Here is a 57,671-nt window from a genome sequence, read left to right as displayed (position 1 = left end):
GCCCTGTCGACTGTGGACAAGTCCTGACGTGAGCATGGCCCTGGTTATCCACAGGGCAGAGCGCGATTCCCGGATTCGCGGGATGGTCACGGCATGACGAACCACATCGAACCGGCCGGGAACCTCGGCGACGGTGACACCGGCGGATGCGACGAAATGGCCGCGCGGGACAGGGAAAGGGAGGGGAAGCGGCCCGCGACGGACGGACCGGGCCATGCCGGACCGAGCGCGGATCATGCCGGATTCGGCGCGGGACGAGGCGGACCGGGTGCGGGCCGCGGCAGGCGGAAGAGGGACTATGACGACGCTGTCCCCGTCGGCCGGGTACATGGCGCGGTCGACGCCCCGGGCCCCGAGCGTCAGGTCACCCTCCGCACCCCGGCCGAACTGGCCGACGCCCTGCCGTATCTGCTCGGGTACCGGCCCGAGGACAGCATCGTGCTCGTCGCCCTCCACGACAGGGACGGGCGCGGCCGGTTCGGCGGACGGGCCCGGCTCGGCATTCCAGGCAACGGGGACGACTGGCCCTCCGCGGCGCATCAGCTGACGCACGGCCTCGTGAAGGGCAGCGAACGAAGGGGCGCCCTGCCCGAGAGCATGGTCGCCTTCCTCTGCCAGGACCCGGGGGAGGGGGAATCGGGCCGCGCGGTCATGGAGCGTCTGCGCCCGCTCGCGCAACTGCTCCGCACCGCCTGCGGGGCGCTCGACGTCCCGGTGATCGAGGCCCTGTGCATTTCGGACGGCCGTTTCTGGTCGTACTGCTGCCCGAGCGAGCACTGCTGCCCGTCGGACGGTACAGCCATGGGGCTCCCCGGTACCTCGGTGCTGGCCGCGGCCGCCACCTACGCCGGTCTGCAGATCCGGGGAACCCTGCGAGAACTGCGGGCGAGGCTCACCCCGTGGCAGACAAAGGCCGCGCCGGAACAGGAGTCCGCCCTGGACGCGATGAGCGCGGCGCTGATTCCCCGCATCCTGGACGACGAGAGCCGCGCCGGTGTGGCGGCCCAGACCCTGGAGCTGGCCGGCCAGGTCATGCGCCGGTTCGCGGACGCCACCCCTGTGGCCCGTGGCTCCGGCATCCCTCCGGCGGATCTCCGGGACGACGAACTGCTGCGGCACGACGAGGCGGCCATGCTGATCCTCGGCTTGCAGGACCGCACGACACGGGACCGGGCGGCGCAGTGGATGGAGGGCGACGAGGCCGGACCGGCCCTGCGTCTCTGGCGAGCTCTGGCCCGCCGCTGCGTCGGATCGTACGGCGAGCACGCCGCGGCTCCGCTCACGCTCGCCGGGTGGGTCGCCTGGTCCTGCGGTGACGAACTGGAAGCCCGCGAAGCCCTGGCCATGGCGCTCGGAGCGGATTCCGCGTACCTCTTCGCCCGCCTCCTCCACCAGGCGTGCAACGAGGGCCTGGACCCGGAGTCGATTCGCCGCTGCCTCCGCGGTGGACGAACGGACCACGTCACGAACCACATCGACGAGGCCACGGACCCAGGCACGGACCCAGGCGCGGACATGGACACGGACACGAATGCTTCGTCGCCGTCGCCGTCGCCGTCGCCGTCACCCGTCGGCGCCGACGGGACCTCCGGCCCCGCTCCGGTGAAGTCGTCCCGGCCCCCTTCCCGCCGCCGGCGCAGGACGCGGGCCACGGAGAGCGCTGCCGACCGCCCCGGCTCCCGGTCGGACGGCGCCGGGGACACGCGCCGACCCCGCTCCGCGCCTGCCGCTTCCGGCGCCCTCGCAACGGAAGGACCGAACCGGGGTGGTGACCGTGCAGGCGGTGCGGCCCGGTCCCGTCGGAGCGCCGGACAATCCGGGACGCCGAAGGGGGACACCTGAGAGAGCGGAAGAGGAGACGTGAGGGAGACGATCCGGCGGGTCCGATCGGTGGGCAGGAGCGGACCCGTGCGTGACTCGGGCGACGCCCGCCCCGTTCATCCGAGTGGTGCCGCTCCCGGCTGCGCCGTTTCGTCGCACCGGCCCCGTCCCGTCGGAGTCGCACACATTGCCGAGCCCTCTACGTGACCCGGCCCTGACCCGCAGGTATCGCCGAACCCCACACATCGCCGAGCACGCACCCGGCGAGCGGAGCACGGAAGAAGCCGCCCCATGCCTCTGCCCAACCCGTCCTCCACGCCCTCCACGCCCTCCGGTCCGATCGTTCCGGGCAACGGCCCGCCCGCTCCCGGCAGGTCCGCACCGCCCTCCCTGGGCCGTGGTGCCGTCCTGGCTCCGCAGACGGCGCCGACCGCGCAGCGTGGCGCGATGGATCTGCCGGCCGCGCACACCACGCTGATCTGTGTCGCCCTGCCGGGACTGGCGATCTCGACGGAACAAGGACAGCTGACCGGTCACGGGCTCGAGGGCTTCTACCGATCCGGCCGACGTGTGCTCTCCCGGTGCCGGCTGCGGGTGGCCGGCCGGGAGCCGCTCGCCGTGCAGGCGCGGATGATCGCGGCCGACCAGGCCCGGTTCGTCGCGACCCTCAGCCTGTTCACCGACGGCGGACCCGACCCGGACGTCCTGGTCGAACGGGTGCGGTACGCGGACGGCACGGAGCGGATCACCCTGCGCAACGCGGCCCGCCGACCACTGCGCCTGCCCGTCGAGGTGGCGCTCGGCACGGATCTGGCCGAACTGGGAGCGGTCGCCGCGGGAAGAGCCGGACCCGACCTGCCGGCCAGTGTCCATGACTCCGGCATGCGATGGTCGTCGGGCCCGGTGCACTCCGTCGTCACGGCCGACCCGCCGCCCTCGGACGCGCTGGCCTCCGCGGGACTGCTCCGCTGGGAGTTCGAACTGCCGCCCGGCGGCAGCCGGAGTGTGGAACTGCGGGTGGGACCGGCAGGGTCGGGGCCCGTCCGGGCCGTCGCGCGCGGCGCCACGAGCCCGTTCGCTCCGGCACGGGCCACCGGTGACGACCCGCGGATCGGGGCGCTCCTGCGCACCGGCATCGGGGACCTTCAGGCCCTCCTCCTGCGTGACCCCGTGCGGCCGTCCGACACGCACCTGGCGGCCGGGGCTCCCTGGCGTTGTGGCATGGCACCGGCCGAGGCCCTCGCGGCGGCGCGTATGACCCTGCCGCTGGGCACGCGCCTTGCCGCGGGCACCCTGCGGACCCTCGCCCGCACCCAGCTCGTGGGCGAGGGGCCACGGTCCGGCCTGATCCCAGGCCCGCGACGGCAGACCGGTGCCCACCTCCCACCGAGCTGCACGGGGCAGGAGGCGACCCTGCTCTTTCCCGTGGTCCTGGCGGAGGCCCGCCGCTGGGGCCTCTCCGAGGCGGAGACGGAGGAGCTGCTGCCCGCGGCGGAACGGTGCCTCCGGTGGCTGCGCACCGCTGTCGGCGGCGGCGTGTATCTGCCGGACCCGCATCCGGGCGGGCCCTGGCGCTGTGAGACCCAGGCGCACGCTCACCGGGCCGCCCTGCTGGGCGCGGACCTCCTCGACGCGTACGGCAGAGGAGGCGCCGCCGAGTTGCGGGAATGGGCGGGGGAGATGAGGACCGCGTTCCGGGAGGACTTCTGGATCGAGGACAGAGGAGGTGGCAGACCGGCCGCGGCCCGTCTGCCGGGGGAGCGGGTCGTGCCGTATCTCGGCGCCGGCAGCGTCCACCTGCTCGACACCGGGCTGCTCGGCGCGGGCGCCCCGGCCCCGGGCCTGCTCGACGGAGTGCGTACGGAGCAGCTCGCGCGCCTGCTCGGTGGACCCGCCATGGACTCGGGATGGGGGCTGCGCAGCCTCGGGGTCAAGGAGGTGGGCTACAACCCGTTCGGGCATCGCAGCGGTGCCGTGCGCGTCCACGAGACGGCTCTCGCCGTGGCGGGGCTGGCCGCCGCGGGCTATGAGAAGGAGGCCGGTTCGCTGCTGCGGGGCGTGCTGTCGGCCGCCGAGGCCTTCGGCCACCGGTTGCCCGAGATGTACGCGGGGGAACAGCGCGCCGAGGGCGGCGCCCCGGTGCCGCACCCGATGGCCTGCAGACCGGCGGCGACGGCCGCGGCCGCCGGTGTCCTCCTGCTCACCACCCTCGCCGGAATCCGCCCCGACGCCCCCGCCCGCACGGTGACACTGCGCCCGGTCAGGGGGGCGCCGCTGGGAGAGATCGAGCTGACCGGGCTGCGCGTCGCGGGAGCCGCCTTCTCCGTACGCGTCAGCAGGCTCGGCCTCGCCATGGTGGAGGAGGCGGCCGACGGACTGCAGCTGGGAGCCTGAGAACCAGCCAGGGCTGCGGCCGGTGCCGCCGAAGACCGCGGCGGCCTGTCCGAGGGCGGCGGATCAGCCACGTGAGCGACCGGCGAAGGGAGTGTTTATCGTCAGGCAGACGACTATGATCGCGGCATGCCCTACGACCCGTCAGCTTTCGCCCCGTTCGCCGTCACCGTCGACCTGGTCGTACTGACCGTGCGTCGTCACGCCCTCTGCGCGCTGGCGGTACGGAGGGGCGAGCCGCCCTTCCAGGGACGGTGGGCGCTGCCCGGCGGCTTCGTCAGGCCGGACGAGGACCTGTCGCAGGGAGCCGCACGGGAGCTGCTGGAGGAGACCGGGCTCTGCGCCCACGACCCCGACGCCCCCGCCCAGGCCAACGGCGCGCACCTGGAACAGCTCGCGACCTACGGCGACCCCAAGCGCGATCCGCGGATGAGGGTCGTCAGCGTCGCCCATCTCGCCCTCGCGCCCGACCTGCCGGCGCCGAGAGCGGGCGGAGACGCCAACAGCGCACGCTGGGCTTCGGTCGAGGACCTGCTCCATCAGAGTGGCTACGGGCGTGACGGGGAGCAGGCCGCGCCGCTCGCCTTCGACCACGCCCAGATCCTCGCGGACGGTGTGGAGCGCGCTCGTTCCAAGATCGAGTACTCGTCGCTGGCCACCGCCTTCTGCCCGCCCGAGTTCACGGTCGGCGAACTGCGCCGGGTGTACGAGGCGGTATGGGGTGTGGCACTCGACCCTCGCAACTTCCACCGCAAGGTGACCGGAACGCCGGGCTTCCTCGTTCCCACCGGCGGCACGACGACCAGGCAGGGCGGCCGCCCCGCCCAGCTCTTCCGCGCCGGCGGGGCCACCCTGCTCAACCCGCCGATGCTCCGCCCGGAGGTCTGACGCCGGCCCGGGACCGACCGGCCGGCCCGTGCCGATGTGACGGGCGCATCCGGGGCCGGCGGTCCGGCCAAGTGGCCGGACCTGCACGGAGTCTGCCCTCGCGTCGGTCCAGGATGCCCACAAAAAGGTACATACAGCGCTATCTTGCTTCGGGTGATCCAGGCCATCGGACTGACCAGCAATGCCCGCAAGGAGCTTCCCCCCGCCGTCGACGACGTCTCCTTCGAGGCGCCCGCCGGCCGTGTCACGGCGCTCCTGGGAGCTCCGGGCGCGGGGAAGACGACCGCGTTGAGACTCATGCTCGAACTCGAACCGGGCCGTGGAATCACCTACTTCAGGGGCCGCCCGCTCCATCGCGTCCCCCATCCCTCGCGCGAGGTGGGTGTCCTCCTGGGAGAGGTCCCCGGGCACCCGGCACGCACGGTCCGGGGCCAACTCCGCATGCTGTGCGCGGCGGCGGGCGTACCCGCGTCCCGTGCCGACGACGTCCTGGAGGTGGTGGGTCTCGCCGGGCTGCGCGACGAGCGTCTGGGCACGCTCTCGCGCGGCATGGACCGCCGCCTGGGCCTGGCCTGCGCCCTGCTGCCGGATCCGCACGCCCTGGTCCTCGACGGTGCGGCCGACGGACTCTCCGCCCGTGAAGGCCGCTGGCTGCACGGGGTTCTGCGTGCCCATGCCGGTGCGGGCGGCGCCGTGCTGTTCGCCACGGACGACCCCAAGGAGGCCGCGAGCGCAGCCGACCGGGTCGTCACGCTGGAGCGGGGCAGGGTGGTCGCCGACCAGGAGGCCGCCGAGTTCTCACGCACCCGCCTGCGACCGCGCGTCGCCGTCCGGAGCCCGCACGCCGCCCGGCTCGGTGCCCTGCTGACCCAGGAGGCCCGCTCCGCCCGGCACTCCGTGGAGGTCGTCCGGGAGGACGGCAACCGCCTTTGCGTGTACGGCAGCACCTGTGCCGACATCGGCGAGACCGCCTACCGGCACGGCATCCTCGTACACCAACTCGCGGACGAGGTGGGCGACATGGGGCCGGTACCCGTACCGGAGCCCGAGAAGGGTCCTGGCGAGGCCGCGACGCCCTCCGCGCAGGCCGCGCAGGAGCAGGGCACGCGCGCCTCGTCCCCCCTTCCGCCGCCCCTCGCGGTCCGCCCGGGTGTCGGCCCCCTGCGGCCCCTGCGCTACGAACTGCGGCGCGCGGCGGGGATCGGTACGGGCTGGACGACCGCGGCCGTCGTGCTCGTCGCCTCCGCCGTCGTCTCCGTGCTGCTGGCCAGGGCGGGCCACACGCCGCAGTCGCGGCTGCTCGCCGCGTGGCCGCGGGACTTTCCGCTGCCGCCCGCGGCGCTCGGCGCGGGACTGCTCGGTGCCTTCGCCTTCGGCGACGAGTTCCGTCACCCTGCCCTGGCGGTGGACCGCGGTACCGTCCCGCGCCGCCTGGGGCTGCTGGCCGCCAAGCTCGTCGTCGCCGCGCTCACCGCGCTGACGCTGGCGGTCGTCGTGGTGGGCGTGGACGCCGAACTGCTCCACCTTCTCTACGGACGGGAGCTGACCGGAGTTCCCCCGGACTGGATCGAACTGGGCGCGAGCTGGATCGGTCTGGTGGTCGGCTGCGCCTGGGCGGGCGTTCTGGCGGCGGGCGTCTTCCGGTCCACGACCGCCGGACTCGCGGCCGTCCTCGCCGTGCCGATCGCCGTCGTGCCGGTCGTGCAAAAGGTCCTGGAGGGCCCGTCGGTCCGGACGGCCGCCGGGTTCTCGACCCGGTTGCGTGAGCTCGTGCTGGTGCGGTGGCCGTTCGGGGGCGAGCACTACCTGGCCGCCGCGGCAGGCGTGATCGCCCAACCCGTCGCCGGCGCGCTGATGTTGTCACTGACGGCTCTGCTCTGCGCGTATCTGCTCACGAGTCTACGGAGCCGGGTCCGATGACGACCGTCCATGCACGCGCGTTCCCCTCATGCACACAACTCCGCGCAGAACGCCCACTTCCTTCCGATAAGGCGTCAATTGCGACGGTGTGAGCGATCACCCTTTCGTGTGCTTTTCACCAAAGACCTCAAGGGAGTTGGAGCCAACGCCGACAAAGGATCCGTGACTACCCTTGCGCACGCCATGATGACCGCAGCCCGTTCCGCAGACTCCGGCCTCGCCGGACCGGGCGAACTCGATCGCTACCCCTACGCGGAGACCCCCGGCGCGGACCGCCTCGGCGCCTCCGTGTGGGATGCCACGGACCCGGAGATGGGGCGCGTGGGCCGACGTACCGGCGGCAGTCGCGGCCGCGGCCTGCATGGACAACTGGTCCAGCAGCTGGGTCAGATGATCGTCTCCGGTGACCTCGGTGCGGACCGCCCGCTCGTGCCCGAGGAGATCGGGCAGAGGTTCGAGGTCTCCCGCACCGTCGTCCGTGAGTCACTCCGTGTGCTCGAGGCGAAGGGTCTGGTGAGTGCCCGCCCCAACGTCGGCACGCGGGTGCGGCCGGTCAGCGACTGGAACCTCCTGGACCCGGACATCATCGAGTGGCGCGCCTTCGGACCGCAGCGCGACGACCAGCGGCGCGAGCTGAGCGAGCTGCGCTGGACGATCGAACCGCTGGCCGCCCGTCTCGCCGCCGGGCACGGCCGACCCGAGGTCCAGCAGCGTCTGACCGACATGGTCGAGATCATGGGGCACGCGCTGGGGCAGGGCGACGCGCTCACCTTCTCGCGGGCGGACGCCGAGTTCCACTCCCTGCTCATCCAGGTCGCCGGCAACCGCATGCTGGAGCACCTCTCCGGGATCGTCTCGTCCGCGCTCCAGGTGTCCGGCGGCCCGGTCGCCGGCTGCGAGCGGCCGAACGAGAGCTCTCTCGCGCACCATGCCCGTATCGCGGACGCCCTCGCGGCGGGCGACGCCTCGGCGGCCGAGGCCGCCATGCGGCAACTGCTCACCGTCCACCCCGAGGTGGAGCGCGTCGTGCCCGCGCCGCGCGAGCACTGATCGCCTGCCGCGGGCGGCGCGGCCGGGAACGGCTGCTCCGCACGGCCGGACCGGGGAACGGTCTGCCGCCGGGCCTCATCGGATTCCATGAGAAGCCGACGGGGCCCGGCGGTGTGATGAGACGCTGTAATCATCCGGCTGACCACCTATGACCGCATATGGCTACTTTTATGCGCTTACGAGGTGTGACTCGGGCCACGCAGATTGGGCGTAACGCTCTTCGGAACAGCGCGATGACCTAAGAGGTGACAGCCGAGCAGGGAATACGGGCGCCGCTTCAGGCGCTGTGACTCTTTCCGGCTCTCGCCCGCGCCGCCGGCCCACTCCAAAGCCGTCGGTCGTCGGCTCCGGTCCGCAGTGGACGGGGCCGGAAGCCGTTTTCCAACGTTCCGAGAGGTTGTTCGTGTCGGCCAGCACATCCCGTACGCTCCCGCCGGAGATCGCCGAGTCCGTCTCTGTCATGGCGCTCATTGAGCGGGGAAAGGCTGAGGGGCAGATCGCCGGCGATGACGTGCGTCGGGCCTTCGAAGCTGACCAGATTCCGGCCACTCAGTGGAAGAACGTACTGCGCAGCCTCAACCAGATCCTCGAGGAAGAGGGTGTGACGCTGATGGTCAGTGCCGCGGAGCCCAAGCGCACCCGGAAGAGCGTCGCAGCGAAGAGTCCGGCCAAGCGCACCGCCACCAAGACCGTGGCGGCGAAGACGGCGACGGCCAAGAAGGCCACCGCCACCGCCACGCCGATGATGCCCGCCACCGACGTTCCCGACGAGGACGCGTCCGCCGGGAAGCCCGTCGCCAAGAAGGCGGCAGCCAAGAAGGCCGTCGCGAAGAAGGCTGTCGCCAAGAAGGCGGTGGCCAAGAAGACCGCGGGCAAGAAGGACGACGCCGAGCTGGTCGACGACGATGCCGCCGAGGAGACCCCGGGCGCGGCCAAGGCGGCCGGCGACGAGCCCACCGAGGACGGCGCGCAGGGCTTCGTCCTGTCCGACGAGGACGAGGACGACGCGCCCGCGCAGCAGGTCGCCGCGGCCGGTGCCACCGCCGACCCCGTCAAGGACTACCTCAAGCAGATCGGCAAGGTCCCGCTGCTCAACGCCGAGCAGGAGGTCGAGCTCGCCAAGCGCATCGAGGCCGGTCTGTTCGCCGAGGACAAGCTGGCCAACGCCGACAAGCTGGCGCCGAAGCTCAAGCGCGAGCTGGAGATCATCGCCGAGGACGGCCGCCGCGCCAAGAACCACCTCCTGGAGGCCAACCTCCGTCTGGTAGTCTCCCTGGCCAAGCGGTACACCGGCCGCGGCATGCTCTTCCTGGACCTCATCCAGGAGGGCAACCTCGGTCTGATCCGCGCGGTGGAAAAGTTCGACTACACCAAGGGCTACAAGTTCTCGACGTACGCCACGTGGTGGATCCGTCAGGCGATCACCCGCGCCATGGCCGACCAGGCCCGCACCATCCGTATCCCGGTGCACATGGTCGAGGTCATCAACAAGCTCGCGCGCGTGCAGCGCCAGATGCTCCAGGACCTGGGCCGCGAGCCCACCCCGGAGGAGCTGGCGAAGGAACTCGACATGACCCCCGAGAAGGTCATCGAGGTCCAGAAGTACGGTCGTGAGCCGATCTCCCTCCACACCCCCCTGGGTGAGGACGGCGACAGCGAGTTCGGTGACCTCATCGAGGACTCCGAGGCGGTCGTCCCGGCCGACGCGGTCAGCTTCACGCTCCTCCAGGAGCAGCTGCACTCGGTCCTGGACACCCTCTCCGAGCGCGAGGCGGGCGTCGTCTCGATGCGTTTCGGTCTCACCGACGGCCAGCCGAAGACTCTCGACGAGATCGGCAAGGTGTACGGCGTGACGCGTGAGCGGATCCGTCAGATCGAGTCCAAGACGATGTCGAAGCTGCGTCACCCCTCGCGTTCGCAGGTCCTGCGCGACTACCTCGACTAGGAGGACGTCCCGACCGGGTCACCCACCAGGTCCCGGCCGCGGTACGTCACCGAGGGCCCGGCACCCCGCCAGGGGAGCCGGGCCCTCGGTCTGTGCGGCCAGGGGGTGGGCCCCGTCCGCACGGAGTCACGCAGCCGCGCAGCCGCGCCTGATCCGTGCGAACTGCGGGGCGCGGAGTGCGGAGCGCGGCTGCCTGGATCACGCTGGGTGTTTCATGACAATCCCAGAGTGAGGAGCGCGCATGCGTCGTCCCTTCGCCCGAGCACTGGCCCTGGCGGCCGCGGTGGCCGTGACACCGCTGGCCCTTCCCGTCCCCGCGACGGCCGATGTCGTCATCGGCGGCTACCCGGTCGAGATCTCCGGGGCCCCCTGGACGGTGGCCCTGTCCAGTCGTGACCGGTTCGGGGGTACCCGCGCGGGGCAGTTCTGCGGGGGCGCGGTGATCGGGCGGTCCACCGTGCTGACGGCCGCCCACTGCCTGGGCGAGGACGTGCTGGGCGCTCCCCCGCGCAAGGTCCGGGACCTGCGGGTCATCGCGGGACGCGGCGACCTGGAGGCGGGCGGGGGCCGGGAGATCGCCGTACGCGACATCTGGATCAACCCCCGGCACGACGGCTATACGAACGACGGCGACTTCGCCGTGCTCACCCTGGCGGAGCCGCTCGGCGCCGGTTCGGTCATCCGCATGGCCGGCGCCGGGAACGCCGCGTACACGCCTGGTACGGACGCCGCGGTCTACGGCTGGGGCGACATGACGGGGAGCGGCGACTACGCGGGCGCTCTGCGGGCGGCGCGCGTCAAGGTGCTGTCGGACACGGTCTGCGGAAGGGCCTATCCCGGCAGCGCGGACGGAACGTACCTCGCCGGCTCCATGCTGTGCGCGGGGCAGGCCCAGGGAGGCCGGGACGCCTGTCAGGGCGACAGCGGCGGGCCACTGGTCGCTCAGGGGCTGCTGATCGGCCTCGTGTCGTGGGGAGGCGGTTGCGGGCGGGCGGGGAGCCCAGGGGTCTACACGAGGGTCTCAGGGGCCGTCACGGCGCTGGAGGGGGCCACTGAGGACCGGCTTAAGGGTTCTGGGGTCTGAGCCCCGGGAGCCGGGTGAAGGACTCCGGGTCTGAGCCCTGAGTCCCGAAGCCCGGGGTCTGGGTTTGAGTCCCGAGTCCCGGGTCCCGGGTCCGGGTTTGGGCCGAGGGCCCTGAGAGGTGGCTTCGAGGTCTCCCGGACGGCTTCCGGGGACACGAGCGCGAACGGCCGCCCCTGGGGATTCAGGGGCGGCCGCCCGGTCACCGGCCTGTGCCGGAGATGGCTCGTCGTCTGCGCGAAGGGTCAGTGCTCTTCGTCGTTGGCGCTTGCCGGAGCAGCGGTCAGCCGCTCCGTCTCGTCCTGTATCTCAGCGGCGATCTTCTTGAGTTCCGGCTCGAACTTGCGCCCGTGGTGGGCGCAGAAGAGCAGTTCACCACCGTTGAGGAGGACGACGCGCAGATATGCCTGGGCGCCGCAACGGTCGCAGCGGTCAGCGGCCGTCAGCGGGCTCGCGGGGGTCAGAACAGTAGTCACGTCGCCTCTTCTCTAGCTCGACGAGCTGTCGTACCAGGGTCAACATCCAACCAGGCCGAAAACGTTCCCGCTTGTGGCTCTTCCTCGAAAAAAATCTTTCCGAGTCGGCTGTCTGCTGCCGGTTGGCGGCGAATGAGCCGTATTGCGTGTCTTCGTGTCTTACGGGTTTCGCACTCTGTCAGGTTCAGTCCTCCGGCTGGCTTGCCGGTTGTTCTTGAGGACGTGCCCGGAGCCTAAATGGTTCATGCCCCGAAGGGAACGTGATATGTACTTCACTCCAACGAGGGATCGAACACCCATACGACTCTGGACTAGTCTGCGTTTGGGACGAGGGTGGCGTTACAACGGCTCTACCAGGCCTCGGTACCCTCGGACCGGTGACCGAAGCCGGGCCCTTGCCCAAAAGGGTCCCAACTGAAATTCAGCGAGGAGCGAACCGCGTGACCGCCGAGACGTCCGTGCCGTCCACAGCCCTGCTGACCGGAGCAGACCGGGACGGTTCCAACTACACCGCGCGGCACCTGCTCGTCCTCGAAGGCCTCGAGGCCGTGCGGAAGCGCCCGGGCATGTACATCGGATCGACCGACAGCCGCGGTCTGATGCACTGCCTCTGGGAGATCATCGACAACTCCGTGGACGAAGCCCTCGGAGGCTACTGCGACCACATCGACGTGACCCTGCACGACGACGGCTCGGTCGAGGTGCGGGACAACGGCCGGGGCATCCCGGTCGATGTCGAGCCCAAAACCGGCCTCTCGGGCGTCGAGGTCGTGATGACCAAGCTGCATGCCGGAGGCAAGTTCGGCGGCGGCTCGTACGCGGCGTCCGGCGGTCTGCACGGCGTGGGCGCCTCCGTGGTGAACGCACTCTCGGCCCGTCTGGACGTGGAGGTGGACCGTGGAGGCAACACCCACGCGGTGAGCTTCCGCCGCGGTACGCCCGGCGCCTTCAAGGGCAACGGTGCCGACGCCGCGTTCGACGCCGCGTCCGGGCTGCGCAAGCTCAAGAGGGTTCCCAAGAACCGCACCGGCACGCGGGTGCGCTACTGGGCCGACCGCCAGATCTTCCTCAAGGACGCCAAGCTCTCCCTGGACAACCTGCACCAGCGCGCCCGGCAGACCGCCTTCCTGGTGCCCGGCCTGACCATCGTCGTCCGCGACGAGTACGGGCTCGGCGAGGGCGGCAGCAAGGGCGAGGAGTCCTTCCGCTTCGACGGCGGCATCAGTGAGTTCTGCGAGTACCTGGCCTCGGACAAGCCCGTCTGCGACGTGCTCCGCTTCTCCGGCCAGGGCAGCTTCAAGGAGACGGTTCCGGTCCTCGACGACCACGGCCAGATGACCCCGACCGAGGTCACCCGGGAACTGGGCGTCGACGTCGCGATGCGCTGGGGCACCGGCTACGACACGAACCTCAAGTCGTTCGTGAACATCATCGCCACGCCCAAGGGCGGAACCCACGTCGCGGGCTACGAGCAGGCGGTCGCCAAGACGATCAACGAAGTGCTGCGCACCAAGAAGATGCTGCGTGTCGCCGAGGACGACGTCGTCAAGGACGACGCCCTGGAGGGCCTCACGGCCGTCGTCACCGTACGGCTCGCGGAGCCGCAGTTCGAAGGGCAGACGAAGGAGGTTCTCGGTACCTCCGCGGCCCGTCGCATCGTGACGAACGTGGTCTCCAAGGAACTCAAGGCGTTCCTGACCTCCGCCAAGCGGGACCAGGCCGCACAGGCCCGCGTCGTCCTGGAGAAGGCGGTCGCCGCCGCCCGTACGCGGATCGCGGCCCGCCAGCACAAGGACGCGCAGCGCCGTAAGACCGCCCTGGAGTCCTCCTCGCTGCCGGCCAAGCTCGCCGACTGCCGCAGTGACGACGTGGAGCGCAGCGAGCTGTTCATCGTCGAGGGCGACTCGGCGCTCGGCACCGCCAAGCTCGCCCGGAACTCCGAGTTCCAGGCCCTGCTGCCGATCCGCGGAAAGATCCTCAACGTTCAGAAGTCATCCGTGTCGGACATGCTGAAGAACGCCGAGTGCGGTGCGATCATCCAGGTCATAGGAGCGGGGTCGGGGCGTACGTTCGACCTCGACGCCGCCCGCTACGGCAAGATCATCCTGCTCGTCGACGCCGATGTCGACGGCGCGCACATCCGCTGCCTGCTCCTGACGCTCTTCCAGCGCTACATGCGGCCCATGGTCGAGGCCGGCCGGGTGTTCGCGGCGGTGCCGCCGCTGCACCGGATCGAACTCAGCCAGCCGAAGAAGGGCCAGGACAAGTACATCTACACGTACTCGGACCGTGAGCTCCGGGAGACCATGCTCGAGCTCCAGCGCAAGAACGTGCGGTACAAGGACTCGATCCAGCGCTACAAGGGTCTCGGCGAGATGGACGCGGACCAGCTGGCGGAGACGACGATGGACCCGCGCCACCGCACCCTGCGCCGGATCAACATCTCCGACCTCGAAGCCTCGGAGCAGGTGTTCGACCTGCTGATGGGCAACGACGTCGCTCCGCGCAAGGAGTTCATCTCCAGCTCCGCGGCGACGCTGGACCGCTCGCGCATCGACGCGTAGGCGATCCCGCGGGCCGGTGATCCGACGGGGCCGCCCGCGGTGCTGCCCGAGGCTGCCGTCCGGCCTTGCGGTCGGCGCCCGGGGCAGCGGCACCCTGGGATAGCGGCTCCCGCGCGGGGAGCGGCTCCGCGGGGGCGGTGGGGACGCGACAGGGCCGCTCTCCACCCTCGGGTGGAGAGCGGCCCTCGTCGGAATCCACCCTTGATCCGCTCTTGATCCACCCTGGCGCCGATCTGCGGACCGGCCCGTCTTCGTAGCGTCGAAGGCGTCGGCAGCACCCGCTGCCGGCACCTTCCTCTCGCGCTCACGGAGGCCGCGATGTCCGGACTCGTCGATGCCCTGGCGATCCTCGCCGTTGTCATCCTGGTGATCGCCCGCCAGTTCCGCATCCGCCGGACGGAGGCGGACAGGCGCCGGTGGGTCCTGCCTGCGGTGCTGGTCTGCCTCGCCGTGCGGGAGCCGGGCCTGCTCGATCCCGGCCATCGGACGGCGTCCGCCCTCCTGCTCGGTGCCGAACTGCTCATCGCCCTGGTCACCGGCCTCGGCTGGGGATGGACCACCCGCGTCTGGGCCACGCCGGACGGAGCGGTGTGGAGCAGGGGCAGCAGGGCCGGTGTCCTCGTCTGGATCGCCGGCACGGCCCTGCGGGCCGCGCTGGTCGGTCTCGGGGCCCTGTCCGGTCTCCACCAGGGCACCTCCGGCCTGCTCCTCGGGCTCGCCCTGACGCTGCTCGTCCGCTCCGCCACCCTGGCCCACCGGGCGCGGGGACCGCGTCCGGTGCACGGGCACAACGTGGCATACGGCACGGACGTACCCCCGCCCTCGTGGCGGGAGCGGGTGTGACGCAGGCGTGTGTCCTGCGCGCTCCGCCGTTACGCCCATGCGGAGAGACTTGTGCGCCCACCAGGGGGGTGGGTCACCTGATGGGGTGAAGTGCACGGAGAGAAGAGTCAGGGATCTTCCCGATCTGTCCATCCTTGGGCACGCGGCCGGAACGGGCGGCGGACAAGGAGAGTTCGGTGGAGAAGCACGACGGTCCCGACTCCGGAAGGGCCCGGATCGACGACCCCTGGTACGACGCGCTCGCCTCCGGGTGGGGCGAGCTGGACGGCACGGGCGCACCGGCCCCCGCCGTGCCGCCCGCGCGCGGGCGGCCGGAGGACCACGACGCCCGTGCCGCCGATGTCTACCTGGAGGTGCAGCGCAGTGCGGCCTTCCAGGAGGTGCGCGGCCGGTACCGGAGGTTCGTGATCCCGAGCGTCGCCGTCTTCTTCACCTGGTACGTGGGATATGTCGTCACGGCGACCACGGCACCGGGCTTCATGGCGCGGCCCGTCGCCGGCGCGGTGAACGTGGCGATGGTCGCGGGGCTCGGGCAGTTCCTCACGACCTTCCTCTTCACCTGGGCGTACGCGCGGCACGCACGGCTGCGCAGGGACCGCGCCGCGCTCGACCTGCGCTGGGACACACAGGAACTGACGCGCGGTGTCGCGGGTGGTGGACGGTGACCGGGAACCACCAGACGCTGGCGCTGCTGCTCTTCAGCGTGTTCGTCGCGATCACCCTGGGAATCACGACCTGGGTGAGCCGCCACCGGCACGGCTCGGCGGAGGAGTTCTACGCGGGTGGCCGGCTCTTCTCGCCGATGGAGAATGGTTTTGCCATCGCGGGCGACTACATGTCCGCCGCCTCCTTCCTCGGTATCTCGGGGCTGATCGCGCTCTTCGGCTACGACGGGCTGCTGTACTCGGTGGGCTTCCTCGTCGCCTGGCTCGTCGTGCTCTTCCTGGTCGCCGAGCTGGTCCGCAACTGCGGCCGGTACACGCTCGCCGACGTCGTCGCCGCGCGCATGCGCGAGCGGCCGGTACGGATCGCGGCGGGAACGTCCTCGGTGACCGTGTCCGTCCTGTACCTGGTGGCGCAGATGGTGGGGGCGGGCAGCCTGGTCGCGCTCCTCCTCGGCGGCACGAGCGAGGCGGCGCAGACCTGGACGGTCATCGGCGTCGGCGCGCTCATGGTCGTCTACGTGTCGTTCGGAGGCATGCGGGCCACCACGTGGATCCAGATCGTCAAGGCGGTCCTGCTCATGGGCGGGGCGATGGCGCTGACGGTGCTCGTCCTGATGCGGTTCCACGGCGACTTCGACCAGTTGCTGCGTACGGCGGCGGAGCGCAGCGGGCACGGGAGGTCGTTCCTCGCGCCGGGGCTCAAGTACGGCGGGGACTGGACGGCGCGCCTGGACTTCATCAGCCTGGGCCTCGCGCTGGTGCTCGGCACGGCGGGGCTGCCGCACATCCTGTCGCGCTTCTACACCGTGCCGACCGCCCGCGCCGCACGCCGCTCGGTGGTCTGGTCGATCGGCCTGATCGGCGGCTTTTACCTGATGACGATCGTGCTGGGGTTCGGAGCGGCGGCGATCGTCGGCCCCGACGCCGTACGCGGATCGAACGCGGCCGGGAACACGGCGGTCCCGTTGCTGGCGCTCGACCTGGGGGGCGGTACCGCGTCCACCGGAGGAACGGTTCTGTTCGCGATCGTCGCCGCGATCGCCTTCGCCACGATCCTCGCGGTGGTCGCCGGCATCACCCTCGCCTCCTCGGCGTCCGTGGCCCACGACCTGTACGCGTCACTGCGGAGGCGGCGGGCGAAGCCGCGCAGCGAGGTGGCCGTGGCCCGCGCCGCCGCGGTGGGGATCGGCATCGTGGCCATCGCGCTCGGCCTGCTCGCGCGGGACCTGAACGTGGCATTCCTGGTGGGACTCGCCTTCGCGGTCGCCGCGTCGGCGAATCTGCCCGTCCTGCTGTACTCGCTCTTCTGGCGGAACTTCACGACGCGCGGCGCGGTCTGGTCCGTGTACGGGGGCCTGGTGCCGGCCCTGGTGCTGGTGGTGCTGTCGCCCGTGGTGTCGGGCAGCCCCGCCTCGCTCTTCCCGGGCGTGGACCTGCAGTACTTCCCGTTGGACAATCCCGGCCTGGTGTCCATTCCGCTGGGCTTCCTCGCGGGCTGGCTCGGCACGCTCACCTCGGCGGAGCCGCCGGACGAGGCCAAGTACGCGGAGACCGAGGTACGGGCACTGACGGGCGCGGGGGCGGTCTGAGAGCGCCTCCACGCCGGACCGAGCCTCCACGCCGGACCGAGCCACCACGGCGGACCGAGCCGCAGACCGACCCGGACCCGGGTGCACCTCAGGCGCGGGTCGCCCAGACGTAACGGTGTTCGGGGCGGCCCGCGTCGCCGTACTTCAGGCTCAGCGTGGCCCGCCCGGTGCGCTCCAGGAGCTTCAGGTAGCGCTGGGCGGTCTGCCGGCTGAGGCCGGTCCGGTCGGCGAGCTCCTGGGCGGACAGGGGGCCCTGCGCGTTCATCAGCGCCTGGCGCACGGCCTCCGCGGTGGTGGGGGAGTGCCCCTTGGGCAGGTTCGGCTCGGTGCCCGCCGAAAGCGCGCCGAAGATCCGGTCGACCTCCGCCTGCTCGGCCTCGCCGCCGCCGTCGAGGGTGCGGCGCAGCTCGGCGTACGCCTCGAGCTTCGCGCGGAGCCCGGCGAAGGCGAACGGTTTCACCAGGTACTGCAGGGCGCCGTGCCGCATCGCCGCCTGGACCGTGGTGATGTCCCGCGCCGCGGTCACCATGATCACGTCGGTCTGGTGACCGCGCCGCCGCATCTCCCGTACGACCGCGAGGCCCGTCCCGTCGGGCAGATAGTGGTCGAGCAGCACCAGATCCAGCCGAGGCAGCGCCTCCACCTGCCGCAGAGCCTCCGCCGCCGAGTGCGCCTCGCCCGCCACGTGGAAGCCGGCGACCTTCTCCACGTAGGCGGCGTTGACCTGGGCGACCCGGACGTCGTCGTCCACGACCAGTACCTCGATCATCGCGATCCCTCCTCGGTGGCCGTGGCGGCTTCCGCGGATGCGGACCCGTGCTCCGGTGCGGGTGCCCCGGATGCGCGCCCCGGTGGGGACACGGATCCCGGTGCGGACGCGGGTCCCGGCTCGGCCAGTGCCTCCGGCAGCACGACCGTGAACGCCGCGCCGCCGCCCTCCGCCTCGGTGACCCGCGCGCTGCCACCCTGCCGCTCGGCGAGCCTGCGCACCAGCGACAGTCCGATCCCGCGCCCGCGGTGGGCCGGCGGTTCCTTGGTGGACCAGCCGTCCGTGAACACCAGCTCGCGTTGCCCGGCCGGGATCCCCGGCCCGGTGTCACGTACCTCGAGCACGGCCGTACGCCCTTCCGCCCGCAGTTCGACCTCCACGCGCGCGTGGCGGGTGCCCGCGACGGCGTCGAGCGCGTTGTCGACGAGGTTCCCGACGATCGTGACCAGCCCGCGCGGGTCGACCAGCCGGTCGGGGAACAGCGTTCCCCCGGAGATCCGCAGGGCCACCGCACGTTCCGCCGCGACGGTGGCCTTGCCCACCAGGAGGGCGGCGAGCAACGGGTCGTGGATCTTCTCGGTGACCTGTTCCGCGGTGGCCCTGTGATCGCCGACCACCTCGCCGACGAACTCCACGGCGTCGTCGAACATCTCCAGTTCCAGCAGACCGAGCAGGGTGTGCATCCGGTTGGCGTGCTCATGGTCCTGCGCGCGCAGGGCGTCGATCAGGCCGCGGGTGGAGTCGAGCTCGCGGCCCAGCTGCTCCAGCTCCGTGCGGTCCCGCAGGGTGGCGACGGCCCCGCCGTCATCGGTCGGCATACGGTTCGCGACCAGGACCCGCTGCCCGCGGACGGTCAGCAGATCGGTTCCGCCGACGGTCCCGGCCAGCACATCGGTCGTGCGTCCTTCACCGAGCACCGCGCCGAGCGGCTGCCCCACGGCCTCGTCGCCGAGGCCGAGCAGCCGCCGTGCCTCGTCGTTGAGCAACCGGATCCTGCCGTCGCGGTCCAGCGCGACCACGCCCTCCCTGATGCCGTGCAGCATGGCCTCACGTTCCGCCAGGAGCCCGGCGATATCGGAGAAGGCCAGGTCACGGGTCTGCCGCTGCACCCGTCGCGAGATCAGATAGGCCGCCAGCGCGCCGACGGCCAGGGCACCGCCCGCGTAGGCGAAGAGCCCCGGGATCGCATGGATCAGACGGGCACGCACGCTGTCGTACTCGATACCGACCGAGACCGCACCGACGATCAGGCCGTCGGCGTCGCGCAACGGCACCTTGCCGCGCGCCGAGCGGCCCAGCGTGCCGTCGTCGATCTGCATGACCTCCCGGCCGGCCAGCGCCTCCCGCGGGTCGGTGGAGACGCGCCTGCCGATCTCGGCGGGATGGGTGTGCGACCAGCGCACCCCGCGCATGTTCATGACCACGACGTACTCGGCCCCGCTGGCCCTTCGGACCCGCTCCGCCTCGGCCTGTACGGGACCGTCCGCGGAGGGACCCGTCGACACGAGTTCCTCGGCGAGCTGCGGCTGCGCCGCCGTGGTCTGCGCGATCGCGAGCGCGCGACGCATCGCCTGGTCGTCCAGCTGATCGCTGAGCGGCGCGAGGAACAGGCCCGTCGCGAGCACGGCGACTCCGGCGGCGATCGCCACCTGCATCAGCAGCACCTGCGAGAACATCCGCTTCGGCATCCCGAGGCGCAGTCGTCGGGCAGGAGGAGGGGAACTCATACCCATGACGGTACGGGGAGCGGTGCGAGGGCCTGTCGGAGGTGTGGCGTGGATCTCGTCGAAACGCCTGGTCAGCGGGGCGCGGGATCCATGCCGGTAGTACGCGGCAGCTCGCGCACCGCCAGCACGTCCATCCGCGCCGGCGAACCCAGGACCGAGCCGCAGCTCGCCGGCCGAGGCGGCGACGAGGCGCCTTGGGCGACCGTGACGAGCCAGCGGCGGCCGTCGGCATGGGCGACCGTCACCTCCCAGCGGGGCTCCCCGCCCTCGGTACGGATCACGTCGAGCGCGTCGGCCGCGTCCTCGGACACCGCCGCCCGCACGGCCAGCTCGGCGGCCTGACCGGGCCGCTCCCACGCGGAACCGCCACGACATCCCTCGGTGACGACACGGCCTTCCCGTACGCCCTGGAGGACTTCCTTGACGGCGTGCGCCTCGGCGCGCCCATAGGCGTAGCCGAACGGCAGTACGAGGAGGGTGGGCGAGAAGCGATGGCCTCCCAGGTGCGTGACCTCCCACGCGCCGTCCACTCCGGAGGCGGCGAGTTCGGCGGCGAGGGGACGGCCGAGGAGGGCGCAGCACCGGTCGCGCTTGCCGTTGGTGCACACGAGGGCGAGCGGGCCGCCGGGGTGGGGGCGACCACCGAGAGCCTTGTCGAAGGTGCCGGGCCGGCCCCCGCCGAGTGCGGCGAAATCAAGGCCGAGCAGCTGTTCGGGGTCTGATGTGACGGCGTTGCGCAGCCATACGTTCCCCGGAGCGGTGTGGGCCGCGTACACCTGGCGCTCGGCGATCGTGCGGCGGTCGGCGTGACGCCCCGGGCGCCGGATCAGTGCGATGCGCACGCCGGTGCCCTCGGCCGCCTTCTCCAGGGCGCGGCCCAGTGCGGGATCCAGGTGGCTCGAGGTCAGCGCGTCGGCGCCCCAGGGACCTGGCTGTTCGACCAGCAACCACGTCCTCGCCGTGGCGGCAGTTCCCGCGAGGGGCTCTTCCAGGTCTCGTGAGACCTTCGCGCACGTACTCACAGAGGTGAGCCTAACCTGACCGGACTTACGAACGCCTCTGGGACGCGTGGTGTCACTGCTCCGGAAGCGGCCGGGGTGGCCTCTCCCCTACGTAGTGTCCGCTCGGGCGCATCCGCAGGGGTTCCTCGCCGTACTCCTCCAGGGTGTGGGCGATCCATCCGGCCGTCCGTGCCACGGCGAAGATCGTCTCGCCCGCCGAGGCCTGCATACCGGACGAGACCGTGAGGACGGCGAGCGCCAGATCGATATTGGCGTGCAGGGGGACGTGACGGGCCGCGGTGGCCACGACGTCCTGAGCCGCCGCCAGGGCGGGACGGGCACCGGGCATCTCCTCGAGGAGGGCGAACAGCGCCCGCGCGCGCGGGTCCTCGCCCTGGTAGAGGCGGTGGCCGAGTCCCGGGACGCGGCGTCCGGCACGGAGCTCGTCGGCGATCACCGGAGCTGCCGTGCCGTGGTCGAGGACCTCGAGGAGCATCCGGTGCGCCAGACCGCTGGCCGCTCCGTGGAGAGGGCCCTCCAGGACGCCGAGACCCGCCGAGACGGCGGCGTACGCGTGCGCGCGGGCCGAGGCGGCCACCCTGACCGCCAGGGTCGAGGCGGCCAGGTCGTGGTCGACGAGCAGGACGAGGGCCGTGTCCAGGGCCCGCAGGGATGCCTCCGGTGCCTCACGTCCGCTGAGCCGGGTCCACAGCCGGTGGGCGAGCGGACCGTCGTCCGTGTGGCCGTAACACTTGGGCGGCAGGGCGGCGACGAGCGTGGGGATCAGGGTGCGGGCCGTTCCCAGCACGGCCTCTTCGGAGAGGTCGAACCGCAAGGGATCGGCGGTCGCCGCGGCGATGGCGGCCACGCGGAGCCGGTCGGTGGGACTTGTGTGCTCGGGCAGCGCGTCGACGGCGCGGCGTGCCACCTCGACGGAGGCCGCGGGGGCGGTGAAGGTGGCGCCGGGGCGCAGCACGCCCGTCCAGAGCCACTCCGCGACCTCTTCGTAGGAGTGGTGTGCGGCGAGTTCCGTCGCGTCGACGCCCCGGAAGTAGTAGCGGTCCTCGTCGATCAAGGTGATCCGGGTGCGGACGGGGAGGCCGCCCACCGCGGGCGCACTCCCCGCGGGCTCGCGCCTGCTGCGGCGCGCGAGGGCTTCGACCTCCCCGGGGTCGAACGTGCTGCCCCGGCCGCCCGGACTGCTCCGGCTGCCGAGCCGGCCGCGGCTCACGTACGCGTATACCGTCTCCGGCTTCACACCGAGCAGCTCGGCGGCTTCCCTGGTGCTGATCCGCCGCCTTTCGTGCGTAGGGGCGGCTTCCTGATCCTTCATGGCGTCACCGTATCCGCGGATTACATATTGACTAAATCAACATTGACAATATTTGAGTCAAGCATGGACAGTCGAATCAAGTACAAGAAACGAGCGTAGGTCAGCGAGTCCGGACAACGAGTTGAAGGTGGCAGACATGTCGATCGATCGGGTCGCGGCCGGTAGGACCGCGGGTGCGTCCGCCGGTACCCCCGTCGACGTACCGCGAGGACTCGCGGGCGTCGTCGTCACCGACACCGAGCTGGGTGACGTCAGGGGTCTGGAAGGCTTCTACCACTACCGCCAGTACTCGGCCGTCGAACTCGCGCGCAGCCGTGGCTTCGAGGACGTGTGGCACCTGCTGGTGCACGGTGAACTGCCGGACGCGGCACAGCGTTCCGCGTTCGCCGCCCGGATCGGGGAGCTGCGGTGGCTGCCGCGGGAGGTGCGGGACGCGTTGCCCGCGATCGCCGCGGCCGGCGGCCGGTCGGGGGCGCTCGCCGGGATGCGGACCGCGTTGTCGCTGCTCGGCGCGGCGCGCGGCTTCCGGCCCGTGTACGACCTCGACGGCGAACAGCGCCGGGCGGACGCGCTCGCGGCATCGGCGGCGGTGCCGACGCTGCTGACGGCACTGCACCGGCTCGGGAGGGGTCTCGATCCGGTGGAGCCGCGGGACGACCTGTCATATGCCGCCAACTACCTTTACATGATGACGGGTTCGGAATCCGAGCCCGCCCGGGTGCGGGCTGTGGAGCAGTACCTGATCTCAACCATTGACCACGGATTCAATGCGTCAACATTCACTGCTCGGGTGATCGCGTCGACGGGTGCGGATGTGGCGGCCTGCCTGGTCGGGGCGGTGGGGGCGCTTTCGGGTCCGTTGCACGGTGGTGCGCCGAGCCGGGCGCTGGACACCCTCGATGCGATCGGGACGCCCGACCGCATCGACTCCTGGATCCGTGAACGGGTTCTGGCGGGCGACCGGATCATGGGCTTCGGTCATCCCGTCTACCGCACGGAGGACCCGCGCTCGCGCATGCTCCGCGAGATCGCGCAGGGGTTCGGTGGTCCGCTGGTCGACTTCGCCGTCGAGGTCGAGCGCCGGGTGGAGGCGATCCTGGCGGAGCTCAAGCCGGGGCGTGAGCTGCATACCAACGTGGAGTTCTACGCGGGCGTCGTCATGGAACTGTGCGGACTCCCGAGGGAGATGTTCACCCCGACGTTCGCGGCGGCCCGCGTGATCGGCTGGAGCGCCAACATCCTGGAACAGGCGGACGACCCGAAGATCATCAGGCCGGCGGCGCGGTACGTGGGACCGGGGGCGCCGGTTGTGGTGCCGACGGCGTGAAGAAATGTCACGCTGCAACCGGTAAGCTCAAAAAGGTCAACTTCAGTATCATTTCGGTCCGACTCGCGTGAGTGAACGTCGAGGCGGTAACGAACTGATAAACCCCCAGCCTTTCCCTGCGCCGGAGGTTTACGTTGCTCCAACGCCCTCGACGAGCTGCCTGTTGGGCACCTCGCCGCAAGGTGCAATGGTCCGGTGTCCCGGCAACTCGCAGGGGCGGATTTGAGTCGGTGTGTCACCGTGCACCGGCCGGACCGTGAGACAGGAAAAAACAACAGTGAGTCAGATTATCCGCCGACTCGGTGCATCTCCACGCGATCGAGGCAGCGCAGGCGGAGCAAATTGCCCGGACATCTTCGAATTGTCCGACGGACGCTTCGCAATCATCGGTACGGATCTCACCGACTCACTGGATGAGGATCTCCCTCGGGACGCCTCCCGTGCCGACTACGAACGCATCGTCGTGATCACACGCGAGACCCTTCTCAGAGCCAAGGCGGACATCCCCGACGCGTGACCGTCACGCGCACCGGCCGGCCCGTACCGTCATGGGCCGGCCTCTAGTCGGGGGGTGTTTCTCCGACCACCCACCACTCGTCCGCGTCTGTGTCCTCCAGTTGGCGCAGGAGTTCGTCGACCATACGTCCTAGCTTTGCCTCATCGGATTCGTCGGCGATGGTCGCCCTCTGCTCCTGGCCCGCGTACCAGTAGTCGCGGACGATGGGGTTCTGGAGCAGGCCGCGTACCAGACCGAAGAACTCCTCGCGGCTGATGTTGCCCACCCGATAGGCGAACAATTGGTTCGTGTAGAGGGCGTTGGCGAAGAGGAACTGGCGTCGCCGCTGTGGGGACAGTGGTCCCTTGAAGACGTCGAGCACCTCGGCGAGTTCCGGGTTGTCGATCGCCTTGCTCAACAATTCCCAGTGCAGGCGCTGTTGGTTCGCGAGATTGGCATGCTGTTGCGTGCGAGCCGCTTCCTCCAGGCAACTGAGCCGGATGCGCAGCGAATCGATCGTGTGGCGCTGTGCGGTCAGGGCGGCCAAGGCTCCTGCCAGCAGGCCGAAACCCGCTACGGCGGCCGGAGCCAGCCCCCTCATGCCACTTTTCTGTGTGACCATGTCAACCCCCGGATCAGGCGGCCGTCCGCCGGTCGTCGGGTGCGGGTCGACTGATGGGGACCGGCGAGCGTTGGGCGGCGCTTGCCGTCTCCCAGGGTGCCCGAGCGGATCCGTTCGACTGGGAGGCGGAGAGGCGGCGCACGGAGGGAAGCGCGGGTCGCGCAACTCGGCGCCTTGCCTGACGTGTGCCCCGCGAGCGCCGCTAACAATCGTTCACTCCTCGTGGTATCCGGCGGCTCGTATCCTTGACGGGCATTCGTTTCCTGTCGTGAGAGCCGGTCCGTGAGCCGGTGTACGCATTGGTGAAAGAGGTCGCACGTTGAGTCAGGCGAGCCCCCGCCAGATCCCCGTCCTCGTCCTCGCCGGCTTCCTCGGGTCGGGTAAGACCACCCTGCTCAACCATCTCCTGCACCGCAGTGGAGGCAGTCGTATCGGGGCTGTCGTCAACGACTTCGGGGCCATCGAGATCGATGCCATGGCCGTGGCCGGGGCGCTCGGCGACTCCACCGTCTCCCTCGGGAACGGGTGCCTGTGCTGTGCCGTCGACTCCAGCGAGCTCGACCTCTACCTGGACCGGCTCGCCCACCCCTCCGCCCGGATGGACGTGATCGTCATCGAGGCGAGCGGCCTCGCCGAGCCGCAGGAGCTGGTGAAGATGCTCCTCGCCAGCGAGAACCCGCACATCGTCTACGGCGGCCTCATCGAGGTCGTCGACGCCGCAGAGTTCGGCGCCACCCGCGAGAAGCACCCCGAGATCGACCGGCACCTCGCCGTCGCCGACCTCGTCGTCGTCAACAAGACGGACCGGGCGGCGGATCCCGACCGGGTGCTGGGGCTCGTGCGGACGCTCGCCGGCGGTGCCGCCGTCGTGTCCGCCTCGTACGGACGGATCGACCCCGAGTTCCTCTTCGACTGCCGGCCGGCCGGGGACCGTATCGGCCAGCTCTCCTTCGACGACCTCCACCGGCCCGAGGGAAGGGATGAGCCCGGCGGGTCCGGCGGGGCCGACGAGCACCGCCGGCATCTGCACTCCGCCTACGAATCCCTCTCCTTCACCTCCGACGTGCCCCTCGCGCCCCGGCGGTTGATGGGCTTCCTCGACAGCAGGTCCGACGGTCTGTACCGCATCAAGGGGTACGTCGACTTCGGTCCGTCCGACCCCCGCAACCGGTACGCCGTCCACGCCGTGGGCCGTTTCCTGCGCTTCTATCCGGAGCCCTGGGCCCCGGGTGAGCGGGAGGAGCGCCTCACCCAGCTCGTGCTCATCGGCTCGGGCATCGACACCCTCGCGCTCGGCAAGGAACTGGAGGCGTGCAAGGACGACGCCCCGCACGCCGATGAGCGCGGCATGTGGGGCGTCCTCAGATACGTACAGGAACCGGACGTACAGGAATCGGACGTACAAGAACAGGATGTAGAGGAACCGGGCGTACAGGAACCGGGCCTACCGGAGCGGGAGGCGCAGACGGAAGGCGTGCTCTAGACCGGGCCTGCCACCACCGAGACCGTCTTCGCCAGGGAGACTCCCGAGCCGTCGCGGCGCGGGTCCATCTCCGGAAGCTCCGCGGGCGTGCCGTCCTTCTGGGCGGCGCGTGCCGGAGCGGGGCCCGTCCACGCCAGGCTCAGGCAGTCCTCGCCCTTCAGGAACCGCTGGCAGCGCACACCGCCCGTGGCGCGTCCCTTGCGCGGGTACTGGTCGAAGGGGGTCAGCTTGGCGGTCGTCTGGACCGAGTCGTCCAGCGTGCCGCGCGAGCCCGCCACGGTGAAGACCACCGCGTCCACGGCCGGGTCGACCGCCGTGAACGAGATCACCTTGGCGCCGTCCGTGAGCTTCACACCCGTCATGCCGCCCGCGGGCCGGCCCTGGGGGCGGACCTGGGACGCCTGGTAGCGCAGCAGCTGCGCGTCGTCGGTGATGAAGACCAGGTCCTCCTCGCCCGTGCGCAACTCGGCCCCGCCGACGATCCGGTCACCGTCCTTGAGGGTGATGACCTCCAGCTCCTCCTTGTTGGACGGGTAGTCCGGCACCACGCGCTTGACCACACCCTGCTGCGTACCGAGCGCGAGGCCCGGCGAGGACTCGTCGAGCGTCGTCAGGCAGACCACCTGCTCGTCGCCCTCCAGGCTCAGGAACTCCGAGATCGGCGCACCCCCGGAGAGGTTGGGGGCCGCGGCGGTCTCGGGCAGCTGCGGGAGGTCGATGACGTTGATGCGCAGGAGCCGTCCGGTGGACGTGACCGCGCCGATCTCCCCCAGCGCCGTCGCCGGAACGGCGGAGACGATCAGGTCGTGCTTGACGCGCCTGGCCCCGTCCTCCCCGAAGGGCTCGCCGTTGGCCGTGCGCGCCAGCAGCGCCGTCGACGACAACAGCACCCGGCACGGGTCGTCCGCCACCTGCAGCGGGACGGCCGAGGTGGTGGAACCGGCGGACTCCAGCAGCACCGTACGCCGGTCGGTGCCGAACTTCTTCGCCACCGCGGCCAGCTCGCCCGACACCATCTTGCGCAGCTCGGAGTCCGACTCCAGGATGCCGGTCAGCTCGTCGATCTCACCGTTCAGCCGGTCGCGCTCGGTCTCCAGCTCGATGCGGTCGAACTTGGTCAGCCGGCGCAGCGGCGTGTCCAGGATGTACTGCGTCTGGATCTCGCTCAGCGAGAAGTGCTCGATCAGGCGCTGCTTGGCCTGGGTGGAGTTGTCGCTGGAGCGGATGAGGCGGATGACCTCGTCGATGTCCAGCAGCGCGACGAGCAGGCCCTCGACCAGGTGCAGCCGGTCGCGCTTCTTCGTACGGCGGAACTCGCTGCGGCGGCGCACGACCTCGAAGCGGTGGTCGAGGTACACCTCCAGCAGTTCCTTGAGGCCCAGTGTGAGCGGCTGGCCGTCCACCAGCGCCACGTTGTTGATGCCGAAGGACTCCTCCATCGGCGTCAGCTTGTAGAGCTGCTCCAGGACGGCCTCCGGTACGAAGCCGTTCTTGATCTCGATGACCAGGCGCAGGCCGTGCGCCCGGTCGGTGAGGTCCTTGACGTCGGCGATGCCCTGCAGCTTCTTCGCGTTGACCAGGTCCTTGATCTTGGCGATCACCTTCTCCGGGCCGACGGTGAAGGGCAGTTCGGTGACGACGAGGCCCTTGCGGCGCGCCGTCACGTTCTCCACGGCGACCGTCGCACGGATCTTGAAGGTGCCGCGGCCCTTCTCGTACGCGTCCCTGATCCCGGACAGGCCGACGATCCGGCCGCCGGTGGGCAGGTCGGGGCCGGGGACGTGCTTCATGAGCGTGTCGAGGTCGGCGCCGGGGTGGCGGATCAGGTGGCGGGCGGCGGCGATCACCTCGCCGAGGTTGTGCGGCGCCATGTTGGTCGCCATACCGACCGCGATGCCCGACGCACCGTTGACCAGGAGGTTCGGATACGCGGCCGGGAGGACCGCGGGCTCCTGCTCCTGGCCGTCGTAGTTCGGGTTGAAGTCGACCGTGTTCTCTTCGATCGACTCCGTCATCAGGGAGGTGGCGTCGGCCATCCTCGCCTCGGTGTACCGCATGGCGGCCGGCGGGTCGTCGTTGCCCAGCGAACCGAAGTTGCCGTGGCCGTCGACCAGGGGCAGCCGCATGGAGAAGGGCTGGGCCAGGCGGACCAGGGCGTCGTAGATCGAGGCGTCGCCGTGGGGGTGGAGCTTACCCATGACCTCGCCGACGACGCGGGCGCACTTCACGTAGCCGCGGTCGGGCCGGAGCCCCATCTCGTTCATCTGGTAGACGATGCGGCGGTGCACGGGCTTGAGGCCGTCGCGGGCGTCCGGCAGGGCTCGGGAGTAGATGACCGAGTACGCGTACTCGAGGAAGGAGCCCTGCATCTCGTCGACGACGTCGATGTCGAGGATGCGCTCCTCGAAGTCGTCCGGAGGCGGGGTCTTCGTGCTGCGGCGGGCCATCGCTGCTGCGACTCCTTCACAGTCTCTGCCGGGGCATGAACGGGTTCTGACGCGGTCCATTGTGGACCTGGGTACTGACAACGCGGACCACGACCCGTCCGTACGGGCTTCACGGACCGGGCGCGCCACCGCCCCGGCAGGCCTCGCCGACCGCGATCGAGGGGGCCCCGAAAGGCCTGACGGGCGCGGCCTCCAGCTGCCTGCGGAGGTCCCAGGACGCTACCGCGTCGCCGGCCGCGCAGTTGCCCGCGCCCCTCGGGAGCGATCTCGGGAGCGCCCTTCGAGAAGCGCCCCGCGGGGTGACTCCCGACCGGGTCCGTCGCCGGCCCGGGAGCGTGCGCGCTCGTACGACCGTACGACGGTACGAGATCCGGTGGTCCGTCCTACGGGATCGGAGCGCGTCGGCGTGCTCGCTCCCGGCGTACGCGACACGGGAACTTCGCCAGCTGTCCGCGCGCTTGCATACAGTGGCACGACTAGCAGGAATTCAGCATTTCCCCGCGATCGAAGGGACGTACATGCCCATGGGTCACACGGCCACAGCTGAGGCCGGTTCCGGCGGCCTGACAGCGACCGAGCACCGCCTGGCCAACGGCCTGCGTGTGGTGCTCTCCGAGGACCACCTGACCCCGGTCGCGGCGGTGTGCCTCTGGTACGACGTCGGGTCGCGCCACGAGGTCAAGGGCCGCACCGGGCTCGCCCACCTCTTCGAGCACCTGATGTTCCAGGGCTCCGGCCAGGTCAAGGGCAACGGCCACTTCGAACTGGTGCAGGGAGCGGGCGGTTCGCTCAACGGGACGACGAGTTTCGAGCGCACCAACTACTTCGAGACCATGCCGACGCACCAGCTGGAGCTCGCCCTCTGGCTGGAGGCCGACCGCATGGGCTCGCTGCTCGCCGCGCTCGACGAGGAGTCGATGGAGAACCAGCGGGACGTCGTCAAGAACGAGCGCCGCCAGCGCTACGACAACGTCCCCTACGGCACCGCCTTCGAGAAGCTGACCGCCCTCGCCTACCCGGAGGGCCACCCGTACCACCACACCCCGATCGGGTCGATGGCGGACCTGGACGCGGCCACCCTCGAGGACGCCCGCGCCTTCTTCCGCACCTACTACGCGCCCAACAACGCCGTGCTGTCGATCGTCGGCGACATCGACCCGGAGCAGACGCTCGCCTGGGTCGAGAAGTACTTCGGCTCCATCGCGGGCCACGACGGCAAGCCCGCCCCGCGCGACGGCTCGCTCCCGGAGACCATGGGCGGGCAGCTGCGCGAGGTCGTCGAGGAGGAGGTCCCGGCCCGCGCGCTGATGGCCGCCTACCGGCTCCCGGAGGACGGTACGCGCGCGTCCGACGCCGCCGACCTCGCCCTGACCGTCCTCGGCGGCGGTGAGTCGTCCCGGCTCTACAACCGGCTCGTACGCCGCGACCGCACCGCCGTCGCGGCCGGGTTCGGCCTGCTGCGCCTCGCCGGAGCGCCCTCCCTGGGGTGGCTCGACGTGAAGACGTCCGGCGACGTCGAGGTCCCGGTGATCGAGGCCGCCGTCGACGAGGAGCTCGCCCGGTTCGCCGCGGAGGGCCCCACGGCCGAGGAGATGGAGCGCGCGCAGGCCCAGCTGGAGCGCGAGTGGCTGGACCGCCTCGGCACGGTCGCGGGCCGCGCCGACGAACTGTGCCGGTACGCCGTCCTGTTCGGCGACCCGCAGCTCGCCCTGACCGCCGTGCAGCGCGTCCTCGACATCACCGCGGAGGAGGTGCGGGAGGTCGCCGAGGCCCGCCTGCGCCCCGACAACCGCGCGGTGCTGGTCTACGAGCCGACCGCCCCCGAGGGGACCGGCGCCTCCGAGGGCACCGACACCGCCGCTGACGACACCGACGAGGAGGCGGCCAAGTGACCGAGCTCGCCACGATGGAGTTCCACCCGCAGCCCCAGGCCGGCGAGGCCCGGCCCTGGGCCTTCCCGGCGCCCGAGCGCGGCGCGCTCGGCAACGGCCTGACGCTGCTGCGCTGCCACCGCCCCGGCCAGCAGGTCGTCGCCGTGGAGGTGCTCCTGGCCGCCCCGCTGGAGGCCGAGCCGAAGGGCCTGGACGGCATCGCCACGATCATGGCGAGGGCCTTCTCGGAGGGCACCGACAAGCACTCCGCCGAGGAGTTCGCCGCCGAGCTGGAGCGCTGCGGCGCCACGCTCGACGCCCACGCCGACCACCCCGGCGTCCGGCTCAGCCTCGAAGTGCCCGTCTCCCGGCTGCCCAAGGGGCTCGGCCTGCTCGCCGACGCCCTCAGGGCGCCCGCGTTCGACGACGGCGAGATCGAGCGGCTGGTGCGCAACCGGCTCGACGAGATCCCGCACGAGAGCGCCAACCCGGCCCGCCGGGCCGCCAAGGAGCTGTCCCGTCAGCTCTTCCCGGCGGACTCCCGCATGTCGCGTCCGCGCCAGGGCACCGAGAAGACGGTCACCGCGATCGACTCCGCGGCCGTACGCGCCTTCTACGAGAAGCACGTGCGCCCGGCCACGGCCACCGCGGTCGTCGTCGGCGACCTCACCGGCGTCGACCTCGACGCGCTGCTCGCGGACACGCTCGGCGCCTGGACCGGATCGCAGGCCGAGGCGCGTCCCGTGCCCTCGGTGACCGCCGACGACACCGGCCGGGTGATCATCGTCGACCGGCCCGGCGCCGTACAGACGCAACTGCTCATCGGCCGGGTCGGCGCAGACCGGCACGACCGCGTGTGGCCCGCCCAGGTGCTCGGTACGTACTGCCTCGGCGGCACCCTCACCTCCCGCCTGGACCGCGTCCTGCGCGAGGAGAAGGGATACACCTACGGCGTACGGGCGTTCGGCCAGGTGCTGCGCTCCGCCCCGGACGGCACGGGCATCTCGATGCTCGCCATCAGCGGTTCCGTGGACACCCCGAACACCGGCCCGGCGCTCGACGACCTCTGGAAGGTGCTGCGCACGCTCGCCGCCGAGGGGCTGACGGACGCCGAGCGGGACGTCGCCGTGCAGAACCTGGTGGGCGTGGCGCCCCTGAAGTACGAGACCGCGGCAGCCGTCGCGGGCACGCTCGCCGACCAGGTCGAGCAGCACCTGCCGGACGACTTCCAGGCGACGCTGTACCGGCAGCTCGCCGCCACCGGCACCGTGGAGGCCACCGCGGCCGCCGTGAACGCCTTCCCGGTGGACCGGCTGGTGACCGTCCTCGTCGGTGACGCCGCGCAGATCGAGGAGCCGGTCAGGGCCCTCGGTATCGGTGAAGTGAGCGTGGTGACGGCCGAGTAGCGGCCGGCGGAGGCTGGGCCCGGGTGACTGGATGAGTCCCCCGGGCCCTTTTCCGTTTCTTCCGCCTCTTCCGTCTGTCTTCTTGTCTGTCTTCCGTCCGTTGTCCGCCTCGGTGCGTGGCGTGTCCGATGCGCCCGTATTGGTACAGAGGTTGCCCGTCTGCCCTGTGGCGTGCGCTACAAAAGTGGTGATCCGTTTGTCTGCCGAAAGAGGCGCCGTTTAGCGTCGGTCCGGCTGTTCGTCAGGCAGTGCGCCGCGTCCGCGGCACCGGACAGTCATCGCCGAGTCCCCGTACGGCGCGAGCCCGGGGAGCCGGGGACCCACACGTCCCTGGGGTGAATCGGACGCCCTTCCCGAAGGGCGCCCGTAGGAGACCTTCCTGCTCCGAACCCGTCAGCTAACCCGGTAGGCGAGAAGGAAGGAAAGGACCAGCCACTTCATGGCGTTCACCCGCGCCACGGGGAAGCACCGTCTTCCCAGCCGCATGACGCGTACCACCCGCAGGACCGTCGGCGTCGCCGCCCTCGCCACCACCGGCGTCGTGGGCACCCTGGCCGCCTCGCCGGCGCTCGCCGCCGAGGGCGGGATCGAGCAGACGGGGCCCCTCAAGGCCGTCACCATGGGCGACTCGGTCGCCCACGAGATCGACGCGCAGGCCACCGCCCAGCGGCAGGCCGCCGAGCAGGCCGCCGCCCGCGAGAAGGCCGAGGCCGACGCGAAGAAGCGCGCCGAGGAGGCCGCGGCGAAGGCCGAGAAGGAGCGCGAGGCCAAGGTGCGTGCCGCCCGCGAGGCCGAGCGCAAGCGTCTCAACGCGTACACCGCGCCGATCGCCGGCTCGTACGTCTCCACCTCCTACCAGGCCGGCGGCGGCATCTGGTCCTCGGGCAGCCACACCGGCATCGACTTCCACGCCGCCGGCGGCACCCCCGTGCACGCGGTGGGCTCGGGCACGGTCGTGGAGGCGGGCTGGGGCGGCGCCTACGGCAACCAGGTCGTCATCAGGATGACCGACGGCACGTACACCCAGTACGGGCACCTGTCGTCCATCGGCGTCACGGTCGGCCAGACGGTCACGCCGGGACAGCGGATAGCCCTCTCCGGGGCGACCGGCAACGTCACCGGGGCGCACCTGCACTTCGAGGCGCGCACCACCGCCGAGTACGGATCCGACATGGACCCGGTCGCGTACCTGCGCGGGCACGGCGTGAACGTCTGACCGCACGGCACAGCCTCGCGTCGCAGGACACCGCGTCGCACGACACCGCACTTCGGCGGAAGGCCCCGGCTCACCGAGCCGGGGCCTTCCGCCGAAGTGCGGTGTGTCCAAAAAATATCCATGGATTCCGGACTGCCTTCGGAATTTCCCGTCCTCTGCAATAGAGTCACCGGAGAAGCGTCAATCGACCGCGTTTCGCGGGGGTTAAGGCGGAGGTCCGGTCATGCGTATTCCCGCGCGCTCGGTATGCACGGCGATCCGTGACGACATCGTCGCGGGTGTCTACGAACGCGGCGGCCGGCTCACCGAGGAACTGCTCGCGCGCCGGTACGGCGTCTCGCGGGTCCCCGTGCGCGAGGCGCTGCGCACCCTGGAGGCGGAGGGGTTCGTGGTCACGCGCCGGCACGCGGGCGCGTGCGTCGCGGAACCGACGGAGCAGGAGGCCGCCGACCTCCTGGAGATGCGCGTGCTGCTGGAGCCGCTGGGCGCCGCCCGGGCCGCCCAGCGCCGTACCGAGGCCCATCTCAAGGTGCTGCGCGGCCTGGTCAGGCTGGGACAGGAGCGGGCCAGGCGGGGCAACAGCGAGGATCTGCGCTCGCTCGGCGGCTGGTTCCACGAGACGCTCGCGCAGGCCTCGGGCAGTCCGGCACTGACCTCGACACTCGCCCAGCTGCGGCACAAGATCGCCTGGATGTACTCGGTGGAGGCGCCCGCGCACCCCGCCGAGTCCTGGACCGAGCACGGGGCCATCGTGGACGCCGTCGCCCGCGGGGACAGCGACCGGGCCCGGTCCGTCACGGCGCTGCACGCCGAACGGGCGACGGCCGCGCACCGGCTGCGCTTCCCCGGCGGGAACCGCGCCGAGCGTGTGAGGACTTCGCAACATCCCGTAAACACGGCGGGCCTGCGGCATTAACAGAAGCGCCGTATACAAAGAGTGTTATTCGGTGGGGGCCTATTTCTGTTGCCCCTTTTTCCGCGTTTCCGGGAATTAGCGGGCACGGTATTTCCGTGTGTACGGGAATCGGCTGGCCGGCGTGTACGGGAATCGGCCGGCCGGCGTCGGCCGAAAAGCGTGAACGGCAAAGCCGCGTCGCCCCGGGTGGGAGTGACGCGGCTCCGCCGTACGTGGAGATACGCGGGTCGCGCGGATCAGACCGTCTCGGGGAGCTCCTCGAGACCCTCGGAGACCAGCTTGGCCAGGCGGTCGAGCGCGGTGTCCGCGCCGTCGGCGTCGGAGGCCAGGACGATCTCCTCGCCACCCTGGGCGCCCAGGCCGAGGACCCCGAGCATGGAAGCGGCGTTGACGGGGTCGCCGCCGGCCTTGGCGATCGTCACGGGGACGCCGGAGGCCGTGACCGCCCGGACGAAGATGGAGGCGGGGCGGGCGTGAAGACCCTCGGCCCAGCCGACGTTGACGCGGCGCTCAGCCATGTGATGCTGCCCTTCAGGTGTCTCAAGGTTGTCTAGACCAGTGTTCCACACGTGGAGCGCGCCCCGGGCGGGACGCGACCCCAAGACTGCCCCGCGCCCCGGCCGTGCGCGAGCCCGGCGGCACGGAGCGCGCGCGGCGGCACGGAGCACGCGGTCCGTCCGCGCTGACCCGGGACCCGCCCGGGACCCGCCCGGGACCCGCCCGGGACCCGCCCGGCGCCGGGACGCACACAGGGACGCACGCCGGGATCGGCCCGGCAGAGCCCCCGCCGTTGTCGGACCCGAGCCGTAGTCTGGGCCCCATGCAGACCCCGACGGACCGGCACGAGTACCCCGCGCACTGGGAGGCCGACGTCGTGCTGCGCGACGGCGGCACCGCGCGCGTCCGGCCCATCACGGCCGACGACGCCGACCGCCTGGTCAGCTTCTACGAGCAGGTGTCCGCCGAGTCGAAGTACTACCGCTTCTTCGCGCCGTACCCGCGCCTGTCCGCCAAGGACGTCCACCGCTTCACCCACCACGACTTCGTGGACCGGGTGGGGCTCGCGGCCACCGTCGGCGGCGAGTTCATCGCCACCGTGCGCTACGACCGCATCAGCGCGGACGGCATGCCCGCCTCCGCCCCCGCGGACGAGGCGGAGGTCGCCTTCCTCGTCCAGGACGCCCATCAGGGCCGCGGCGTGGCGTCCGCCCTGCTCGAGCACATCGCGGCCGTCGCCCGCGAGCGGGGCGTGCGCCGGTTCGCCGCCGAGGTGCTGCCCGCCAACAACAAGATGATCAAGGTCTTCACGGACGCCGGGTACCGGCAGAAGCGCAGCTTCGAGGACGGCGTCGTACGCCTGGAGTTCGGCCTGGAGCCCACCGACCGCTCGCTGGCCGTGCAGCGCGCGCGGGAGCAGCGGGCGGAGGCACGCTCGGTGGCCCGCCTCCTCGCGCCCGGTTCGGTCGCGGTCGTCGGAGCCGGCCGCACGCCCGGGGGAGTGGGGCGCAGCATCCTGGAGAACCTGCGCGACGCCGGATTCACCGGCCGCCTGTACGCGGTGAACGGGGCGCTCGGGGAGAAGGAGCTGGCCGGTGTCCCGGCCCACCGCAGCGTGCGGGACATCGGCGAGCCCGTCGACCTCGCCGTGATCGCCGTTCCGGCCGAACGGGTGCCCGAGGCGGTCGCGCAGTGCGGTGAGCACGGCGTGCAAGGACTGGTCGTGGTGTCCGCGGGGTACGCCGAGAGCGGCCCCGAGGGCAGGGAGCGCCAGCGCGAACTCGTCCGCCAGGTCCGTACGTACGGAATGCGGCTCATCGGGCCGAACGCCTTCGGCGTCATCAACGCCTCGCCGCGGACGCGGCTCAACGCCTCGCTCGCGCCGGAGATGCCACGCACCGGCCGCATCGGCCTGTTCGCCCAGTCCGGGGCCATCGGGATCGCGCTGCTGTCCCGTCTGCACCGGCGCGGCGGCGGGGTCACGGGTGTGACGGGCGTGTCGACCTTCGTCTCCTCGGGCAACCGGGCGGACGTGTCCGGGAACGACGTCCTTCAGTACTGGTACGACGACCCCGACACCGATGTCGCGCTGATGTACCTCGAATCGATCGGGAACCCGCGGAAGTTCACCCGCCTCGCGCGGCGCACGGCGGCGGCCAAGCCACTGGTCGTCGTCCAGGGCGCCCGGCACGGCGGAGCGGCGCCCCAGGGGCACGCGGTACGGGCCACCCGGCTGCCCCACGCCACGGTGTCCGCGCTGCTGCGGCAGGCCGGGGTCATCCGGGTGGACACGATCACGGAGCTGGTCGACGCGGGACTGCTGCTGGCCCGCCAGCCGCTGCCCGCCGGCCCCAGGGTGGCGATCCTCGGGAACTCCGAATCGCTCGGGCTCCTGACGTACGACGCGTGTCTCGCCCAAGGACTGCGGCCCCTGCCGCCCCGAGACCTGACCACCAACGCCTCGGCCGGGGACTTCCGTACCGCGCTGGCGCACGCGCTGGCCGACGAGGCGTGCGACGCCGTGGTGGTCACCGCCATTCCGGCGGTGGGGGAGCGGTCGGCCGGGGACGCCGCCCTCGCGCAGGCCCTGCGGTCGGCCTCGGCCGCGGCTCCCGACAAGCCGGTCCTCGTGGTCCACGTGGAGCTGGGCGGCCTCGCGCAAGCCCTGTCCGCGGCCGCCGGCACCGCACCACAGCCCGCCCCCGCCCCTGCCGGAAGCACGGCGGACGCCGGAAGCACAGCGGATGCCGGGAGCACGGCGGATGCCGGGAGCGCGGCGGCCGGCGACGCCCACCCGGTCCGCCCGGCCGACGGCCCCCCGCCGGCGGTGGCGCAGGACGACCGGGCGGCGGATCCCGGGGCCGGGGCCCCCTCCCGCCTCATCCCGGCCTACCCCGCCGCCGAGCGGGCCGTCCGCGCGCTCGCCGAAGCCGTCAGATACGGCCAGTGGCGGCGCGAGGACGCCGATCCCGGCCGGGTGCCCGAGTACGAGGACATCGACGAGAAGGGCGCGGCCGGACAGATCGCCCGCCTCCTCGCCGCCGGGGAACCGGGTGAGGACGGCCTCGTACTGGGCCCCGACGACACCTGCGACCTCCTCGCCCGGTACGGCATCGGCGTCCGCCGCGCCCTGTCCGCGCCCACGCCCGAGGAGGCCGTGGCGGCGGCGGACCGCCTGGGCTACCCCGTGGCCCTGAAGACCACCGCCCCGCACCTGCGCCACCGCGCCGACCTGGGCGGCGTCCGGCTGGACCTCGCGGACGAAGGACAACTGCGGCGGGCGTACGCCGAGTTGACCGGCCTGTTCGGAGAGCCCGGGGAACTGCGCCCGGTGGTCCAGGGCATGGCGCCCCGGGGCGTCGACACGGTCGTCCACGCGGTCATCGACCCGGCGGCCGGGGCGGTGCTCTCCTTCGGGCTCGCCGGGGCGGCGTCGGAGCTGCTCGGGGACACCGCGCACCGGCTGATCCCGGTCACCGACCGTGACGCGGCCTCCCTGGTCCGCTCCATCCGCACCGCGCCGCTCCTCTTCGGCTGGCGGGGTTCCGCCCCGGCGGACGTCGCGGCACTGGAGGAACTGCTGCTCCGCCTGTCACGCCTGGTCGACGACCACCCGGAGGTCGTCTCCGTGTCCCTGGAGCCCGCCGTCGTCGCCCCGCGCGGACTGAGCGTGCTCGGCGCCTCCGTGCGACTCGCCCCACCGCCCGCCCGCGACGACCTCGGCCCCCGCACCCTTCCCGTGTACTGACCGGTGCCTCGCAGTCGGTGCACCACCGTAGGATGGACGTCATGGCCAAGACCAGTACGACGACCCAGGGGCTGCGAGCGGCGATCGAGCGCAGCGGCTACTACCCGGCCCTCGTGGCCGAGGCGGTGGAGGCCGCTGTGGGCGGCGAGCCGATCCGGTCGTACCTGGTCCACCAGGAGACCACGTTCGACGCCAACGAGGTGCGTCGGCACGTCACGGTGCTCGTCCTCACGGGCAACCGCTTCATCGTGAGCCACACGGACGAGCAGGCGGCTGACAGCACGTCGCCGACGCCGTACGCGACCACGTCCACCGAGTCCGTGAAGCTCGGCCGGATCTCGTCGGTGGTGCTCAGCCGCGTCGTGGCGAACCCCGAGAAGTACGTCGTGGGGACGCTGCCGCGCGAGGTCGTCCTCACCATCGGCTGGGGCGCGGTCGCCCGCATCGACCTGGAGCCCGCGGCCTGCGGCGACTCCAACTGCGAGGCCGACCACGGCTACACCGGCAGCTCGACGGCGGACGACCTGAGCCTGCGCGTCAGCGAGGCCGGGGACGGCCCGGACGCCGTGCGCCAGACGCTCGCCTTCGCACAGTCGCTCTCCGAGGCGACCACGGACGTCACCCGCTGATGTCCCAGCACGTCTGGGACCACCCGGAGCCACTCACCGTCGGCTCCGCGCCCGTCCCCGAGTACGGAACCGGTTCCCTCGCGGACCTGCTGCCCACCCTGGCCGCCGGCATGGGCGTACCGGACATGACCGCCTCGCTCGCGGAGCTGGGTCCGGCCGACCGCAACTGCGTCTTCCTGATCGACGGCCTGGGCTGGGAGCAGCTGAAGGCGCACCCGGACGAGGCCCCGTTCATGACCTCCCTGCTGGGCAGCTCGCGCGGCGGCACCGGTCGGCCGATCACCGCCGGCTATCCCGCGACCACCGCGACCTCGCTCGCCTCGGTCGGCACCGGACTGCCGCCGGGGGCCCACGGACTGCCCGGCTACACCGTGCGCGACCCGGGGACCGGCGAGCTGATGAACCAGCTGCGCTGGATCCCCTGGACCAAGCCGACCACGTGGCAGCCGTACCCGACGGTGTTCCAGCTGGCCGACGCGGCGGGCGTGCACACGGCGCAGGTGTCCGCACCGCACTTCCAGAACACCCCTCTGACCAAGATCGCGCTCAGCGGCGGGACGTTCCACGGCCGGCTGACCGGCGAGGACCGGATGGACTGCGCGGCCGAGCAACTGGCCGCGGGGGACCGCTCGCTGGTCTACACGTACTACGCCGAGGTGGACGGCAAGGGCCACCGCTTCGGCATCGACTCCGACGCCTGGCGCGGACAGCTCATGTACGTGGACCGGCTGGTCCAGCGCCTGGCCGAGCAACTGCCGCCGCGCGCCGCCCTCTACGTCACCGCCGACCACGGCATGCTCGACGTCCCCTTCGACGAGCAGCACCGCATCGACTTCGACGAGGACTGGGAACTGCGCGCGGGGGTCGCCCTGCTGGGCGGCGAAGGCCGCGCCCGGCACGTCTACGCGGTCCCGGGCGCCGAGTCGGACGTCCTGACCTGCTGGCGCGAGGTGCTCGGCGAGCAGTTCTGGGTGGCCTCGCGCGACGAGGCGATCGCGGCGGGCTGGTTCGGACCGCACGTCGACGAGCGGGTCCACGCGCGCATCGGCGACGTCGTCGCGGCCGCCCGGGACGACGTGCTGATCACCGCGTCCGAGCGGGAGCCGAAGGAGTCGCTGATGGTCGGCAACCACGGCTCGATGACCCCGGCGGAACAGCACGTCCCGCTCCTGGAAGTACGTTCCTGACCCCGCGCCCGTCCCGACCCGTCCCCGCTGGAAAGCCTCCGCTGAAAGGTGCTCGACTCCCCATGCCCGAGCTGGTGTTCTTCTCCGGAACCATGGACTGCGGGAAGTCGACACTGGCTCTGCAGATCGAGCACAACCGCTCGGCCCGCGGCCTGCAGGGCATGATCTTCACCCGCGACGACCGCGCGGGCGAGGGCAAGCTGTCCTCCCGCCTCGGCCTGGTCACGGACGCGGTGGAGGTCGAGGACGACCAGGACGTGTACGCGTACCTCGTCGACCACCTCTCGCAGGGCGGCCGCGCGGACTACGTCATCGCCGACGAGGCGCAGTTCCTCGCCCCCGAGCAGATCGACCAGCTCGCCCGCGTGGTCGACGACCTGGACATCGACGTCTTCGCCTTCGGCATCACGACCGACTTCCGCTCCAAGCTCTTCCCGGGCTCCCAGCGCCTCGTCGAACTCGCGGACCGCGTCGAGGTCCTGCAGGTCGAGGCCCTGTGCTGGTGCGGCGCCCGCGCCACGCACAACGCCCGCACCATAGGGGGCCGCATGGTGGTGGAGGGCGCCCAGGTCGTCGTCGGTGACGTCGACCAGTCGGAGGACATCGGCTACGAGGTGCTGTGCCGCCGCCACCACAGCCGGCGGATGACCGCGGCCACCGCCAGGGCGGGAGCGCTGTCCCCGGACGTGCTGCCGGTGGACGCCGCGGCCCGCCGCTGACGGATCGCGTCGGCTCCGCCGGCTCGACGGCACGGGGTGTTCTGTTCCGGCGGCCGGCTCAGCGCCTCGTCCGGACCACCGAGAACGCCGCGCCCTCCGGGTCCGTCACCGCGGCGACCCGGCCGTGCGGGCTCTCGTGGGCCGCCTCGAGGACGTGTCCGCCGAGGTCGACGACCTGGGTCACGGCCGTGTCCACGTCCGCGACCTCGAAGTACGTCATCCAGTGGGCGCCGCGGTCCCGGGGGAGGGCGCCGCCGACGCCGTGGATGCCGGCCACCGGATGGCCCTTGACGCGCAGGGTGAGGTAGTCGAGATCGGCGGAGACGACGGGCTCCTCCTCGTAGCCGAAGACCGTCCCGTAGAACGTGGCGACACTCTCGCAGTCCCGTGTGACCAGCTCGTTCCAGGCGAGGCTCCCGGGGACGCCGGTGATGCCCGCACCGAGGTGGGATGCGGCCTGCCAGACGCCGAACACCGCGCCGGAGGGGTCCGAGGCGATCGCCAGGCGGCCGGCCTCGTCGGCGACCAGCGGCCCCACGCCGACCGTGCCGCCGCAGTGCCGGACCGTCTCCGCCGTCAGGTCCACGTCGTCCGAGGCGAGGTAGGGCGTCCACGCGACGGGCAGGTGCCGGTCCGACGGGAGCAGGCCGATGCCCGCCACCTCGTGCCCGCCCAGCCGCGCCCGCACATAGGCGCCCAGTTGCTGCGGGCCGGGCCGGAACTCCCAGCCGAACAGTTTCCCGTAGAACTCCTGGGTCGCGGTCAGCCCGTGCACCATCAGACTCACCCAGCAGGGTGTGCCGGGCGCGTACACAGTGCCGTTCAGGCCGGCCGACCCCGGTGCCTCGGTCATCGTCACCCTCTCCTCGGCGCCTCGCGGGGCCGCTTCACTTCGGTTTCCCGGGCCGCCTCTGCGCGGATCCGGGTGTCCGGTGCCGATGGTCGCACCACCGGGGGCGTACCACGCTCCGGCCGGACGGCCCATGACGGGAGGATGCCCGCCTTCGTGTTGCCCATCCGTTTCCCCGTGATGACCCGCGGATGTCCGCCGGTCGTCCATCATGCGTTCCGGTCGTCCATCGTGCGCTCCGGCCGTACGGCGTGTGCCCGGTCGGGTACGCCCCGTGGTCGGGGCGGCCCGGCCGAGCACGGTAGCCGGACCTGGACGATGCGGCCACCCCGTGCGCGAGGATGGTGGCCATGAACGCCATCATCTCCGCATCCCGACTCGCGAGCGACCTGGCAGGCCCGAACCCGCCGGTCGTCCTGGACGTCCGCTGGCAGCTCGGCGGGCCGAATCTCCGCCAGGCCTACGAGGAGGCGCACATCCCGGGGGCCGTCTACGTGGACCTCGACACCGAACTCGCCGGTCCCGCGGGCGCGGCGGGCCGTCATCCACTGCCCGACCCGGAAGCTTTCGGAGCGGCCATGCGCGCGGCCGGGGTGTCCGGGGACCGGGACGTGGTCGTGTACGACGGAGGGCTCGGCTGGGCCGCCGCACGCGCCTGGTGGCTGTTGAGCTGGACGGGTCACCCGGCGGTGCGTGTGCTTGACGGCGGCCTGGCGGCCTGGAGCGGTCCGGTCGAGAGCGGCCGGACGGTGCCGGCCGCCGGGACCTTCGTACCGGCTCCCGGAGCGGTGCCCGTACTGGACGCCGACGGCGCCGCCTCGCTGGCCCGCACCGGTCTGCTCCTCGACGCCCGGGCCGCCGAGCGCTACCGCGGCGACATCGAGCCGATCGACCGGGTCGGCGGTCACATCCCGGGCGCGGTCTCGGCGCCGACCACGGAAAATGTGGCCGAATCCGGTCGGTTCCGCCCGGCCGGTGAACTCGCCGACCGCTTCACGTCCCTGGGTGCCGACGGCACCACCGAGGTGGGCGTTTACTGCGGGTCGGGCGTCTCCGGCGCGCACGAGGTGCTGGCGCTGGCGGTCGCGGGCGTCCCGGCCGCGCTGTACGTGGGTTCCTGGTCGGAGTGGTCGCGGGACGAGGGGCGCCCGGTCGCCACCGGCCCCGAACCGCAGTAGGCCGGGGGCCGCGGCGCAAGCGGCGGGGGCCCGCACCGAATCCGGTGCGGGCCCCCGCCGTCTCCTGGTCCTGCTTTTCGGGACTCACCGAGCGAGTCCCGCTTCCTCGGTCCTGCTTCCTCGGTCCCGCTTGCTCAGTCCTGCTTCTTCCTGCGTGTCCCGAAGACGATCTCGTCCCAGCTCGGTACGGCCGCTCTGCGTCCCGGACGGACGCCGTCCGCCTCGGCCTGCCGGTCGGTGGCTCCGACGAGCCGCTCCCGGTGGCTGGCCACCGCGCGCGGCATGAGTACGTCCGCGTAGGCGGAGCCGGCCGAGGCCGCGGGGACCGCCGGTTCCTCCACCTCGGGCTCCTCGACGGGCGGTTCCTCCGTCTCCGGAAGGTCCGTGGCCGAGGTCGTGGAGGCCGCCGAGGCGGCGGGCGCGGCCGAGGGCCGCTCGGGCACGACCATGTCACCGCGGAAGCTGGGCACCGCCTCCAGGAGGCTGGTCAGCGAGTCGCGTTCGCCGGCGCTCTCCTCGAGATCCGCCTCGGAGGGCGGTCCGGGCAGGCTCGGCCGCTCGATCTGCCGGTCCAGGGCGCGGTCCAGCGGCCGGTCGCGGGGCAGCCGGGCGATGCGCGGCACGAACGGGAAGCTCGGCTCGGCCGCGGCGAGGTCGTCGGACTCACCGATCAGCGAGCGCGCCTCGTCGTCGACGGCCTGGACGAGCCGCCGGGGCGGGTCGTACGTCCAGCTCGCCGCATGCGGTTCGCTCGCCACCCGGTAGACCAGCAGGACCTCCCAGGTGCCGTCGTCGCGGCGCCAGGAGTCCCACTGGACGGTCTCCTTGTCGGCGCCGCGCAGTACGAGACGTTCCTGCACCGCTTCGCCGAGCTGGGGGCCGGTCGTTTCGCCGGGGCGGCGGACGGGGGTCTTGCGGGCCCGCTCCGCCATGAAGGCGCGCTCGGCGAGCACGGGACCCTCGAAGCGGCGCACCCGGTCGACGGGGATGCCGGCGAGTTGGGCGACCTCTTCGGCGGACGCTCCCGCACGTATGCGCGCCTGGATGTCTCGGGGGCGGAGATGGCTCTCCACCTCGATCTCGATCTGGCCGAGGCGGGGACGGTCGCCGCGTACGGCGGCGCGTAGACGCTCGTCAATCGGAAGCGTGTACTCCGTGCTGTCCGCAGCCTTCAGCACCAGCCGTGTGCCGTCGTTGGAGACGGCCACGACACGCAGTTCGGGCATGGGGACCTCCCGGGTGGTGCCTGCCGACGTCACGTGCGTCGCTGCTTCCGCTAGTCGAGTGTGGCCTGCCCGGGTGCAGCCTGCCACAACCTTGCCGAGTTGCCCGGCGTGTCGGACGGTGGCCCGAACTCGCCGTTATGGCACGGTTACCTATTCGCAACGCTAAGTGACGAACCTCATCACCCTGTGCAACGAGCCCCCTCCCGGCGGTCCTGGAAGGCCCCGGACGGCCTGGCGAGTGTCCGGACCCAGGGCTCGCAACAGTACTCCATTCGGGCCACTTGCGTGGATCGGCACGCCGCCGAACTTCTGTCCGGGGGCGGGAGTTGGGTGCCGGAGGTGACACTTTGGTGATCAAGATGAGACCTGTTCTTCACATGATCACCGGGCTGGGGGCGGCCGTTTTGTCCGCACGTCCTGTGCTCGGGCAACCGGTCGAGGCCGCCGGGCTACTCGCCGAGCACCCGGCGCAGGTAGTCGTTCCCGAACCGCCGTTCCGGGTCGAGCCGGTCGCGCAGCCGGGTGAACTCGCCGAAGCGCGGATAGACGTCGGCCAGGTACTCGGCGTCGCGGGTGTGGACCTTGCCCCAGTGGGGCCGCCCCCCGTGCGCGGTGAAGATCCGCTCGGCGGCGCTGAAGTACGCCTGGTACGGCGTCCCCCGGAACATGTGGACCGCGATGTACGCGCTGTCCCGGCCGGACGCGGTGGAGAGGGTGATGTCGTCCCCGGGGGCCGTGCGCACCTCCACCGGAAAGCTGATGCGCAGTGGTGAACGGTCGACCATGGCCTTCAGTTCGCGCAGTGCCTCCATGGCGGCGGCTCGCGGAACGGCGTATTCCATCTCCGTGAAGCGCACCCGGCGCGGAGAAGTGAAGACCTTGTGGGGAATGTCGGTGTAGGTGCGCGCGGACAGCGCGCGGCTGGAGATCCGGGCGATCGAGGGGATCGAGGCAGGGACCGCCCGGCCCACGTGGTTGACGGCACGGAAGAGGCCGTTGGAGAGGAACTCGTCCTCGTAGAAGCCCCGGACGGTGCCGACCGGCCGCTCCGGACCCGCGCTGCGGTTGTTGCGCTTGGTGTTGCAGTTGCCGGTGTGCGGGAACCAGTAGAACTCGAAGTGCTCGTTCTCCGCGAACAGTTCGTCGAAGGAACCCGTCACCTCGTCGAAGCTCATCGGCTCCTCGCGGGCGGTGAGGAGAAAGAGGGGCTCCACGGAGAAGGTGATCGCGGTGATGACGCCCAGGGCGCCGATCCCGACCCGGGCCGCCGCGAAGACGTCGGGGTTCTCCTTCTCCGAGCAGGTGAGGACCGAGCCGTCGGCGGTCACCAGTTCGAGGCCCTTGATCTGGGCGGCGAGCGAGGCGGAGTCGCGGCCGGTGCCGTGCGTGCCGGTGCTGGTCGCGCCCGACACCGTCTGGTCCATGATGTCGCCCATGTTCGTGAGCGACAGTCCCTCACGGGCCAGGGCCAGGTTGAGGCGCTTGAGCGGCGTGCCGGCCTCCACCGTGACGGTGCCGCCCTCGCGGTCGATCCTGCGGATGCCGGTCAGCAGATGAGGGCGGATCAGCACGCCGTCGGTCGCCGCGGCCGCGGTGAAGGAGTGGCCGGTACCGACGGCCTTGACCCTCAGCCCGTCCTGCGCCGCCTTGCGCACGGTGGCGGAGAGTTCCTCGACGGAGGCCGGAGCGACCTCCCGGGCCGGACGGGCGGTGACGTTCCCGGCCCAGTTACGCCAGGTGCCGCTCTTCCCGCTCGCTGTGCTCTTCATGGGTCCCTCCCCGCTGCGGAACCGGCCTGCTGAGCCGGCGATACCCGAGGAAACCCACCACGACCGCGACGGCGCCGGCCGCGACCGGAACCCCGTACCCGGCCCGCGCCCCGGCTGCGTCGATCACCCAGCCGGACAGGGAGGAACCGAGCGCGACCCCGACCGCGAGGCCCGTGCTCACCCACGTCATGCCCTCGGTCAGTTTCGCGCGTGGTACGTGCAGTTCGACGAGGGCCATCGTCGTGATCATCGTCGGCGCGATGGACAGGCCCGCAACGAACAGCGCCACGGCCAGAAACGGCAGGTTCCCGACCAGTAGCAGAGGGATCATACTCACGGCCATCGCGCAGATGCCCACTGCCCACCGGCGGGCGGGCGCCCCGGAGAGGCGCAGCAGCCCGAAGACGGCTCCCGCCGCGCAGGAGCCCGCCGCGTAGACGGCCAGGACGACGCTCGCCGCCCCCTTGTGGCCCTCCTCCTCGGCGAAGGCCACGGTGACCACGTCGACCGCGCCGAAGATCGCGCCGGTCGCCACGAACGTGGCCACCAGGACCTGCAGTCCGGCCGAGCGCAGGGCCGAGCCTCCCGTGTGGTGCCCGCGGGGATGCGGGGGCGGCTCGGTGGCCCGCTGGGACGTCAGCCAGAAGACCCCGGCCGCGAGGAAGAGGGCCGCGAGCAGCGGTCCGGCCTCCGGGAACCACACGGTGCACAGGCCGATGGAGATGATCGGCCCGAAGATGAAGCAGATCTCGTCGACGACGGACTCGAAGGCGTACGCCGTGTGGAGTTCGGGCCTGCCCCGGTAGATCAGCGCCCAGCGTGCCCTGGTCATCGCCCCGACACTCGGTACGCAGCCGATGCCGGCCGAACAGAGGAACAGCACCCAGTCCGGCCCGTCGAGGCGGACGGTCAGCAGCAGCCCGGCGGACGCGGTGAGCGCGGACAGGGTGGCGGGCCGCAGCACCCGCCGCTGCCCGTACCGGTCCACCAGGCGGGAGATCTGGGGTCCGAGTGCCGCTGCCGACAGCGCGACGGTCGCCGACAGCGCGCCCGCGAGTCCGTACCGTCCGGTGACCTGGGAGATCATCGTGACCACGCCGATGCCCATCATCGACAACGGCATCCGGCCGAGGAGGCCCGCGGTGGTGAAGCCCCTGGAGCCGGGGGCGGCGAACAGGGCGCGGTAGGGGCTGGGCACGGGGTTCTCCGGTGAGGTCCGGTAAGGCGTGAAGCTCGTCGATACAGCTTACGAGTGAGGTGACCCTAACGCATACGGCCGAACGGCCGGTCACCCCGTCCACCTGCCGACAGGCCCCCCTGCCGGTGCCCGGTCGCCGCAGGCGGATGGCAGGATCGGGGTATGCGAGACGCCCTCGATGCCACTCCCTACGACGCCCTGCTCCTGCTCTCCTTCGGCGGCCCCGAGGGTCCCGACGAGGTGGTCCCGTTCCTGGAGAACGTGACGCGCGGCCGGGGCATCCCCAAGGAACGCCTCAAGGAAGTGGGGCAGCACTACTTCCTGTTCGGCGGAGTCAGCCCGATCAACGACCAGAACCGCGCCCTGCTGGACGCCCTGCGCAAGGACTTCGCGGAGCACGGCCTCGGCCTGCCGGTGTACTGGGGCAACCGGAACTGGGGCCCCTACCTGACGGACACGCTGCGCGAGGCGGTCGCCGACGGCCGCCGCCGCATCCTGGTGCTGGCCACGAGCGCGTACGCCTCGTACTCGGGCTGCCGGCAGTACCGCGAGGATCTGGCCGGGGCCCTGGCGACCCTGGAGGGCGAGGGCCTGGAGCTGCCGAGGATCGACAAGATCCGGCACTACTTCAACCACCCGGGCTTCGTCGAGCCGATGGTCGAGGGCATCCTCGCGTCCCTCGCCGAGCTTCCCGAGGACGTCCGCGCGGGCGCGCACATCGCCTTCACGACCCACTCGATCCCGACGTCCGCGGCGGACACCTCCGGGCCGCCGCAGGGCCACGGCGACGGCGGGGCGTACGTGCGCCAACACCTGGACGTCGCCCGTCTCATCGCCGACGCGGTGCGCGAGCGGACCGGGACCGACCACCCGTGGCAGCTGGTCTACCAGTCGCGCTCGGGGGCCCCGCACATCCCGTGGCTGGAGCCGGACATCTGCGACCACCTGGAGGAGCGGCACGGGGCCGGTGTCCCGGCCGTCGTCATGGCCCCCATCGGGTTCGTCTCGGACCACATGGAGGTCCTGTACGACCTCGACACGGAGGCCACGGCGAAGGCCGCGGAGCTGGGGCTTCCCGTGCGCCGCGCGGCCACCGTCGGCGCCGACCCGCGGTTCGCCGCCGCGATCCGCGACCTCGTCCTGGAGCGGGCCGCCACCGAGAACGGCAGAAACGTCCCGCCCTGCGCGCTCGGCGCCCTGGGCCCGAGCCACGACCTCTGCCCCGCGGGCTGCTGCCCGGCCCGCACCCCCAAGCCCGCCGCCGCGGGCGCCGACAGCCCGTACGCATGAGGAGCCCCGTGACCGCCACAGCGAACGACGAGCTGAAGGCCGAGCTGCTGGACATAGCGCTGGACGCGGCCCACCGCGCGGGCGCCTTCCTGCGGGACGGCCGCCCCGACGACCTGGGCGTGGCGGCGACCAAGTCCAGCGCGGTCGACGTCGTCACCGAGATGGACATCGCCTCCGAGAAGCTGATCACCGGTCTGCTGGCCGAGGTGCGGCCGGACGACGGCGTGCTCGGCGAGGAGGGCGCCGACATCGCGGGCACCAGCGGCGTCCAGTGGGTGATCGACCCGATCGACGGGACGGTCAACTATCTGTACGGGCTGCCCAGCTGGGCCGTGTCCATCGCGGCCCGCAAGGACGGCGAGACCCTCGTCGGCGTCGTCCACGCCCCGATGCGCGGGGAGACCTACCGGGCCGTGCTCGGCGGCGGAGCGTACGTGAACGACCGTCCCGCGCGCGTGCGGCCGGCCCCCGAGCTCGCGCTGGCCCTGGTCGGCACCGGCTTCGGCTACCTCGCGGACCGCAGGACCCGCCAGGCCGAGGTGGTCGGGCAGCTGATCTCCCAGGTCCGCGACATCCGCCGCGGCGGCTCGGCCGCGATCGACCTGTGCGACGTGGCGACGGGGCGGCTGGACGCCTACTACGAGCGCGGGCTGAACCCCTGGGACTACGCCGCCGGTGACCTGATCGCCCGGGAGGCCGGCGCGCTGACCGGCGGACGCCCCGGCGACCCCCTCTCGACCGACCTGACGGTGGCCGCCCCGCCCGGCCTCTTCGAACCCCTGCAGTCCCGTCTCGACGAACTCGGCGCCTGGCACGACTGACACCGCGCGGTCCGCACCGCGCGGCCGGCAACGACGGAGCGGGGCCCCGGGCTGGATCCCGGGGCCCCGCTCTCGTACGAACCGGATCAGACGTGCGCCGCGCCGAGCTGCACACCGTGCTCCGCGGCGAGGCGGTGCAGATCGTCGAGTTCCGCCTGCTCGACCTCCGCGAGGAAGTCGTCGCCGGTCTCGCGAGCCATGGTCAGGTCGGACTCGGTCGTCCTTATGCGCTGCAGAAGTCCTGCGGTGAAAGCGTCCATGCTGCGCCCCCTCGTCCTGGGTCGTGGGTCGGGTGGCACGGGGGTGTGCCGTTCGGAAGGGGCGATCACGTCTCCAGGAGTGCCCGGCGCTGCCCTGCCGGGCGGCATCGATGCCGGACACCCACGCCCGCCCTGCGGGAAGCGGATCAAGCCGTACCGCAAGGTGGTGCGGTACGAGCAGAGCGTGATCGCGGGGTGTAAAACCGTCCTCCCCCGGCTCTCTTCCGCAGAAACCTCAACCGCACGAGAAAATCCCGCATTCCCGGGCCTCCCAACCCGCCTTACAGCCGACTTATGGCCGAAAAGGGCAGGATGGAGTCCTACTCTCCCTGTTCCCGGCTGCGCTCGAGCGGGAGGGACCCATCGGACACCGCCCGCGTACGCCGTGAAGCCGCCGTGCGGGTGGACAGAGGAAGGACAAGCGACGTGCGTGTACTCGTCGTCGAGGACGAGCAGCTGCTCGCCGATGCGGTGGCCACCGGACTGCGCCGGGAGGCCATGGCCGTCGACGTCGTGTACGACGGCGCGGCCGCCCTGGAGCGCATCGGCGTCAACGACTACGACGTGGTCGTCCTGGACCGCGACCTGCCGCTGGTGCACGGCGACGACGTCTGCCGCCGGATCGTCGAGCTCGGCATGCCGACCCGCGTGCTGATGCTGACGGCCTCCGGAGACGTCAGCGACCGGGTCGAGGGCCTGGAGATCGGCGCCGACGACTACCTCCCCAAGCCCTTCGCGTTCAGCGAGCTGACGGCACGCGTGCGTGCCCTCGGCCGGCGTACGAGCATGCCCCTGCCGCCCGTCCTGGAGCGGGCCGGGATCAAGCTCGACCCCAACCGCCGCGAGGTCTTCCGTGACGGCAAGGAGGTCCAGCTCGCGCCCAAGGAGTTCGCCGTCCTGGAGGTACTGCTGCGCAGCGAGGGCGCGGTCGTCTCCGCCGAGCAGCTCCTGGAGAAGGCCTGGGACGAGAACACCGACCCGTTCACCAACGTCGTGCGCGTCACGGTGATGACCCTGCGCCGCAAGCTCGGCGAGCCGCCGGTCATCGTCACTGTGCCGGGTTCCGGGTACCGGATCTGATCCGCGATGACCACGACACCCGCTCCGCCCAAGGCGCCACCGAAACCCACCTGGGACCCGCGGAAACCGGAGCAGCCGTTCCCCTGGCTGCGCCCGACCATCCGCATACGGCTCACGCTGCTGTACGGCGGGATGTTCCTGATCGCGGGCATCCTGCTGCTGTCGATCATCTACCTGCTGGCGGCCCAGGCCCTGCACGAGGGCAGCGGCGTCGACTTCTCGGTGACCGGCAACAACCTCTCGCTCACCAGTGACACCTGTCCGCAACTGAGCGGGGCGGGCAGCAACCAGCAGCTGAACACGATGCTCAAGGAGTGCACCGCCGCTCAGCGCCAGCACGCCCTGGACGGTCTGCTCAGCCGCTCGCTGATGGCGCTGCTCGGCCTCGCCGTGATCGCGTTCGCCTTCGGGTACGCGATGGCCGGCCGGGTGCTCTCGCCGCTGGGCCGGATCACCCGCACCGCGCGCGCGGTGGCGGGCTCGGACCTGTCCCGGCGGATCGAGCTGGACGGCCCCGACGACGAGCTCAAGGAGCTGGCGGACACCTTCGACGACATGCTGGAGCGGCTGCAGCGGGCCTTCACGGCCCAGCAGCGGTTCGTCGGGAACGCCTCGCACGAGCTGCGGACACCCCTCGCGATCAACCGCACCCTCCTGGAGGTGCACCTGTCGGATCCGGGCGCTCCCATGGAACTGCAGCAGCTGGGCAAGACCCTGCTGGCCACCAACGAGCGCAGCGAGCAGCTCGTCGAGGGTCTGCTGCTGCTCGCCCGCAGCGACAACCAGATCGTCGAGCGCAAGCCGGTGGACCTCGCCGAGGTCGCCTCGCAGGCCATAGACCAGGTGCGTGGCGAGGCGGACCTGAAGGGCGTCGAGGTGCGCGGTGAGCAGGCCGCGGCGGTCGTCCAGGGCAACGGCGTCCTCCTGGAGCGGATCGCCCTGAACCTCGTCCAGAACGCCGTGCGGTACAACGTGGCCGAGGGCGGCTGGGTCGAGGTCGTCACGGAGGTGCGGCACGGCCAGGCGGTCCTCACGGTGTCGAACACGGGCCCCGTGGTCCCCGCCTACGAGGTCGACAATCTTTTCGAGCCCTTCCGGCGGCTGCGGACCGAGCGGACGGGCAGCGACAAGGGCGTGGGCCTCGGACTGTCCATCGCCAGGTCGGTGGCCCGCGCCCACGGCGGTCACATCTTCGCGGAACCGCGTGAGGGAGGGGGCCTGGTGATGCGCGTCGCCCTGCCTATCTGAGACCATGTCGCCGACACACGGCGATGTTCGCTTTGCGCGGAATCCTCCGGGCAGACACAAGGCATGCGCGTGTGTGATCGATCACAAGGACGATTTTCCGCCCATCTACCCTCCGTGATCAATAGGCTCCTTAAAGCCGGGATAATCCGGGTTTTCAGGGGTCGGGATCACGGGAAGTACACGGTGGGACGCCTTTGAAGTGCGGCATTCGGACCGTGTACGGTCCCGTTCGCCATCCAACCCGATCACTCCTCGTGAGTCCGGTTGGGTGTCGATTGAGTAACAGACCTTGATGTGAGGCAAAATCTCCGCCTCAGGTCGGGCACAAGTCCGGCCTCTCACGCGTTACGTGCGCTGAGACACTGCAGACACCCAGAGGGGGAGAGCGACACATGGCAACGGATTACGACACCCCACGCAAGACCGACGACGACGTCGATTCGGACAGCCTTGAAGAACTGAAGGCTCGCCGGAACGACAAGTCGACCTCGGCGGTCGACGTGGACGAGTTCGAGGCCGCCGAAGGCCTGGAACTGCCCGGAGCGGACCTCTCGAACGAGGAGCTGGCCGTCCGGGTCCTGCCGAAGCAGCAGGACGAGTTCACCTGCATGAGCTGCTTCCTGGTCCACCACCGCAGCCAGCTGGCCCGCGAGAAGAACGGCCAGCCGATCTGCCGCGACTGCGACTGAGGCAGGGTCGGCCGTGACAGGCTCGACCCCGCCCTGGAAGCGCCGTTTCCGTGACCGGGGAGCGGCCGGACCGTCTCAGGACGGCCTGTACGACGACGAGCGGGGCCACCCGGCCTCGCTCGAACCGACGGACGCGACAGGTGCCTCCGGTGCCCTTGAGGTGCCGGAACCGAAGGCGCCTGTCGCGAGACGCCGGGCCGCCGCTGTCGGCCGCGGGGTCAGGGAAGGCGTCCGCAAGGGCGGCAGCCGGGCCAGAGCCGCCCTGGCGAACCTCGCCGACCGCATCATCGAGATCGCCCCGCGCGTCCCCGTGCGCGACCTCGCCGCACTCCGCAAGCAGTTCCCGGGCCTGGGGCCCGAGCAGCTCGCGGACAAGCTCGTCGCGGGCGCGTGCAACGCGACCTCCACGGTGGGCGCGGGAATCGGCGCCGCCGCGATGATGCCCGTACCGTTCGCGATGCCCACGGAGCTGGCCGCCGAGGTCACCGGCGTCGCCGCGATCGAGCTGAAGCTGATCGCCGAGCTGTACGAGGTCTACGGCCTGCGCCCGCCGGGCGGCCTGCGGGAACGCACGACCACCTACCTGGGCTCCTGGTCGCAGGAGCGCGGCATCGACGTGACCAGACCGTCGACGCTCAACACGGCCCTCGGGGGCCCGGTGAAGCGCGAGCTGCGCCAGCAGATCATGAAGCGCACGGTCAGGAACCTGCCGAACCTGATGCCGTTCATGGTGGGCGCGGCCGTCGGAGCGGCGATGAACCGCCGTGACACGAGAAAGCTCGCGGACCGGGTTCGCAAAGACCTCCGCGAGGTGCAGGTCCCCTGGGACGCCCTGCCCGCTCTGCCGCCCCTGGAACGGCCGGCCGATCCGCTGGACATGGGCGACCTCCCAGGAGAACCGGAGCGCTGACCCACAGCCGGAAATGCGCCCGCGGGCAAAGTTCCGGCCCACGGCAGGAAAAGCTTTCGTACGAATACGCGGACGACATCACGTAGGCGAATGCGAGTTCGGGACGAGCGCGGGGCGAGTACGGGCCGAGTGCGAGCCGCTCGGGAGAAAATCGACCGGAAACGGGTTCGGATCCGTATGTCTGTACGGCCGCATATTTGTGCGGCCGTACGTCCGCACGCCTACGCGGCCGTGCGTGCCGCGGTCAGTGCCGTCGCCAGGCCCTCGGGGTCGCGCGTCGACAGATACACGTACGGGGTCGGATCCGCCGGGTCGGTGATGTCCACGCGCAGGGCCGTCGGGATGTAGGCCCGCAGCAGCATGTAGGCACGCGCGTCGGCCTTGAACGTGCGCCAGGCACGGGCCTCCTCGGCGTCGAGGACGTGGGCCTCGCCCAGGGCGGTGACGGGGATCCGGGCCTCGCCCGCGATCAGCGAGCCGCCCACCACCCGGATCCGCGCGGAGCCGTACGAACTGGCCACCACCGCCGCCACCGCCGTGCCGCCGACCAGGCCGCCCAGGAGCGGCAGTGTGCCGAAGGGGAGCAGGATCAGGGCCATCGAGATGCCCACCAGCAGGCAGACGAGCCACCAGGAGCGCGGTGTGGTGAGACGTTCTTCGTACGGCGGGGCGGAAGGCTGCATACCGCCAAGCCTGCCACGGTGCGTACCGGCCTCCGACGCGGAGGTAAGGTCTGCGCCTGTGAGTGGTACATCTTCGGCCCTGCGGCCCCCTGCCGATGCCGTGGCGCCGGTGCGCCATCCCGACGCCCCGGCCCCGGGCGAGCTGCTGGGCGCGCACTACGAGCAGTGTTTCGGCTGCGGCGGCGGACAGCCGCACGGACTGCACCTGGAGTCCCGGGCGGGCGACGGCGTACGGATCACCGCCGAGTTCACCGTGCGGCCCGCGCACCAGGGCGCACCGGGCCTCGCGCACGGCGGAATCCTGGCCAGCGCACTCGACGAGACCCTCGGCTCGCTGAACTGGCTGCTGCGCACCATCGCGGTGACCGGCCGGCTCGAGACCGACTTCGTACGGCCCGTGCCCGTGGGCACCGTGCTGCACCTGGAGGCCGAGGTCACGGCGGTGGCGGGGCGCAAGATCTACTCGACCGCCACCGGACGCATCGGCGGCCCCGACGGACCCGTCGCCGTCCGTGCGGACGCCCTCTTCATCGAGGTGAAGGTCGACCACTTCGTGGACAACGGCCGCCAGGAGGAGATCCGGGCGGCCATGGACGACCCCGACACGGTCCGCCGTGCCCGTGCCTTCGAGGTGAACCCGTGACCTCGGCGCAGGCCCCCCTGGGCGTGCTGATCAAGCGTGTCGATCCGGACGTACCCCTTCCGCAATACGCGTGTCCCGGCGACGCGGGCGCGGACCTGCGCACCACCGAGAGCCACGTGCTGGAGCCGGGCGAACGGGCCGTGCTCCCCACCGGGGTGTGCATCGCGCTCCCCGAGGGGTACGCGGCCTTCGTGCACCCCCGTTCCGGGCTCGCCGCCCGCTGCGGTGTCGCCCTCGTGAATGCCCCGGGGACGGTTGATGCCGGGTACCGTGGGGAGATCAAGGTGATCGTGGTGAATCTCGACCCGCGCGAGTCCGTGCGGTTCGAGCGCTTCGACCGGATTGCCCAACTGGTCGTCCAGCAGGTCGAGAAGGTGCGCTTCCAGGAGGTTCTGGAACTCCCCGACTCGGCGCGGGCCGCAGGGGGCTTCGGGTCCACCGGCGGTCATGCCGCGGTGGGCGGCACATCGGGTGGGAATCGATACGCTTCGGTCGTATCCGACCGGGAAGGACAGTGACGTGTTCGGACGTCGCAAGAAGGGCAGCGCCGCCGAGGACGCGGCGGGCGAGGCCGGGCAGGTCGTCGACGGTGTCGACAGCGAGGCGGACGGGACGGAGCGCGAGCGCGTGAGGCTCGAGCCGGAGCCGCGCCCCGACGGTCCCTGGGACAGCACCGAGGTGCGCGACCCGGCCGACGGCCGGGTCGACCTGGGCGGTCTCTTCGTGCCCGGGGTCGACGGCATGGAGCTCCGGGTGGAGGTCGCGGGCGACGCGATCGTCGCGGCCACCGTGGTGCTCAAGGACAGCGCCGTCCAACTGCAGGCCTTCGCCGCTCCCAAGCGGGAGGGCATCTGGGGCGAGGTGCGCGAGGAGATCGCCACCGGCATCACGCAGCAGGGCGGTGTCATCGACGAGGTCGAGGGTCCGCTGGGCTGGGAGCTGCGCGCCCAGGTACCGGTGCAGCTGCCGGACGGGACCGGCGGCTTCCAGGTCGTCCGGTTCATCGGTGTGGACGGGCCCCGCTGGTTCCTGCGCGGAGTGATCTCCGGGCAGGGCGCGGTGCAGCCGCAGGCCGCCGGTCTGCTGGAGCAGATCTTCCGGGACACCGTGGTGGTCCGCGGGGAGGGCCCGATGGCCCCGCGCGACCCGATCGTCCTGAAACTGCCCGACGACGCGCAGATGGTCGCGGAGGGTGTGCAGCAGGAGGAGCAGGCGGGTTCCCGCTTCTCCGGCGGCATGGGGCAGTTGCAGCGCGGGCCGGAGATCACCGAGGTCCGCTAGGCGTACACGGAGCCGCGTACAGGGAAGTGCACGACGGGCCGCATCCCCTCGGGGGTGCGGCCCGTCGTCGTTCCCGGCAGCCCGGCAGCCCGGCAGCCCGGCAGCCCGGCAGCCCGGCAGCCCGTCCAGCCCGTCCAGCCCATCCGGTCCCTCCAGCCCGGTCCGGCGGGCGGTTCGCAAGCCGTGACCATGTGTAACGGTCCGTGTGCGTCAGGTGGGAGCCCGGCGGCGGGGGCCGGGCGGATCACGTGCCGGGACGGCGCGGGGACGGCCGTCCGTCGCGGTCGAAACACTCGGTCTGTGCGCGTTTTTGCCCTCCATGCCGGGACATGCACGCTTTTCGGGTTCCGACACGTGGGCCGAATGAGTGAAGAAAGAAGCAAACTGCAACCCGAAAGCGGCTACGCTGCGTCACCCTGGGCGTGGCGAGGAAGGGGCGGGGCCGTCAACTCCCGCGTGCCACACCCGACTTGTCGATCGCCGTCAATCATGGGGGATGCGCAATGAGCACGAACTGGATCGAGAAGGCCCAGCGGTTGGGTGACGGGAGCATCGGAGGCGCGATGGACCTTCCGTCGGTCCCGGGCCGCGTCGTCTGGCACACCACGGAGAGCGGCGCGGGCGACGCGGCCTTCACGGCGGTGTCGGCGCACCTGATCAGTGTGTCCGCCGAGCCGCACCTGCTGTACGACCCGACGACCGACCGGCTCGGCCAGTTCGGCCCGCTGAACCAGAGCGCGCGGGCGCTGCGCAACGACGGGTCGACGCGCACCAACCGCGTCGGCAAGGTCTGCATCCAGATCGAGGTGCTGGGACGGGCCGCCAAGCCGTTCACCAAGACCTGGAAGCCGGGCCCGAACTACCGCGCCATGATGGCCGCGATCCGTTCCTGGAAGATCCCGGACACCTTCCCGGCGGGGCGCCTCGCGACCTCGGGCGCCGACGCGACCAACCGCCCCCGCACGGTGTGGATGAGCAAGGGCGGGCACTACGGCCACGCGAACATCCCGGGCAACGACCACTGGGACCCGGGCGACATCGACAAGGCCGCGCTCTTCGCGGCGGCCCCGGTCGAGCCCGGCAGCGGCACCACGCCCGCCAAGCCCGTCGTCGACCTGAGCAACCTGATCGCCGCCGCGCGCCGCGACCCGGGCCTGCCCCAGGGCGGCACCACGCACAAGAAGGACGTCCTGGTCGTCGAGAAGGCCCTGGTGGCCGAGGGGCTGCTGCCCGCCCGGTGGGCCGACGGCTCCTTCGGCACCAGGACCGTGGAGGCGTACGCGGCCCTCCAGCGCCGCTACGGCTTCAGCGGCGGCGACGCGAACGGCATCCCGGGGCAGACCACGCTCAGCAGGCTCGGCCGGCAGCACGGCTTCACGGTCAAGGCCTGACGGGACCGGCCGCCGGACTCGGTGTCCTGAGGGCGCCCGGGCGGGGCGTCGGCGACCGCCGCTCCTTCTCTTGACGCGGACATGGTCTGTACCTATGGTCACCGGCCAACGCCTGTGTTCATAAAGGCATTCCGTGTTCACGTACGAGAACGGATGGCCCCCCATGTCGCCGACCGCTCCGACTCCCGCACGCCGCCTCGGGGCCTCCCGTCCCGCGCTGCTCGCCACCGTCACCGCCCTGCTGGCCGGCGTCCTCGCCTGGCCCGCCGCCCAGCCCGCCGAGGCGGCCCCGGCCGTCTTCGCGCACCCCGGGGTCACCGTCTCCCGCGGCCAGCTGGACTTCGCCCGTCAGCAGGTCAACGCCGGTGCCCAGCCCTGGAAGGGCGCCTACGACCAGATGCTGTCGAGCAAGTACGGTTCGCTCACGCGTACCGCCAAGCCGCGCGCGGTGGTGGAGTGCGGCTCGTACTCGAACCCCGACAACGGGTGCAGGGACGAGCGCGAGGACGCCATCGCCGCGTACACCCAGGCGCTCGCCTGGTACGTCACACGGGACACCCGGTACGCGAAGAAGGCGATCGAGCTGATGGACGCCTGGTCCGCGACCATCAGGGACCACACCAACAGCAACGCGCCGCTGCAGACCGGCTGGGCCGGCTCCTCCTGGCCCAAGGCCGCCGAGATCATCAAGTACACGTACGACGGCGGCTGGGCCGACTCCGGCCGCTTCTCGGCGATGCTGCGCGACGTCTACCTGCCCGAGGTCGTCAACGGCTCGAACTCCAACGGCAACTGGGAGCTGTCGATGATGGAGGCCGCCGTCGGCATCTCCGTCTTCCTGGAGGACAAGGCCTCGTACGACAAGGCGATGGCCAAGTTCCGTACCCGTACGGCCGCCTACGTCTACCTCTCCTCCGACGGCGCGCTGCCGAAGACCGTGCCGAGCCAGAACCTCGACACCACGCAGAAGATCGTCGCCTACTGGCAGGGCCAGTACACCTTCGTCAACGGGCTGACCCAGGAGACC

48 protein-coding genes and 1 riboswitch (1 of these 49 cut by a window edge) are annotated in these 57,671 nt (G+C 71.6%); of the genes, 34 read left to right on the top strand and 14 right to left on the bottom strand.

The window, feature by feature from the left end; all coding sequences use genetic code 11:
- Positions 1-93 precede the first annotated feature (93 nt).
- The 7 genes from QFZ75_RS10755 to QFZ75_RS10725 all read left to right on the top strand — a co-directional run bounded on the left by QFZ75_RS10755 (position 94) and on the right by QFZ75_RS10725 (position 11,099).
- On the top strand, positions 94-1,842 hold the full coding sequence (locus tag QFZ75_RS10755; protein ID WP_307535940.1) for a DUF4192 domain-containing protein: 1,749 nt from the start codon (positions 94-96) through the stop codon (positions 1,840-1,842).
- A 426-nt stretch (positions 1,843-2,268) separates the two neighbouring features.
- A complete protein-coding gene (locus QFZ75_RS10750; RefSeq protein WP_307544364.1) occupies positions 2,269-4,215 on the top strand; it encodes a glycogen debranching N-terminal domain-containing protein in 1,947 nt (648 codons plus the stop codon).
- A gap of 126 nt (positions 4,216-4,341) precedes the next feature.
- Positions 4,342-5,100, top strand: a complete 759-nt coding sequence (locus QFZ75_RS10745; protein WP_307535938.1) for an NUDIX hydrolase — start codon at positions 4,342-4,344, stop codon at positions 5,098-5,100.
- 153 nt (positions 5,101-5,253) lie between these two features.
- Complete coding sequence (locus QFZ75_RS10740; protein WP_307535937.1) at positions 5,254-7,020, top strand: ATP-binding cassette domain-containing protein; 1,767 nt, start codon at positions 5,254-5,256, stop codon at positions 7,018-7,020.
- Between the two features lie 162 nt (positions 7,021-7,182).
- Positions 7,183-8,070 carry a FadR/GntR family transcriptional regulator gene (locus tag QFZ75_RS10735; protein ID WP_307535935.1) on the top strand — a complete coding sequence of 296 codons (888 nt, stop codon included), beginning with the start codon at positions 7,183-7,185 and terminating at the stop codon, positions 8,068-8,070.
- A gap of 397 nt (positions 8,071-8,467) precedes the next feature.
- The gene (locus QFZ75_RS10730; protein ID WP_307535933.1) at positions 8,468-10,015 is read left to right on the top strand and encodes an RNA polymerase sigma factor; all 1,548 of its coding nucleotides are present in this window, start codon (positions 8,468-8,470) and stop codon (positions 10,013-10,015) included.
- 241 nt (positions 10,016-10,256) lie between these two features.
- On the top strand, positions 10,257-11,099 hold the full coding sequence (locus QFZ75_RS10725; RefSeq protein ID WP_307535932.1) for a serine protease: 843 nt from the start codon (positions 10,257-10,259) through the stop codon (positions 11,097-11,099).
- Between the two features lie 242 nt (positions 11,100-11,341).
- On the opposite strand, the gene QFZ75_RS10720 is transcribed toward QFZ75_RS10725, so the two are convergent.
- Positions 11,342-11,572, bottom strand: a complete 231-nt coding sequence (locus QFZ75_RS10720; RefSeq protein WP_107021495.1) for a hypothetical protein — start codon at positions 11,570-11,572, stop codon at positions 11,342-11,344.
- A 440-nt stretch (positions 11,573-12,012) separates the two neighbouring features.
- Between QFZ75_RS10720 and QFZ75_RS10715 the strand changes: the two genes are divergently transcribed.
- The 4 genes from QFZ75_RS10715 to QFZ75_RS10700 all read left to right on the top strand — a co-directional run bounded on the left by QFZ75_RS10715 (position 12,013) and on the right by QFZ75_RS10700 (position 17,233).
- The gene (locus QFZ75_RS10715; RefSeq protein WP_307535930.1) at positions 12,013-14,136 is read left to right on the top strand and encodes a type IIA DNA topoisomerase subunit B; all 2,124 of its coding nucleotides are present in this window, start codon (positions 12,013-12,015) and stop codon (positions 14,134-14,136) included.
- Positions 14,137-14,454: 318 nt separating this feature from the next.
- Positions 14,455-14,979, top strand: a complete 525-nt coding sequence (locus QFZ75_RS10710) for a DUF1453 domain-containing protein (RefSeq protein ID WP_307535928.1) — start codon at positions 14,455-14,457, stop codon at positions 14,977-14,979.
- Between the two features lie 176 nt (positions 14,980-15,155).
- Positions 15,156-15,644: a DUF485 domain-containing protein gene (locus QFZ75_RS10705; RefSeq protein ID WP_307535926.1), complete on the top strand. Its 489-nt coding sequence runs from the start codon at positions 15,156-15,158 to the stop codon at positions 15,642-15,644.
- Positions 15,641-17,233 (top strand): cation acetate symporter, encoded by a 1,593-nt coding sequence (locus QFZ75_RS10700; RefSeq protein WP_307535924.1) that lies wholly within the window; start codon positions 15,641-15,643, stop codon positions 17,231-17,233. The genes QFZ75_RS10705 and QFZ75_RS10700 overlap by 4 nt, the downstream gene beginning before the upstream one ends.
- Before the next feature lie 88 nt (positions 17,234-17,321).
- On the opposite strand, the gene QFZ75_RS10695 is transcribed toward QFZ75_RS10700, so the two are convergent.
- The 4 genes from QFZ75_RS10695 to QFZ75_RS10680 all read right to left on the bottom strand — a co-directional run bounded on the left by QFZ75_RS10695 (position 17,322) and on the right by QFZ75_RS10680 (position 22,063).
- Complete coding sequence (locus tag QFZ75_RS10695) at positions 17,322-18,002, bottom strand: response regulator (RefSeq protein ID WP_307535922.1); 681 nt, start codon at positions 18,000-18,002, stop codon at positions 17,322-17,324.
- Positions 17,999-19,729: a sensor histidine kinase gene (locus QFZ75_RS10690; RefSeq protein WP_307535920.1), complete on the bottom strand. Its 1,731-nt coding sequence runs from the start codon at positions 19,727-19,729 to the stop codon at positions 17,999-18,001. The genes QFZ75_RS10695 and QFZ75_RS10690 overlap by 4 nt, the downstream gene beginning before the upstream one ends.
- 71 nt (positions 19,730-19,800) lie before the next feature.
- Positions 19,801-20,751 carry a sucrase ferredoxin gene (locus QFZ75_RS10685; protein WP_307535918.1) on the bottom strand — a complete coding sequence of 317 codons (951 nt, stop codon included), beginning with the start codon at positions 20,749-20,751 and terminating at the stop codon, positions 19,801-19,803.
- A 52-nt stretch (positions 20,752-20,803) separates the two neighbouring features.
- Positions 20,804-22,063, bottom strand: a complete 1,260-nt coding sequence (locus QFZ75_RS10680; protein WP_307535916.1) for a citrate synthase — start codon at positions 22,061-22,063, stop codon at positions 20,804-20,806.
- A gap of 136 nt (positions 22,064-22,199) precedes the next feature.
- Here QFZ75_RS10680 and QFZ75_RS10675 point away from each other — a divergent pair, with 136 nt between their 5' ends.
- On the top strand, positions 22,200-23,390 hold the full coding sequence (locus QFZ75_RS10675) for a citrate synthase/methylcitrate synthase (RefSeq protein WP_307535915.1): 1,191 nt from the start codon (positions 22,200-22,202) through the stop codon (positions 23,388-23,390).
- Positions 23,391-23,667: 277 nt separating this feature from the next.
- A complete protein-coding gene (locus QFZ75_RS10670; protein ID WP_307535913.1) occupies positions 23,668-23,907 on the top strand; it encodes a hypothetical protein in 240 nt (79 codons plus the stop codon).
- A gap of 43 nt (positions 23,908-23,950) precedes the next feature.
- Here QFZ75_RS10670 and QFZ75_RS10665 read toward each other — a convergent pair whose 3' ends face one another.
- On the bottom strand, positions 23,951-24,487 hold the full coding sequence (locus QFZ75_RS10665; RefSeq protein ID WP_307535911.1) for a DUF6082 family protein: 537 nt from the start codon (positions 24,485-24,487) through the stop codon (positions 23,951-23,953).
- A 340-nt stretch (positions 24,488-24,827) separates the two neighbouring features.
- Between QFZ75_RS10665 and QFZ75_RS10660 the strand changes: the two genes are divergently transcribed.
- Positions 24,828-25,991, top strand: coding sequence for a GTP-binding protein (locus QFZ75_RS10660; RefSeq protein WP_307535909.1), 1,164 nt, complete (start codon positions 24,828-24,830; stop codon positions 25,989-25,991).
- Here the strand turns inward: QFZ75_RS10660 and QFZ75_RS10655 are convergent.
- Entirely contained in the window at positions 25,988-28,438 is a 2,451-nt protein-coding gene (locus QFZ75_RS10655; RefSeq protein WP_307535907.1) for a DNA topoisomerase (ATP-hydrolyzing) subunit A, read from the bottom strand. The two genes, QFZ75_RS10660 and QFZ75_RS10655, sit on opposite strands and share 4 nt — an antisense overlap.
- Before the next feature lie 518 nt (positions 28,439-28,956).
- Here QFZ75_RS10655 and QFZ75_RS10650 point away from each other — a divergent pair.
- The 4 genes from QFZ75_RS10650 (at position 28,957) to QFZ75_RS10635 (ending at position 33,847) form a co-directional block, all read left to right on the top strand.
- Entirely contained in the window at positions 28,957-30,330 is a 1,374-nt protein-coding gene (locus tag QFZ75_RS10650; RefSeq protein ID WP_373465838.1) for a M16 family metallopeptidase, read from the top strand.
- On the top strand, positions 30,327-31,715 hold the full coding sequence (locus QFZ75_RS10645) for a pitrilysin family protein (protein ID WP_307535902.1): 1,389 nt from the start codon (positions 30,327-30,329) through the stop codon (positions 31,713-31,715). The genes QFZ75_RS10650 and QFZ75_RS10645 overlap by 4 nt, the downstream gene beginning before the upstream one ends.
- Positions 31,716-31,984: 269 nt before the next feature.
- Positions 31,985-32,142, top strand: a riboswitch (cyclic di-AMP (ydaO/yuaA leader).
- 12 nt (positions 32,143-32,154) lie between these two features.
- Complete coding sequence (locus tag QFZ75_RS10640; protein ID WP_307535901.1) at positions 32,155-32,931, top strand: M23 family metallopeptidase; 777 nt, start codon at positions 32,155-32,157, stop codon at positions 32,929-32,931.
- A 223-nt stretch (positions 32,932-33,154) separates the two neighbouring features.
- On the top strand, positions 33,155-33,847 hold the full coding sequence (locus QFZ75_RS10635; RefSeq protein WP_307535899.1) for a GntR family transcriptional regulator: 693 nt from the start codon (positions 33,155-33,157) through the stop codon (positions 33,845-33,847).
- 236 nt (positions 33,848-34,083) lie between these two features.
- Here QFZ75_RS10635 and QFZ75_RS10630 read toward each other — a convergent pair whose 3' ends face one another.
- Positions 34,084-34,365: an HPr family phosphocarrier protein gene (locus QFZ75_RS10630; RefSeq protein ID WP_307535897.1), complete on the bottom strand. Its 282-nt coding sequence runs from the start codon at positions 34,363-34,365 to the stop codon at positions 34,084-34,086.
- A 302-nt stretch (positions 34,366-34,667) separates the two neighbouring features.
- Between QFZ75_RS10630 and QFZ75_RS10625 the strand changes: the two genes are divergently transcribed.
- From QFZ75_RS10625 to QFZ75_RS10610, 4 genes are all read left to right on the top strand, one after another.
- Positions 34,668-37,592 carry a bifunctional GNAT family N-acetyltransferase/acetate--CoA ligase family protein gene (locus QFZ75_RS10625; protein ID WP_307535895.1) on the top strand — a complete coding sequence of 975 codons (2,925 nt, stop codon included), beginning with the start codon at positions 34,668-34,670 and terminating at the stop codon, positions 37,590-37,592.
- Positions 37,593-37,633: 41 nt separating this feature from the next.
- On the top strand, positions 37,634-38,221 hold the full coding sequence (locus QFZ75_RS10620) for a DUF5998 family protein (RefSeq protein WP_307535894.1): 588 nt from the start codon (positions 37,634-37,636) through the stop codon (positions 38,219-38,221).
- Entirely contained in the window at positions 38,221-39,408 is a 1,188-nt protein-coding gene (locus tag QFZ75_RS10615) for an alkaline phosphatase family protein (RefSeq protein WP_307535892.1), read from the top strand. Before QFZ75_RS10620 ends, QFZ75_RS10615 begins: the two co-directional genes overlap by 1 nt.
- A 62-nt stretch (positions 39,409-39,470) precedes the next feature.
- The gene (locus QFZ75_RS10610) at positions 39,471-40,127 is read left to right on the top strand and encodes a thymidine kinase (protein ID WP_307535890.1); all 657 of its coding nucleotides are present in this window, start codon (positions 39,471-39,473) and stop codon (positions 40,125-40,127) included.
- A 58-nt stretch (positions 40,128-40,185) separates the two neighbouring features.
- Here QFZ75_RS10610 and QFZ75_RS10605 read toward each other — a convergent pair whose 3' ends face one another.
- A complete protein-coding gene (locus QFZ75_RS10605; protein WP_307535888.1) occupies positions 40,186-40,980 on the bottom strand; it encodes a VOC family protein in 795 nt (264 codons plus the stop codon).
- 347 nt (positions 40,981-41,327) lie between these two features.
- Between QFZ75_RS10605 and QFZ75_RS10600 the strand changes: the two genes are divergently transcribed.
- Positions 41,328-42,155, top strand: a complete 828-nt coding sequence (locus QFZ75_RS10600) for a sulfurtransferase (RefSeq protein WP_307535886.1) — start codon at positions 41,328-41,330, stop codon at positions 42,153-42,155.
- A 134-nt stretch (positions 42,156-42,289) separates the two neighbouring features.
- Here QFZ75_RS10600 and sepH read toward each other — a convergent pair whose 3' ends face one another.
- From sepH to QFZ75_RS10585, 3 genes are all read right to left on the bottom strand, one after another.
- Positions 42,290-43,381, bottom strand: coding sequence for a septation protein SepH (gene sepH / locus QFZ75_RS10595; protein ID WP_307535884.1), 1,092 nt, complete (start codon positions 43,379-43,381; stop codon positions 42,290-42,292).
- A 449-nt stretch (positions 43,382-43,830) separates the two neighbouring features.
- Positions 43,831-45,150 carry a D-arabinono-1,4-lactone oxidase gene (locus tag QFZ75_RS10590; protein WP_307535882.1) on the bottom strand — a complete coding sequence of 440 codons (1,320 nt, stop codon included), beginning with the start codon at positions 45,148-45,150 and terminating at the stop codon, positions 43,831-43,833.
- Positions 45,110-46,348, bottom strand: coding sequence for an MFS transporter (locus QFZ75_RS10585; RefSeq protein ID WP_307535881.1), 1,239 nt, complete (start codon positions 46,346-46,348; stop codon positions 45,110-45,112). Before QFZ75_RS10585 ends, QFZ75_RS10590 begins: the two co-directional genes overlap by 41 nt.
- 162 nt (positions 46,349-46,510) lie before the next feature.
- Between QFZ75_RS10585 and QFZ75_RS10580 the strand changes: the two genes are divergently transcribed.
- Positions 46,511-47,638: a ferrochelatase gene (locus tag QFZ75_RS10580; protein WP_307535879.1), complete on the top strand. Its 1,128-nt coding sequence runs from the start codon at positions 46,511-46,513 to the stop codon at positions 47,636-47,638.
- The gene (locus QFZ75_RS10575; RefSeq protein ID WP_307535877.1) at positions 47,635-48,459 is read left to right on the top strand and encodes an inositol monophosphatase family protein; all 825 of its coding nucleotides are present in this window, start codon (positions 47,635-47,637) and stop codon (positions 48,457-48,459) included. The genes QFZ75_RS10580 and QFZ75_RS10575 overlap by 4 nt, the downstream gene beginning before the upstream one ends.
- 86 nt (positions 48,460-48,545) lie before the next feature.
- On the opposite strand, the gene QFZ75_RS10570 is transcribed toward QFZ75_RS10575, so the two are convergent.
- Positions 48,546-48,719, bottom strand: a complete 174-nt coding sequence (locus tag QFZ75_RS10570) for a hypothetical protein (protein ID WP_307535875.1) — start codon at positions 48,717-48,719, stop codon at positions 48,546-48,548.
- Positions 48,720-49,145: 426 nt separating this feature from the next.
- Between QFZ75_RS10570 and QFZ75_RS10565 the strand changes: the two genes are divergently transcribed.
- The 4 genes from QFZ75_RS10565 to QFZ75_RS10550 all read left to right on the top strand — a co-directional run bounded on the left by QFZ75_RS10565 (position 49,146) and on the right by QFZ75_RS10550 (position 52,646).
- On the top strand, positions 49,146-49,799 hold the full coding sequence (locus tag QFZ75_RS10565; RefSeq protein WP_307535873.1) for a response regulator transcription factor: 654 nt from the start codon (positions 49,146-49,148) through the stop codon (positions 49,797-49,799).
- Between the two features lie 6 nt (positions 49,800-49,805).
- A complete protein-coding gene (locus QFZ75_RS10560) occupies positions 49,806-51,047 on the top strand; it encodes a HAMP domain-containing sensor histidine kinase (RefSeq protein WP_307535870.1) in 1,242 nt (413 codons plus the stop codon).
- Positions 51,048-51,439: 392 nt separating this feature from the next.
- Positions 51,440-51,736, top strand: a complete 297-nt coding sequence (locus QFZ75_RS10555; RefSeq protein ID WP_005481602.1) for a DUF4193 domain-containing protein — start codon at positions 51,440-51,442, stop codon at positions 51,734-51,736.
- Between the two features lie 13 nt (positions 51,737-51,749).
- The gene (locus QFZ75_RS10550; protein ID WP_307535868.1) at positions 51,750-52,646 is read left to right on the top strand and encodes a hypothetical protein; all 897 of its coding nucleotides are present in this window, start codon (positions 51,750-51,752) and stop codon (positions 52,644-52,646) included.
- Positions 52,647-52,867: 221 nt separating this feature from the next.
- Here the strand turns inward: QFZ75_RS10550 and QFZ75_RS10545 are convergent, their stop codons facing one another.
- Positions 52,868-53,329 (bottom strand): DUF3093 domain-containing protein, encoded by a 462-nt coding sequence (locus QFZ75_RS10545; protein ID WP_307535866.1) that lies wholly within the window; start codon positions 53,327-53,329, stop codon positions 52,868-52,870.
- Positions 53,330-53,387: 58 nt separating this feature from the next.
- Here QFZ75_RS10545 and QFZ75_RS10540 point away from each other — a divergent pair, with 58 nt between their 5' ends.
- The 5 genes from QFZ75_RS10540 to QFZ75_RS10520 form a co-directional block, all read left to right on the top strand.
- Positions 53,388-53,972 carry a PaaI family thioesterase gene (locus tag QFZ75_RS10540; RefSeq protein ID WP_307535865.1) on the top strand — a complete coding sequence of 195 codons (585 nt, stop codon included), beginning with the start codon at positions 53,388-53,390 and terminating at the stop codon, positions 53,970-53,972.
- The gene (gene dut / locus QFZ75_RS10535) at positions 53,969-54,490 is read left to right on the top strand and encodes a dUTP diphosphatase (protein WP_307535864.1); all 522 of its coding nucleotides are present in this window, start codon (positions 53,969-53,971) and stop codon (positions 54,488-54,490) included. The genes QFZ75_RS10540 and dut overlap by 4 nt, the downstream gene beginning before the upstream one ends.
- A gap of 1 nt (position 54,491) precedes the next feature.
- Positions 54,492-55,253 carry a DUF3710 domain-containing protein gene (locus QFZ75_RS10530; protein WP_307535862.1) on the top strand — a complete coding sequence of 254 codons (762 nt, stop codon included), beginning with the start codon at positions 54,492-54,494 and terminating at the stop codon, positions 55,251-55,253.
- Positions 55,254-55,756: 503 nt separating this feature from the next.
- Complete coding sequence (locus tag QFZ75_RS10525; protein ID WP_307535860.1) at positions 55,757-56,644, top strand: peptidoglycan-binding protein; 888 nt, start codon at positions 55,757-55,759, stop codon at positions 56,642-56,644.
- A 163-nt stretch (positions 56,645-56,807) separates the two neighbouring features.
- Positions 56,808-57,671, top strand: the 5' portion of a protein-coding gene (locus tag QFZ75_RS10520; protein WP_307535858.1) for an alginate lyase family protein. 354 nt of this gene lie beyond the right edge of the window; only the first 864 of its 1,218 coding nucleotides appear in the window; its start codon is at positions 56,808-56,810; its stop codon lies off the right edge, out of view.

Origin of the sequence: Streptomyces sp. V3I8, from assembly GCF_030817535.1 — a bacterium.
Taxonomy (GTDB): Bacteria; Actinomycetota; Actinomycetes; order Streptomycetales; family Streptomycetaceae; genus Streptomyces.
Note: the sequence above shows the minus strand (reverse complement) of the source record. Positions and strands in the feature narration are given on the sequence as shown.

Excerpts from the sequence above, each read along its gene's own strand:
- QFZ75_RS10755 (WP_307535940.1), top strand. The coding sequence starts at position 94 with ATGACGAACCACATCGAACCGGCCGGGAACCTCGGCGACGGTGACACC.
- QFZ75_RS10750 (WP_307544364.1), top strand. The coding sequence starts at position 2,269 with ATGGATCTGCCGGCCGCGCACACCACGCTGATCTGTGTCGCCCTGCCG.
- QFZ75_RS10745 (WP_307535938.1), top strand. The coding sequence starts at position 4,342 with ATGCCCTACGACCCGTCAGCTTTCGCCCCGTTCGCCGTCACCGTCGAC.
- QFZ75_RS10725 (WP_307535932.1), top strand. The coding sequence starts at position 10,257 with ATGCGTCGTCCCTTCGCCCGAGCACTGGCCCTGGCGGCCGCGGTGGCC.
- QFZ75_RS10710 (WP_307535928.1), top strand. The coding sequence starts at position 14,455 with ATGTCCGGACTCGTCGATGCCCTGGCGATCCTCGCCGTTGTCATCCTG.
- QFZ75_RS10695 (WP_307535922.1), bottom strand. The coding sequence starts at position 18,002 with ATGATCGAGGTACTGGTCGTGGACGACGACGTCCGGGTCGCCCAGGTC.
- QFZ75_RS10690 (WP_307535920.1), bottom strand. The coding sequence starts at position 19,729 with ATGAGTTCCCCTCCTCCTGCCCGACGACTGCGCCTCGGGATGCCGAAG.
- QFZ75_RS10680 (WP_307535916.1), bottom strand. The coding sequence starts at position 22,063 with ATGAAGGATCAGGAAGCCGCCCCTACGCACGAAAGGCGGCGGATCAGC.
- QFZ75_RS10675 (WP_307535915.1), top strand. The coding sequence starts at position 22,200 with ATGTCGATCGATCGGGTCGCGGCCGGTAGGACCGCGGGTGCGTCCGCC.
- QFZ75_RS10665 (WP_307535911.1), bottom strand. The coding sequence starts at position 24,487 with ATGAGGGGGCTGGCTCCGGCCGCCGTAGCGGGTTTCGGCCTGCTGGCA.
- QFZ75_RS10655 (WP_307535907.1), bottom strand. The coding sequence starts at position 28,438 with ATGGCCCGCCGCAGCACGAAGACCCCGCCTCCGGACGACTTCGAGGAG.
- QFZ75_RS10650 (WP_373465838.1), top strand. The coding sequence starts at position 28,957 with ATGCCCATGGGTCACACGGCCACAGCTGAGGCCGGTTCCGGCGGCCTG.
- QFZ75_RS10640 (WP_307535901.1), top strand. The coding sequence starts at position 32,155 with ATGGCGTTCACCCGCGCCACGGGGAAGCACCGTCTTCCCAGCCGCATG.
- QFZ75_RS10635 (WP_307535899.1), top strand. The coding sequence starts at position 33,155 with ATGCGTATTCCCGCGCGCTCGGTATGCACGGCGATCCGTGACGACATC.
- QFZ75_RS10630 (WP_307535897.1), bottom strand. The coding sequence starts at position 34,365 with ATGGCTGAGCGCCGCGTCAACGTCGGCTGGGCCGAGGGTCTTCACGCC.
- QFZ75_RS10625 (WP_307535895.1), top strand. The coding sequence starts at position 34,668 with ATGCAGACCCCGACGGACCGGCACGAGTACCCCGCGCACTGGGAGGCC.
- QFZ75_RS10620 (WP_307535894.1), top strand. The coding sequence starts at position 37,634 with ATGGCCAAGACCAGTACGACGACCCAGGGGCTGCGAGCGGCGATCGAG.
- QFZ75_RS10615 (WP_307535892.1), top strand. The coding sequence starts at position 38,221 with ATGTCCCAGCACGTCTGGGACCACCCGGAGCCACTCACCGTCGGCTCC.
- QFZ75_RS10610 (WP_307535890.1), top strand. The coding sequence starts at position 39,471 with ATGCCCGAGCTGGTGTTCTTCTCCGGAACCATGGACTGCGGGAAGTCG.
- QFZ75_RS10605 (WP_307535888.1), bottom strand. The coding sequence starts at position 40,980 with ATGACCGAGGCACCGGGGTCGGCCGGCCTGAACGGCACTGTGTACGCG.
- QFZ75_RS10600 (WP_307535886.1), top strand. The coding sequence starts at position 41,328 with ATGAACGCCATCATCTCCGCATCCCGACTCGCGAGCGACCTGGCAGGC.
- sepH (WP_307535884.1), bottom strand. The coding sequence starts at position 43,381 with ATGCCCGAACTGCGTGTCGTGGCCGTCTCCAACGACGGCACACGGCTG.
- QFZ75_RS10590 (WP_307535882.1), bottom strand. The coding sequence starts at position 45,150 with ATGAAGAGCACAGCGAGCGGGAAGAGCGGCACCTGGCGTAACTGGGCC.
- QFZ75_RS10580 (WP_307535879.1), top strand. The coding sequence starts at position 46,511 with ATGCGAGACGCCCTCGATGCCACTCCCTACGACGCCCTGCTCCTGCTC.
- QFZ75_RS10575 (WP_307535877.1), top strand. The coding sequence starts at position 47,635 with ATGAGGAGCCCCGTGACCGCCACAGCGAACGACGAGCTGAAGGCCGAG.
- QFZ75_RS10570 (WP_307535875.1), bottom strand. The coding sequence starts at position 48,719 with ATGGACGCTTTCACCGCAGGACTTCTGCAGCGCATAAGGACGACCGAG.
- QFZ75_RS10560 (WP_307535870.1), top strand. The coding sequence starts at position 49,806 with ATGACCACGACACCCGCTCCGCCCAAGGCGCCACCGAAACCCACCTGG.
- QFZ75_RS10555 (WP_005481602.1), top strand. The coding sequence starts at position 51,440 with ATGGCAACGGATTACGACACCCCACGCAAGACCGACGACGACGTCGAT.
- QFZ75_RS10545 (WP_307535866.1), bottom strand. The coding sequence starts at position 53,329 with ATGCAGCCTTCCGCCCCGCCGTACGAAGAACGTCTCACCACACCGCGC.
- QFZ75_RS10525 (WP_307535860.1), top strand. The coding sequence starts at position 55,757 with ATGAGCACGAACTGGATCGAGAAGGCCCAGCGGTTGGGTGACGGGAGC.